At 44.8% G+C, this 55,375-nt stretch carries 62 protein-coding genes and 2 riboswitches (1 of these 64 cut by a window edge); of the genes, 45 read left to right on the top strand and 17 right to left on the bottom strand.

Annotated features, from left to right (window positions below):
• Positions 1 to 689 carry the 3' portion of a sporulation protein gene (locus tag CYJ37_RS11070; RefSeq protein ID WP_009795469.1) on the top strand. The gene continues 82 nt to the left of window position 1, outside the view, so only the last 689 of its 771 coding nucleotides appear in the window; its start codon lies beyond the left edge, outside the window; the stop codon is at positions 687 to 689.
• A gap of 450 nt (positions 690 to 1,139) precedes the next feature.
• On the opposite strand, the gene CYJ37_RS11060 is transcribed toward CYJ37_RS11070, so the two are convergent.
• Entirely contained in the window at positions 1,140 to 2,138 is a 999-nt protein-coding gene (locus CYJ37_RS11060) for a glycerophosphodiester phosphodiesterase (protein WP_009795470.1), read from the bottom strand.
• Positions 2,139 to 2,356: 218 nt separating this feature from the next.
• Here CYJ37_RS11060 and CYJ37_RS11055 point away from each other — a divergent pair, with 218 nt between their 5' ends.
• Positions 2,357 to 2,671: a YodL domain-containing protein gene (locus CYJ37_RS11055; RefSeq protein WP_009795472.1), complete on the top strand. Its 315-nt coding sequence runs from the start codon at positions 2,357 to 2,359 to the stop codon at positions 2,669 to 2,671.
• A gap of 46 nt (positions 2,672 to 2,717) precedes the next feature.
• Here CYJ37_RS11055 and CYJ37_RS27740 read toward each other — a convergent pair whose 3' ends face one another.
• Together CYJ37_RS27740 and CYJ37_RS27735 are read right to left on the bottom strand one after the other, a co-directional pair.
• Positions 2,718 to 2,843, bottom strand: coding sequence for a hypothetical protein (locus CYJ37_RS27740; protein WP_009795473.1), 126 nt, complete (start codon positions 2,841 to 2,843; stop codon positions 2,718 to 2,720).
• Between the two features lie 31 nt (positions 2,844 to 2,874).
• Positions 2,875 to 3,003, bottom strand: a complete 129-nt coding sequence (locus CYJ37_RS27735) for a hypothetical protein (RefSeq protein ID WP_009795474.1) — start codon at positions 3,001 to 3,003, stop codon at positions 2,875 to 2,877.
• Positions 3,004 to 3,160: 157 nt separating this feature from the next.
• Between CYJ37_RS27735 and deoD the strand changes: the two genes are divergently transcribed.
• From deoD to CYJ37_RS11015, 8 genes are all read left to right on the top strand, one after another.
• Positions 3,161 to 3,862, top strand: coding sequence for a purine-nucleoside phosphorylase (gene deoD / locus CYJ37_RS11050; RefSeq protein WP_009795475.1), 702 nt, complete (start codon positions 3,161 to 3,163; stop codon positions 3,860 to 3,862).
• A gap of 146 nt (positions 3,863 to 4,008) precedes the next feature.
• Complete coding sequence (locus CYJ37_RS11045) at positions 4,009 to 4,863, top strand: M15 family metallopeptidase (protein ID WP_022544083.1); 855 nt, start codon at positions 4,009 to 4,011, stop codon at positions 4,861 to 4,863.
• Between the two features lie 76 nt (positions 4,864 to 4,939).
• Entirely contained in the window at positions 4,940 to 5,146 is a 207-nt protein-coding gene (locus CYJ37_RS11040; RefSeq protein WP_022544082.1) for a heavy-metal-associated domain-containing protein, read from the top strand.
• Positions 5,147 to 5,307: 161 nt separating this feature from the next.
• Positions 5,308 to 6,798 carry a S41 family peptidase gene (locus CYJ37_RS11035; protein ID WP_101549747.1) on the top strand — a complete coding sequence of 497 codons (1,491 nt, stop codon included), beginning with the start codon at positions 5,308 to 5,310 and terminating at the stop codon, positions 6,796 to 6,798.
• Between the two features lie 149 nt (positions 6,799 to 6,947).
• Positions 6,948 to 7,850, top strand: a complete 903-nt coding sequence (locus CYJ37_RS11030) for an LCP family protein (protein WP_094767226.1) — start codon at positions 6,948 to 6,950, stop codon at positions 7,848 to 7,850.
• A 159-nt stretch (positions 7,851 to 8,009) separates the two neighbouring features.
• A complete protein-coding gene (locus CYJ37_RS11025; protein WP_035403367.1) occupies positions 8,010 to 8,921 on the top strand; it encodes a CobW family GTP-binding protein in 912 nt (303 codons plus the stop codon).
• A 56-nt stretch (positions 8,922 to 8,977) separates the two neighbouring features.
• Positions 8,978 to 9,379 (top strand): MarR family winged helix-turn-helix transcriptional regulator, encoded by a 402-nt coding sequence (locus tag CYJ37_RS11020; protein WP_009795483.1) that lies wholly within the window; start codon positions 8,978 to 8,980, stop codon positions 9,377 to 9,379.
• 152 nt (positions 9,380 to 9,531) lie between these two features.
• Positions 9,532 to 10,365, top strand: coding sequence for a hypothetical protein (locus CYJ37_RS11015; RefSeq protein ID WP_180827364.1), 834 nt, complete (start codon positions 9,532 to 9,534; stop codon positions 10,363 to 10,365).
• Between the two features lie 59 nt (positions 10,366 to 10,424).
• On the opposite strand, the gene CYJ37_RS11010 is transcribed toward CYJ37_RS11015, so the two are convergent.
• Positions 10,425 to 10,667 (bottom strand): hypothetical protein, encoded by a 243-nt coding sequence (locus CYJ37_RS11010; protein WP_022544079.1) that lies wholly within the window; start codon positions 10,665 to 10,667, stop codon positions 10,425 to 10,427.
• Between the two features lie 131 nt (positions 10,668 to 10,798).
• Between CYJ37_RS11010 and CYJ37_RS11005 the strand changes: the two genes are divergently transcribed.
• The 6 genes from CYJ37_RS11005 to CYJ37_RS10980 all read left to right on the top strand — a co-directional run bounded on the left by CYJ37_RS11005 (position 10,799) and on the right by CYJ37_RS10980 (position 16,164).
• The gene (locus CYJ37_RS11005; protein WP_101549744.1) at positions 10,799 to 11,068 is read left to right on the top strand and encodes a hypothetical protein; all 270 of its coding nucleotides are present in this window, start codon (positions 10,799 to 10,801) and stop codon (positions 11,066 to 11,068) included.
• A 123-nt stretch (positions 11,069 to 11,191) separates the two neighbouring features.
• Positions 11,192 to 12,178, top strand: a complete 987-nt coding sequence (locus CYJ37_RS11000; RefSeq protein ID WP_101549742.1) for a YncE family protein — start codon at positions 11,192 to 11,194, stop codon at positions 12,176 to 12,178.
• Entirely contained in the window at positions 12,171 to 12,854 is a 684-nt protein-coding gene (locus CYJ37_RS10995) for a response regulator transcription factor (RefSeq protein WP_022544077.1), read from the top strand. Before CYJ37_RS11000 ends, CYJ37_RS10995 begins: the two co-directional genes overlap by 8 nt.
• Positions 12,851 to 14,242: a sensor histidine kinase gene (locus CYJ37_RS10990; RefSeq protein WP_101549740.1), complete on the top strand. Its 1,392-nt coding sequence runs from the start codon at positions 12,851 to 12,853 to the stop codon at positions 14,240 to 14,242. Before CYJ37_RS10995 ends, CYJ37_RS10990 begins: the two co-directional genes overlap by 4 nt.
• A 403-nt stretch (positions 14,243 to 14,645) precedes the next feature.
• Positions 14,646 to 15,458 carry a CAP domain-containing protein gene (locus CYJ37_RS10985; RefSeq protein ID WP_101549738.1) on the top strand — a complete coding sequence of 271 codons (813 nt, stop codon included), beginning with the start codon at positions 14,646 to 14,648 and terminating at the stop codon, positions 15,456 to 15,458.
• A gap of 208 nt (positions 15,459 to 15,666) precedes the next feature.
• Positions 15,667 to 16,164: a GNAT family N-acetyltransferase gene (locus tag CYJ37_RS10980; RefSeq protein WP_009795492.1), complete on the top strand. Its 498-nt coding sequence runs from the start codon at positions 15,667 to 15,669 to the stop codon at positions 16,162 to 16,164.
• Positions 16,165 to 16,177: 13 nt separating this feature from the next.
• Here the strand turns inward: CYJ37_RS10980 and CYJ37_RS10975 are convergent, their stop codons facing one another.
• Together CYJ37_RS10975 and CYJ37_RS10970 are read right to left on the bottom strand one after the other, a co-directional pair.
• Positions 16,178 to 16,645: an Hsp20/alpha crystallin family protein gene (locus CYJ37_RS10975; protein ID WP_101549736.1), complete on the bottom strand. Its 468-nt coding sequence runs from the start codon at positions 16,643 to 16,645 to the stop codon at positions 16,178 to 16,180.
• Positions 16,646 to 16,695: 50 nt separating this feature from the next.
• A complete protein-coding gene (locus tag CYJ37_RS10970) occupies positions 16,696 to 17,184 on the bottom strand; it encodes an Hsp20/alpha crystallin family protein (RefSeq protein ID WP_022544076.1) in 489 nt (162 codons plus the stop codon).
• Positions 17,185 to 17,411: 227 nt separating this feature from the next.
• Here CYJ37_RS10970 and CYJ37_RS10965 point away from each other — a divergent pair, with 227 nt between their 5' ends.
• Both CYJ37_RS10965 and CYJ37_RS10960 read left to right on the top strand, forming a co-directional pair.
• Entirely contained in the window at positions 17,412 to 18,191 is a 780-nt protein-coding gene (locus tag CYJ37_RS10965) for an SDR family oxidoreductase (RefSeq protein WP_094767263.1), read from the top strand.
• A 167-nt stretch (positions 18,192 to 18,358) separates the two neighbouring features.
• Positions 18,359 to 19,852 (top strand): HD-GYP domain-containing protein, encoded by a 1,494-nt coding sequence (locus tag CYJ37_RS10960; protein WP_094767232.1) that lies wholly within the window; start codon positions 18,359 to 18,361, stop codon positions 19,850 to 19,852.
• A 122-nt stretch (positions 19,853 to 19,974) separates the two neighbouring features.
• Here the strand turns inward: CYJ37_RS10960 and CYJ37_RS10955 are convergent, their stop codons facing one another.
• The gene (locus CYJ37_RS10955) at positions 19,975 to 21,084 is read right to left on the bottom strand and encodes a mechanosensitive ion channel family protein (protein ID WP_094767233.1); all 1,110 of its coding nucleotides are present in this window, start codon (positions 21,082 to 21,084) and stop codon (positions 19,975 to 19,977) included.
• A 915-nt stretch (positions 21,085 to 21,999) separates the two neighbouring features.
• Here CYJ37_RS10955 and CYJ37_RS10950 point away from each other — a divergent pair.
• Together CYJ37_RS10950 and CYJ37_RS10945 are read left to right on the top strand one after the other, a co-directional pair.
• Entirely contained in the window at positions 22,000 to 22,155 is a 156-nt protein-coding gene (locus tag CYJ37_RS10950) for a YflJ family protein (RefSeq protein WP_022544074.1), read from the top strand.
• Positions 22,156 to 22,302: 147 nt separating this feature from the next.
• Positions 22,303 to 23,091, top strand: coding sequence for a hypothetical protein (locus tag CYJ37_RS10945; RefSeq protein WP_022544073.1), 789 nt, complete (start codon positions 22,303 to 22,305; stop codon positions 23,089 to 23,091).
• Positions 23,092 to 23,160: 69 nt separating this feature from the next.
• Here CYJ37_RS10945 and CYJ37_RS10940 read toward each other — a convergent pair whose 3' ends face one another.
• From CYJ37_RS10940 to CYJ37_RS10920, 4 genes are all read right to left on the bottom strand, one after another.
• Positions 23,161 to 23,724, bottom strand: coding sequence for a GNAT family N-acetyltransferase (locus CYJ37_RS10940; protein WP_009795501.1), 564 nt, complete (start codon positions 23,722 to 23,724; stop codon positions 23,161 to 23,163).
• A 326-nt stretch (positions 23,725 to 24,050) separates the two neighbouring features.
• Positions 24,051 to 25,172: an amidohydrolase gene (locus tag CYJ37_RS10930; protein ID WP_101549734.1), complete on the bottom strand. Its 1,122-nt coding sequence runs from the start codon at positions 25,170 to 25,172 to the stop codon at positions 24,051 to 24,053.
• 23 nt (positions 25,173 to 25,195) lie between these two features.
• Positions 25,196 to 25,783: a DedA family protein gene (locus CYJ37_RS10925; protein ID WP_101549732.1), complete on the bottom strand. Its 588-nt coding sequence runs from the start codon at positions 25,781 to 25,783 to the stop codon at positions 25,196 to 25,198.
• A 15-nt stretch (positions 25,784 to 25,798) separates the two neighbouring features.
• Complete coding sequence (locus tag CYJ37_RS10920) at positions 25,799 to 26,581, bottom strand: undecaprenyl-diphosphate phosphatase (RefSeq protein ID WP_094767238.1); 783 nt, start codon at positions 26,579 to 26,581, stop codon at positions 25,799 to 25,801.
• A 262-nt stretch (positions 26,582 to 26,843) separates the two neighbouring features.
• Here CYJ37_RS10920 and CYJ37_RS10915 point away from each other — a divergent pair, with 262 nt between their 5' ends.
• The 5 genes from CYJ37_RS10915 (at position 26,844) to CYJ37_RS10895 (ending at position 30,758) form a co-directional block, all read left to right on the top strand.
• Positions 26,844 to 27,143 (top strand): DUF4870 domain-containing protein, encoded by a 300-nt coding sequence (locus CYJ37_RS10915; RefSeq protein ID WP_050767316.1) that lies wholly within the window; start codon positions 26,844 to 26,846, stop codon positions 27,141 to 27,143.
• 149 nt (positions 27,144 to 27,292) lie between these two features.
• A complete protein-coding gene (locus CYJ37_RS10910) occupies positions 27,293 to 28,144 on the top strand; it encodes a patatin-like phospholipase family protein (RefSeq protein ID WP_009795507.1) in 852 nt (283 codons plus the stop codon).
• Positions 28,145 to 28,817: 673 nt separating this feature from the next.
• A complete protein-coding gene (locus CYJ37_RS10905; protein WP_009795509.1) occupies positions 28,818 to 29,594 on the top strand; it encodes a hypothetical protein in 777 nt (258 codons plus the stop codon).
• Positions 29,595 to 29,681: 87 nt separating this feature from the next.
• Complete coding sequence (locus CYJ37_RS10900; RefSeq protein ID WP_009795510.1) at positions 29,682 to 30,008, top strand: four-helix bundle copper-binding protein; 327 nt, start codon at positions 29,682 to 29,684, stop codon at positions 30,006 to 30,008.
• Positions 30,009 to 30,182: 174 nt separating this feature from the next.
• On the top strand, positions 30,183 to 30,758 hold the full coding sequence (locus CYJ37_RS10895) for a TlpA disulfide reductase family protein (RefSeq protein ID WP_009795511.1): 576 nt from the start codon (positions 30,183 to 30,185) through the stop codon (positions 30,756 to 30,758).
• A 3-nt stretch (positions 30,759 to 30,761) separates the two neighbouring features.
• On the opposite strand, the gene CYJ37_RS10890 is transcribed toward CYJ37_RS10895, so the two are convergent.
• The gene (locus tag CYJ37_RS10890; protein WP_009795512.1) at positions 30,762 to 31,598 is read right to left on the bottom strand and encodes an EcsC family protein; all 837 of its coding nucleotides are present in this window, start codon (positions 31,596 to 31,598) and stop codon (positions 30,762 to 30,764) included.
• Positions 31,599 to 31,761: 163 nt separating this feature from the next.
• A riboswitch (FMN riboswitch) is annotated at positions 31,762 to 31,908 on the top strand.
• A 139-nt stretch (positions 31,909 to 32,047) separates the two neighbouring features.
• On the opposite strand from CYJ37_RS10890, the gene ribD reads away from it, so the two are divergent.
• The 6 genes from ribD (at position 32,048) to CYJ37_RS10860 (ending at position 38,734) form a co-directional block, all read left to right on the top strand.
• On the top strand, positions 32,048 to 33,163 hold the full coding sequence (gene ribD, locus CYJ37_RS10885; RefSeq protein ID WP_009795513.1) for a bifunctional diaminohydroxyphosphoribosylaminopyrimidine deaminase/5-amino-6-(5-phosphoribosylamino)uracil reductase RibD: 1,116 nt from the start codon (positions 32,048 to 32,050) through the stop codon (positions 33,161 to 33,163).
• Positions 33,144 to 33,794 (top strand): riboflavin synthase, encoded by a 651-nt coding sequence (gene ribE / locus CYJ37_RS10880; RefSeq protein ID WP_009795514.1) that lies wholly within the window; start codon positions 33,144 to 33,146, stop codon positions 33,792 to 33,794. Before ribD ends, ribE begins: the two co-directional genes overlap by 20 nt.
• A gap of 97 nt (positions 33,795 to 33,891) precedes the next feature.
• Positions 33,892 to 35,085, top strand: coding sequence for a bifunctional 3,4-dihydroxy-2-butanone-4-phosphate synthase/GTP cyclohydrolase II (locus tag CYJ37_RS10875; protein ID WP_009795515.1), 1,194 nt, complete (start codon positions 33,892 to 33,894; stop codon positions 35,083 to 35,085).
• Positions 35,086 to 35,099: 14 nt separating this feature from the next.
• Positions 35,100 to 35,570 carry a 6,7-dimethyl-8-ribityllumazine synthase gene (ribH, locus tag CYJ37_RS10870; protein ID WP_022544069.1) on the top strand — a complete coding sequence of 157 codons (471 nt, stop codon included), beginning with the start codon at positions 35,100 to 35,102 and terminating at the stop codon, positions 35,568 to 35,570.
• A gap of 114 nt (positions 35,571 to 35,684) precedes the next feature.
• Complete coding sequence (locus CYJ37_RS10865) at positions 35,685 to 36,980, top strand: NCS2 family permease (RefSeq protein ID WP_009795517.1); 1,296 nt, start codon at positions 35,685 to 35,687, stop codon at positions 36,978 to 36,980.
• Between the two features lie 509 nt (positions 36,981 to 37,489).
• Complete coding sequence (locus CYJ37_RS10860) at positions 37,490 to 38,734, top strand: EAL and HDOD domain-containing protein (RefSeq protein WP_101549730.1); 1,245 nt, start codon at positions 37,490 to 37,492, stop codon at positions 38,732 to 38,734.
• 43 nt (positions 38,735 to 38,777) lie between these two features.
• Here CYJ37_RS10860 and CYJ37_RS10855 read toward each other — a convergent pair whose 3' ends face one another.
• A complete protein-coding gene (locus tag CYJ37_RS10855) occupies positions 38,778 to 39,047 on the bottom strand; it encodes a hypothetical protein (RefSeq protein ID WP_009795519.1) in 270 nt (89 codons plus the stop codon).
• A 158-nt stretch (positions 39,048 to 39,205) separates the two neighbouring features.
• Here CYJ37_RS10855 and dapF point away from each other — a divergent pair, with 158 nt between their 5' ends.
• Complete coding sequence (gene dapF / locus CYJ37_RS10850) at positions 39,206 to 40,189, top strand: diaminopimelate epimerase (protein ID WP_009795520.1); 984 nt, start codon at positions 39,206 to 39,208, stop codon at positions 40,187 to 40,189.
• 60 nt (positions 40,190 to 40,249) lie between these two features.
• Here the strand turns inward: dapF and CYJ37_RS10845 are convergent, their stop codons facing one another.
• Positions 40,250 to 42,088 carry a DNA ligase D gene (locus CYJ37_RS10845; protein ID WP_009795521.1) on the bottom strand — a complete coding sequence of 613 codons (1,839 nt, stop codon included), beginning with the start codon at positions 42,086 to 42,088 and terminating at the stop codon, positions 40,250 to 40,252.
• A 169-nt stretch (positions 42,089 to 42,257) separates the two neighbouring features.
• On the opposite strand from CYJ37_RS10845, the gene ku reads away from it, so the two are divergent.
• From ku to CYJ37_RS10805, 8 genes are all read left to right on the top strand, one after another.
• Complete coding sequence (gene ku / locus CYJ37_RS10840; RefSeq protein WP_094769957.1) at positions 42,258 to 43,103, top strand: non-homologous end joining protein Ku; 846 nt, start codon at positions 42,258 to 42,260, stop codon at positions 43,101 to 43,103.
• A gap of 113 nt (positions 43,104 to 43,216) precedes the next feature.
• Entirely contained in the window at positions 43,217 to 43,870 is a 654-nt protein-coding gene (locus CYJ37_RS10835) for a phosphatase PAP2 family protein (RefSeq protein WP_094769958.1), read from the top strand.
• 168 nt (positions 43,871 to 44,038) lie between these two features.
• Positions 44,039 to 44,986 (top strand): nucleoside hydrolase, encoded by a 948-nt coding sequence (locus tag CYJ37_RS10830; protein WP_224951987.1) that lies wholly within the window; start codon positions 44,039 to 44,041, stop codon positions 44,984 to 44,986.
• Positions 44,987 to 45,643: 657 nt separating this feature from the next.
• A riboswitch (ZMP/ZTP riboswitch) is annotated at positions 45,644 to 45,727 on the top strand.
• A gap of 59 nt (positions 45,728 to 45,786) precedes the next feature.
• Positions 45,787 to 46,638 carry a bifunctional 5,10-methylenetetrahydrofolate dehydrogenase/5,10-methenyltetrahydrofolate cyclohydrolase gene (locus tag CYJ37_RS10825; protein WP_094769962.1) on the top strand — a complete coding sequence of 284 codons (852 nt, stop codon included), beginning with the start codon at positions 45,787 to 45,789 and terminating at the stop codon, positions 46,636 to 46,638.
• Positions 46,639 to 46,838: 200 nt separating this feature from the next.
• The gene (locus CYJ37_RS10820; protein ID WP_009795528.1) at positions 46,839 to 47,039 is read left to right on the top strand and encodes a cold-shock protein; all 201 of its coding nucleotides are present in this window, start codon (positions 46,839 to 46,841) and stop codon (positions 47,037 to 47,039) included.
• Positions 47,040 to 47,377: 338 nt separating this feature from the next.
• Positions 47,378 to 48,835: a DEAD/DEAH box helicase gene (locus CYJ37_RS10815; protein WP_101549729.1), complete on the top strand. Its 1,458-nt coding sequence runs from the start codon at positions 47,378 to 47,380 to the stop codon at positions 48,833 to 48,835.
• A gap of 154 nt (positions 48,836 to 48,989) precedes the next feature.
• Positions 48,990 to 49,190 carry a cold-shock protein gene (locus tag CYJ37_RS10810; RefSeq protein ID WP_009795530.1) on the top strand — a complete coding sequence of 67 codons (201 nt, stop codon included), beginning with the start codon at positions 48,990 to 48,992 and terminating at the stop codon, positions 49,188 to 49,190.
• A gap of 68 nt (positions 49,191 to 49,258) precedes the next feature.
• Positions 49,259 to 49,756, top strand: coding sequence for a metallophosphoesterase family protein (locus CYJ37_RS10805; RefSeq protein WP_009795531.1), 498 nt, complete (start codon positions 49,259 to 49,261; stop codon positions 49,754 to 49,756).
• 31 nt (positions 49,757 to 49,787) lie between these two features.
• Here the strand turns inward: CYJ37_RS10805 and CYJ37_RS10800 are convergent, their stop codons facing one another.
• A complete protein-coding gene (locus CYJ37_RS10800) occupies positions 49,788 to 50,612 on the bottom strand; it encodes a GNAT family N-acetyltransferase (protein WP_009795532.1) in 825 nt (274 codons plus the stop codon).
• 165 nt (positions 50,613 to 50,777) lie between these two features.
• Between CYJ37_RS10800 and CYJ37_RS10795 the strand changes: the two genes are divergently transcribed.
• Entirely contained in the window at positions 50,778 to 51,185 is a 408-nt protein-coding gene (locus CYJ37_RS10795; protein ID WP_009795533.1) for a hypothetical protein, read from the top strand.
• A gap of 56 nt (positions 51,186 to 51,241) precedes the next feature.
• Here CYJ37_RS10795 and CYJ37_RS10790 read toward each other — a convergent pair whose 3' ends face one another.
• Positions 51,242 to 51,523, bottom strand: a complete 282-nt coding sequence (locus CYJ37_RS10790) for a DUF6509 family protein (RefSeq protein WP_009795534.1) — start codon at positions 51,521 to 51,523, stop codon at positions 51,242 to 51,244.
• 317 nt (positions 51,524 to 51,840) lie between these two features.
• Between CYJ37_RS10790 and CYJ37_RS10785 the strand changes: the two genes are divergently transcribed.
• The 4 genes from CYJ37_RS10785 (at position 51,841) to CYJ37_RS10770 (ending at position 55,030) form a co-directional block, all read left to right on the top strand.
• Positions 51,841 to 52,050 (top strand): cold-shock protein, encoded by a 210-nt coding sequence (locus CYJ37_RS10785; RefSeq protein WP_009795535.1) that lies wholly within the window; start codon positions 51,841 to 51,843, stop codon positions 52,048 to 52,050.
• 314 nt (positions 52,051 to 52,364) lie between these two features.
• Entirely contained in the window at positions 52,365 to 53,078 is a 714-nt protein-coding gene (locus CYJ37_RS10780) for a hypothetical protein (protein WP_129611934.1), read from the top strand.
• A 64-nt stretch (positions 53,079 to 53,142) separates the two neighbouring features.
• Positions 53,143 to 54,297, top strand: a complete 1,155-nt coding sequence (locus CYJ37_RS10775; RefSeq protein WP_101549726.1) for a two-component system sensor histidine kinase NtrB — start codon at positions 53,143 to 53,145, stop codon at positions 54,295 to 54,297.
• Between the two features lie 76 nt (positions 54,298 to 54,373).
• Positions 54,374 to 55,030: a GDSL-type esterase/lipase family protein gene (locus tag CYJ37_RS10770; RefSeq protein ID WP_180827316.1), complete on the top strand. Its 657-nt coding sequence runs from the start codon at positions 54,374 to 54,376 to the stop codon at positions 55,028 to 55,030.
• A 148-nt stretch (positions 55,031 to 55,178) separates the two neighbouring features.
• On the opposite strand, the gene CYJ37_RS27520 is transcribed toward CYJ37_RS10770, so the two are convergent.
• The coding region (locus CYJ37_RS27520; RefSeq protein WP_219620053.1) for a hypothetical protein at positions 55,179 to 55,375 on the bottom strand (197 nt) is incomplete at its 5' end.

Here is a 55,375-nt window from a genome sequence, read left to right as displayed (position 1 = left end):
ATCCGGGTGAAGTGGCCAAGGGTGTCATTGAAATCAGGGGAGGGAAGACAGAGCAGAAAATCGACCAGATTTACCTGGCTCTGAATACAACTTATATTAGAGAGTCAGATGATAAGAAATATACAGCTGCAGGTGTGATCGATAAATACAGGATTGCTGAGACACTGGTGATCCAGCCGAATGAAACGCGGGAAATTCCTTTCTCTATTCAAATCCCTGAGGATTCACCTCTGACATTGGGAAGAACGAAGGTATGGATTTCAACTGGCCTGGACATTAAAAATGCGGTAGATCCCGGCGACAAAGATTATATTTCCATTAAGCCGAACAGGCTCATGGACGGTGTGTTCCAGGCAGTTTCCGATCTTGGCTTCAGGCTCCGGGAAGCAGAATGTGAAGAAGCGCCACGCAGGCTGCGCGGCAGGCTTCCATTCATACAGGAATTTGAGTTCGTTCCGGTTTCAGGGCCCTTCAGGGGCAAGCTTGATGAGCTTGAACTGGTATTCCGTCCTGCCGGCGGCGGCCAGATGGAGCTGATGCTGCAGGTTGACAGGAAAGCAAGGGGGCTCGGAGGTTTCCTTTCAGAAGCATTGGAAATGGATGAAACCAATGTGAGGCTGAGAGTTTCAGATTATGATCTCGCTGGCATCAGACAGCAATTGGAAAGTACCATTGTACGGTATTGCTGAAGAAGAGCTGAGAGGGATCAGAGCTGATATCCCGTATTGAAGGGAACAATGAGTCACCAGAATTTTTGACGTCATACCGTTAAAAAAAGATTGAAAAGGTATTAGAAATGAAATTAGTCCTTTTGTACACCTAAAGTTTAAAAACCAGTTGATTGGAGAGCACGGCACGCAGAATCTTCATAAAATACATGTGCATTTTCTTCGTTCGATGTTCAATTCGGAGAAGAGGATTCAACTTCCCGCGGGAAGCAGCCGCAGGGCTGAGAACCCTCATGAGCGAAGCGAAGAGAGGCTCAGCGCCGCCCCGCGGAAAGCGAAGTGCCTGGAACGGAAATCAACAGCCCCATTAACATCAAAAAACGATGGCAACTTAAACAATATTCCTGCAGTATTTGACGATGACGATGGAAAACCATCGTCTTTTTTATGCAGGAAAACCTTCATTTCTGCTCATGGGTCTACAAAAGAAAAGAGCCGTTCAAAAGTGCTGGCGTATTGTAAGGAACTGTCTGGATAAAGGTCAGAAATGATGCCGTTGACCTTCAGGCGCTGCATGGCTGCAAATTGCTGCTCCTGAGTGACCGTCCACGAATTGACTTTGTACCCAAATGATTTTGCCTGTGTGACAAAGGATTTAGATAAGAATGCATGATGGACAGACAAGAAATCGGCGAAACTTCTGTATGAAGCAAGCTGGAACATATCGAGCGGCTTGCTGACCAGTATTCCTGCCTTAACTTTCGGGGAAAGGGTGCTGAATGTCCGGATATCAGCAATATTGAAAGACTGCACCATTAAGAGATCAGGATCGACGCCTTCCTCAAGTGTTTGGTTCAGCAAGACAGCAACCTCTTTTGCCAGGTTTGCTTCACTTCCTGCCCCCTTCATTTCGATAAGAAGACCGATCTTCCCTCCGAAACGCTGTACCACTTCTTTCAGCAGAGGGATTTTTTCACCTTTATACTGATCGCTGAACCAGGAACCTGCGTCAAGCTCCTTCAGCTGGCTGGCAGACAGCTGTGTTACGAGTCCTTCTCCTCCTGTTGTCCTGCCGACATCTCCATCATGGATGACCACTGGCTGATGGTCGCTGCTAAGCCATACATCCAGCTCAATAAAATCAAAACCTAGTTCATAGGCTTTTTCAAAGGCTGCCATCGTATTTTCAGGAGCAATTTGGACAGCGCCCCGGTGGGCAATGGACTGAAAAGGGGCAAGCGGCTGGAATGCAAAGCTCAGGAAGGATACAAGGATGCCGAGAAGCAGGGATCCTGCAAGTGTGTTTTTTTTACGAAAAGGATAGAAGCATAACTCTTTGCGGTAAAGCCGTTCAAAGGCACTTGATGCCGGCAGATGAAAGAAAATAATGAATAAAAAGTTCCAGAATCGGGAGAAGCAGAAGCAGATTCTTCCTGGAAGGGCAGTTTTCATTGCAATATGGCCCCTCATATCATTTCCCCCTTCGGCAGGCTGGTTTATATATAATATGCGGAAGCAAGCTTGTACGGAAATGGTTTGCGACAGAATTTTCTGAAAAACGATAAAAAAAGAAAATGTTCTTTGAAGGAATCGACAGGACGAAAATGTAATAACAGAAGTAGAAAATATAGAGCTGCTGACGAAAAGGATAGGTCTGGCATAGGGAATTAATAAAGGAGGCTTGCTTCATGCTGAAGGAATTAACGTTGCCGATGTTAAAGCAGAAGGATTATGATGTGACGATTTTCCAGACACCGGAGTTCCGGCAAAAGAAAGGGTATAAGCAGGTGTACAGGCTGCCTATAAAGGGTGCGTCACATGAGGAGTGTCTTGATCACGCTTTCAGGAGTTTCAATGTTCCCGATCGCATGCCGGCTGACTTCAGCGGACGATTTCTGTCAACAGGGGATATTGTCTTTATTGATGAGGGCAGAAGGGGTCAGTTCTACTACCAGCTCAAACCCGGCGGCTGGGCGCAGGTGAACCGGGTGCATATCAGATAGAAAAAAGGATGAGCAGCAGGAGAAAGTCCCCTGCTGCTTTTCCTTTTTATTTTTTTCGTCTTTCGGCAGAATTCTCTTTGCCATGGGCCTCATGTTCAGCCACGATAGCTTCAGGCGGGATATGATTGTTTTTCTTTGGTGAATTGATGCGGCTGCGGTGTTTTTTTCCCACTGGTGCTTCTCCTCCTCTGATATCACATGAACTATTGTTTATGCTTCCTCCGGACTGTTTTGGAGGTATGCGGTTCAGTATTCGAACGTGAAGATGGATTGGTTTCATTCGCGTGCTGGACAGCCTGTCTCAGCTTTTTGCTCATCGGTTCTTGCGGCATGTTTATCCCTCCTTAGGAAAGACTAATATTAGGTTGCCCGGGGCAGAAAAAAACATGCTGGCATCACTTGGTTTTCCAGCATCAGCGGAAATGTGGTATAGTGTGATGTGAAAGCAGTTTCAAACCATGCTTCAGAAAAACATTGGAGGTACAAAACATGAGTGTACATATCGGTGCAGAAGAAAATCAGATTGCAGAGACGGTTCTGCTGCCAGGAGACCCTTTGCGTGCAAAATATATAGCGGAAACATTCCTTGAAGATGCTGAATGCTACAATGAAGTCCGGAACATGTTTGGATATACCGGAACTTATAAAGGAAAAAGGATTTCTGTCCAGGGAACCGGAATGGGGGTTCCTTCCATATCCATTTATATTAATGAACTGATGAACAGCTATAATGTCCAAAACCTGATCAGGGTAGGTACATGCGGCGCCATCCAGAAGGATGTAAAAGTAAGGGATGTTATCCTGGCTATGAGCGCTTCAACTGATTCACAGATGAACCGCCTTACCTTTGGAGGCGTGGATTATGCTCCAACCGCTGATTTTGACCTTTTAAAAAGAGCCTATGATGCAGGTGAGAAAAAAGGCCTGAACCTTAAGGTTGGCAATGTTTTCACAGCAGATATGTTCTATAACGACAATTCAGAGCTGGAAAAATGGGCGAAATACCAAATTCTTGCAATAGAGATGGAGACAGCTGCCCTCTATACCCTTGCAGCAAAATTTGACAGAAAGGCATTGTCAGTCCTTACAGTCAGTGATCATATCCTTACTGGTGAAGAAACTACTTCACAGGAAAGACAGACAACTTTCAACGAAATGATCGAGGTTGCACTGGAAGCTGCGATTAAATAATGGTTAAATACGATGCCCCATGCCGGGCATCTTCTTTTTTTGCTGATATCAATACTATCTATGCTTTCGGATGCAGTGCAAAAAGTGTTAAGATAAACATATTGTGAAATACTAACATTGGTACAACAATAGGACAGGTGAAAGAAATGAAGAAAATAGTGATCATCGCAGCAGCTGTTTTTATCCTCGGGGGATGCAGCAGAATGGAGCCTTTTGTCAGCAAGATTCCCTTTTGGCCTGAAGGCGGGCAGGCTGCGGACAGCCCTTCTGATAAAAACAAAGAGACCAGTGAGGCAGCACCGTCAACGGATGATGGACAGGCTGCAGCTGAGGAGGAAGAAAAGTCTGTCCCGGACGGCCCTGTTCTGGAAGCAGCCTTTTTCAATCAGATAACCGAAACAGAAGGTAAAAAAGTGATTCAAAATCCTGCCAATATCATGGCGCTTGTAAATAAAGAGTTTATGCTGCCCGGCAGCTATATTCCGGAAGATCTTGTCCGTCCAAAAGTTCCATTTTCTTTCGGGGAACAGGATATTGAAAAGAGCTATATCCGCAAGGATGCTGCAGCTCATATGGAAAAGATGTTTGCTGCAGCAAAGCAATCCGGGATTGAATTGTTTGCCGTTTCCGGCTACCGTTCATATGAAAGGCAGGCAGTGATATTGGATGCTGAAATCCAGCGGGCCGGGGAAGAAAAGGCTGTCCAGGCTGTAGCCATGCCCGGCAGCAGCGAACACCAATCCGGCCTGGCGATGGATATATCCAGCAGAAGCGCAAAATTGGAGCTCTCTGAAGCGTTCGGCAACACTGCAGAAGGAAAGTGGCTTGCTGAAAACGCCCATAAATTCGGATTTATCCTGCGTTATCCGAAAGGAAAGGAAAGTATAACAGGCTATCAGTACGAGCCTTGGCATTTCCGCTATGTCGGTCCGGCAGCGGAGGAGATTTATGAGAAAAACCTCACTCTCGAAGAGTATTTCAGCATTGTAAAGAAAATATGATCATCACTCCCTGTTTTTACTTGCCCTGATTGGGGAATAGAATGACTGCAGTACTGACAGAGGGAGGAAGAAAATAATGAATAGAACAACGATGACTGTACCTGAAATGACATGCGATCATTGTGAAGAATCCATAAAGAACGCCCTCCTTTCACTTGACGGAGTTGCCGGGGTGTCAATAGCACTTCAGGGAAAAACAGTAGAGGTCGACTATAATCCTGAGCAGACATCGGAATCTTTAATCAAGGAAGCAATTGAAAATGAAGGGTATGGAATTGCCTGATTGGTTTTTGGGGATGGCATGGAAGCAGGCCATCCCCTTTTAATTGGCCTGTTCAAAAAAGCCATCTTTTATTCATAAATTTTTCCGTTTTTGTACATATTTCTTTGTTAATTTACTTTATAAAATGTTATTCTAATTTTTAAGGGTCTAAGGACTTCCTTATGGAGACGAAAGTGGTGAACAGCTTGGATAATAATCATTTAGACCAGGAAAATTCAGACAAGCAGCCTGAGTCCGGATACATCCGGATGAAGAAGTTTCACTTTGTCATGCTGCTGTTTTTCATAGTGTTCCTGGCAGCGGGGATTACAACCTTCGCGCTGGCATTCGGAGATGAAAAAGCTGTCAGCATCGGCAATGAACGAAACGAATTTGATAAGCTGTATTCTGCTTATGATACATTGAAAGGCAGCTACTACAAAGATGTGGAGCAGAATACGCTCATAAACGGGGCTATTAACGGGATGGTTGAGTCCCTGGAAGATCCCTATTCAGACTATATGAATGAAGAAGAAGCAGCAAGCTTCCACCAGAGCATCTCTTCTTCATTTGAAGGCATAGGTGCAGAGATTCAGGAGCAAAACGGGCAGATCATCATTGTTTCCCCGCTCAAAGGCTCCCCGGCAGAAAAGGCTGGCTTGAAGCCCAATGACAAAGTCCTTTCTGTAGATGGGAAAAGCCTCCAGGGCAAGAGCTCAACAGAAGCAGTAACACTGATACGCGGCAAGAAAGGTACCAAAGTGGAGCTTGAAATCCAGCGCGCAGGTGCTGATGAAGCTACGAAAATAAGCATCACCAGGGATACTATCCCGCTTGAGACCGTTTATGGGGAAATGATGGAGGATGGTATTGCAAAAGTCCAGATCACCACTTTCTCTGAGAACACATCCAAAGAACTCATTGATGTATTGAACGATCTTCAGAAGCAGGGAATGAAAGGCCTTGTCCTTGATTTAAGGCAGAATCCGGGCGGATTGCTGAACCAGGCGATCAGTATTTCCAGCCTGTTTGTGCCGGAAGGAGAAATATTATTCCAGATCGAAGACAGGGAAGGCAATCGGGAAGTGGTAAAATCCAATTCTGAAGGCAGCCCTGACATCCCGCTTGTGGTGGTAATCGACAAAGGCAGTGCGAGTGCTTCGGAAATACTGGCAGCGGCTGTGCACGAGTCTGCAGGTGTCCCTCTTGTTGGTGAGAAGTCATTCGGAAAAGGCACAGTACAGCGTGCAGAAGATTTCACGGATGGATCCAATATGAAATTCACAACGGAGAAATGGCTGACGCCGGAAGCGAACTGGATCCACGAAAAAGGAATCGAGCCTGATTATAAAGCAGAGCTTCCTTCTTATGCATCGCTTCCGTTTATCAATCCTGAAAGCGAACTGAAGGTGTCTTCTTCTTCCGCTGAAGTGAAGGCTGCACAGGAAATGCTCAAGGCACTTGGCTTTGAACCGGGCAGGACAGACGGATTCTTTGATGAAAAAACAAAGCAGGCAGTCATCCAGCTTCAAAAAGCCCATAAACTTGAGCAGACGGGTGTCATTACAGGAGATACCACCGTAAAGATGATGGATCTCTTAAGAGAAAAGCTTCTTAAAAACGATACGCAGATTCAAAAAGCAGTAGAAGTGCTTAAGAAAGAACTGCAGTAAAATATTAAATGGAAAGGACCGGCCTGCTGGCCGGTCCTTTTCATGCTCCCTTAGACGAGCCGGAATTTTACAAATATTAACCAGGAGGTATAGGGCTGCCCTCCGATGCCCGAGAATGAAAGTAAACGAATAATGGAGGCAGGCCAGTGATGAAAAAACTATTGCTTATCATATGCGTCACCATCCAATTGACTGCATGCTCCTTGCCCTTTGACAATGGAGCCGACAAGGCAGCCCCCGGCATACCGGGGACAAGCGGAAAAGAAGATACAGTATACGGACAAGGTGCAACAGACACTACATTCCTCCTGATAGGAATAGACAGCAGGGGAGAAGCACACTCAAGGTCTGATGCAATCATAGCGGCAAGATATATGCCTAAAGAGAAGGAGATCAAGCTGATTTCTTTAATGAGGGACAGCTATGTGGAAATACCGGGCACCGGAAGGCGCACCAAACTTAATCATGCCTATTATGAAGGCGGGAAAGAATTGCTTAAAGAGACAGTTGAGGCGAATTTCGGGCTGGAAATCGACTATACTGCCATCATAGATTTCAAGGGCTTCATTGCTGCAGCAGATCTGATTGCTCCTGAAGGGCTGGAGCTTGAGGTTTCAAAGGAAATGGCAGAGGATATGAAGCTGGATATGCAGCCGGGGAAGCAAACCCTTCATGGAGAAGAAATTTTGTCATATGTCCGCTTCAGACATGACGGAGAAAGTGATTTCGGCCGGGTTGAGCGGCAGCAGGAGGTCTTAGCTGCCCTTAAAAATAAGCTAACTGAAAGATTCAGCAGTATAGAGGGAGTCCTTGATTTCCCGGCGGTCGTTCTTGAGGCAGCCCAGTATATAGAAACGGATATGGATGCCGATGAGGCAGTCCCCTTGGCCGTATCCTATCTGCTCAATTCCGCTGAGAATGTTCAGACATTGAGGATTCCAGTCAGTGACAGCTTTGAAAATAAACTTGTCGATGAAGCAGGAGCAGTGCTTGAAATGGATTTTGAAGAAAATAAACAGGCAATCCAGCAGTTTATTGGAGAAAAACAATAAAGGGCAAGATAATAGACGAGCCATGCCCTTTATACATATCCTGGGTAATCTGCAAGCTAAAATAAGCCTTAACAGCTTTTTTGCTTTCAAACAGGGCAAAGTTTAGGTAACATATGATTGGAGCGTTAACCAATTTTGTCAGGAAGTGAACATGCTGAAATGGTAAATAAAACAGAAGTATATATATTATCGGGATTCCTTGGCAGCGGAAAGACCACTTTATTGAAGAGGCTGCTGCTGCAGGAAAAAAAGGATGGCCGGAAGACAGCTGTTATGATGAATGAGCTTGGAAAGGTATCCATTGATTCGGAAGCTGTTGACGGGGAGGTCCCGTTGAAAGAACTGCTTGGCGGATGCATCTGCTGCAGCATCCAGGATAAACTGGAATCCCAGCTGCAGTCGCTGCTTTTGGATGAGAAACCTGAAGTGATTTATATTGAAACGACCGGCGCTGCCCATCCTGTGGAAGTGCTTGATGCTGTGCTGTCGCCGCTGTTCGCAGATAAACTGCAGGTTAAAGGCATCATGACTGCGATTGACGGGATGAGATGGCTTGCCCGGAAGTCGCTGAGCCCGCAAGTTCAGCAGCTGCTCATAGAGCAGGTGCGGCATGCCGACCTGATTCTGGTGAATAAATCAGATGAAATGAGCAGTTCAGAACAAGCCTCTGCAGTCATGGATATCCAGTCTTTCAACCAGCATGCGGTGCCTATTCTCACCACCTATTCCAAGGTCTCCGCCGAAGCGGTACGGGGGCTTAAGACGAATCGGAAGACCGGGGCTGAAAAAGCCTCCCTCAAGGATCTGAACCTTGGATCCTATGTTCACACCTTCAAGGGCCCGGTCAGCCAGGAAGCATTCGATTCTTTTTTGAGAGAGCTGCCTGATTCGGTCTTTAGAATAAAGGGATATATTAAGTTTTCGGCTGAGGGCTATCCTTTCCTGTTCCAATTTTCTTATGGAATGCCTTTATATATGAAGGAATATATGAATATGCCCCTAAACATGGTATTTATCGGCGAAAATATAGACTGGGAGCAGATCAGCCGGAAATTAAAGGATATGGAGTAAATGATATAATATCACTGAAAGATCATTTAGCCCATATAGGGAAAGGACGATTTTCTTTGAAACAAGCAGCAGAACTGGAAAGAGCATTCCGGACTGTTTTTCGGACTTTAAGGCAGGAAGTGAATAAGCTGATGGGCGATGAAGTCACCAGCAATGAATTCACTGTGCTGAAACTAATAGCAGACGGACCTAAGATGGCTTCTGCCATTTCTAAAGAGCTGAATGTATCGGCAAGCCACATTACGAGCGTAACTGATTCTCTTGTCAGGAAAGGCTATATGACCAGAAGCCGTTCCGAAAACGACCGGAGAGTGGTGGAATTGGTGCTTACAGGAACCGGCCAGGAACTTGTTGAAAAACTGGAGGAAAAAAAATCTGCCTATTTGCAGGCAAAGTTCCGCTCTTTTACTGAAGAAGAGCTGGATCAGCTGGTAAAGCTGTTTCAAAAACTTATGTAATGATTTATATGAGCCCTGCGCGCGCCCGCCAGGCTCTTTTTTTGTTTCATTTTAAACTGTCAGGATGCGGCGCCGCGCATAAAAGAAGGCTTGTGTGGGACACTTTTCATTGAGGGCCGCATGACCCATCCTACAAAGAGAGAAATCGAGTGATGATGATGAAGTTCTTAAAACAGCCGGCAGTCCTTATTCTCGCCAGCTTTCTTCTTCAGGGATCCATTTTTTATGCTGATGCATCCGGCAGGCCAGCTCCACTGGATTGGTCAGAAGTCAATGAGCTGCTTCCAAGATTCAGCACATTTACTGTTGAGGATGTTGAAACGGGAAAGAATTTTAAAGTGCAGCGAAGGGCAGGAAGCCGCCACGCAGATGTCCAGCCCTTGACGGCGAAGGATACAGCCGTGATGAAGGAAATTTATGATGGAAAGTGGAGCTGGAGGCGGAGAGCCATCATTGTAAAATCCGGAAAATTGAGAATAGCGGCTTCAATGCATGGGATGCCCCATGGAGCCGGGGCACTTGCCAATAATTTTCCCGGCCACTTCTGCATTCATTTTAACGGAAGCACCACTCATCGAAGAGATGAGATGGACTTATCTCATAAATTGATGATTTTGAAGTCTGCAGGCGAACTGGAGGCATACACCGGAAATGCAGGACCGGAAGAAGCAGCTTCAGCATTCATTGCAGGTCTGAAGCAGCAGGACGAAGATATTGCGGGCATGCTTTCTCTGCAAAAGCTGCCATGGAAAAAAATCCTCCCGGCTATTGAAAATGTTCAGCTGGAAAGTGCTTCCGGCGGCTTCAGCATGGAAGAAAAGCAGAACCAGCTTGTGGATGTTTCCGTTGAAGTTGTCTGGTATATAAAAAATGAAGGAAAAAGGCATTACAAAGGAAAAATCGAAATGATAAAAATGTCAGCTTTCGACGGCTGGAAAGTAAACGCGCAAAAATTCCTGGAAGAAAACCGCCTATTCGAAAGATAAGCGGTTTTCTCTTTCCGCAGCAATAAAAGCAAAAAGGGATGCTATGGCATCCCCCATTCTTATTTCATCTCTCCAAACTTCGCAAATGTCTTCTCATCCTCTACCAGCCCGCAGGCTGCGCACTGCACCCTGACTTCAGGCCCTTTATAAGCCATATGGAAAGGGCTCAGCTGTTCTTCAGCGTATTCTTCCAAGACAATGCCCGAGCCGGGATCAAGCTTTACTGGCTGTGCTACCTGCCTGATGATATTGAATCTGCTTCTATTGGTTTTGCAGTTCGGGCAGCGGTAAGGTGTCCCCATGAACATCCTCCTTTCATTCTTCCTGCAGATTTGCCGGTGAACGTATTTTTTGCCATTGCAGTCTTCTTTATGCATATATAGTAGGGGTATACTAGAAACGATGGTAAGACACAGGCAAGGAGAGATAGAAGATGAATAATGATTATGCTTATTTGCTTGGCCAGTACAGGCAGCTTTGGAACAACCGCAGGCTTGAAGGTACCGGCTCAGCGGAGGATATCTTAAAGGACGCAATCCGGAGAGAGCTGAAAGATGAAAATGCCCATCCGCGTGCCAGAAAGCGGGTGGCGGAAAAGTTCTACCTGGCAGTTAAGAGGCTAACTGACTCTGATATGCCCAATGAAGATAAACTTTTTCTGATAGACATGCATTGTCAGGTGTATGAACAGATCAGATCTTAAGTTTTTTAGCGGCATATGCCCTGCTGTCGAGAATGATCTAAAAATATGATCAATAACTTTTCACAAATATTTCACAGTACAAGGATATAATCTTCTTATACATAGCAGAAAAGGGGAACAATCATGAGGGCAATTGCACTTACGCTGGGATATGCGTGCATGCTGCTGATGCTGGCAGCCTGCAGCTCTGAACAATATCCGCCAATTGCAAAGGACAAAATGGTGGCGGCAACCGTCAACATCAAAGATATGTCTTTGACCTTCATTGATTTGGATATATTGGATGAAGCGGCGACATGGGATTTACAGAAGCCTTATACAGGCGGCTTAATCCTCCCTGATGGAGATTCCTTGTTATTGTACGGCAAACAGCTGGATACCGTTGATTTATATTCATTAGAAAAAGGGGAAAAGATCGGTGAATGGCCGGCAGGTACCGGAATAGTCAATGGCAGGCTCCTTGCAGGCAGGCAGGAAATTGCTTTTGCAGACCAGGAAAAAGATCAAGTCAGGTTCTATGATTTGAATGGTAAGGAAACAGGAGCTGTTAAGACAGAAGCCGATCCCTTGACCATCCTCGAAGAAAAGGAAAAAGGGAGACTATTTGTCTCAAGCTTCAAGCAGGAAATCATGACTGTCATAGATATAAATCAAGGCAGAAAGATATCATCTTTCAAAATCCATCCTTCTGCAGCAGGAGCCCTGATCAGGGAAGAAGAGGGAGAACTTTGGATAGGCGGCCATGGAGAAGGGGCAGAAGCTGAGAAAGACATCCATGTTTACAGTCTGGAAACAGGCAGGCTGGCAAAAACGATTCCTGCCCCAACGATGCCGATAGGCTTTGCAGAGCTGAAAGGATCTATTTTTGCTCTCAGCCACGGCTCCAGTACACTTTATAAGGTGGACGGCGGCGGTAAAGAGGCAGGCAGCATCCAGGTCGGAGCCAATCCTTTTGAAATGCTTCCTTTCGGAGAGTATCTGATTATTGCGGGCTATGACAGCAATGATGTCCATCTGATTGATCCGGGACCGCTTCAGGTCATAAAGACGATCAAAACAGGAGAAGGGCCATTCCAGATCATACTCCGGGGGGATGTTGGAAATGAATGATTTAGAAATATTGATTGTGGATGATGAAGAAGATATGCGTCACCTGATCGGGATGTATTTGGAAAATGCCGGCTTCAGCTGCCGTTATGCTGCAGGAGGAAAAGAAACGCTGGAAGAAATACAAAAAAATCTTCCTGACCTCATTCTTTTGGATATCATGATGCCAGGTGAAGATGGATTCTCAGTGTGTGAGAGGGTGCGTGCCCAATATGAAGTACCTGTCATTTTTTTATCTGCAAAAGGGGAAGAGTGGGATAAGGTCAAAGGACTGCAGATCGGGGGAGATGATTATATCGTCAAGCCTTTCAGCCCTGGGGAACTGACTGCCCGCATACATGCAGTCCTGAGGAGGAGCGGCAGCATCAGCGGCGCAGATTCAAATATAACCTCCGCCGGAAAAATAACGATAGACAAAAAGGCGCGGAGCGTGAAGGTGGAAGGCAGCTATATCATGCTCACACTCAAAGAATATGAACTGCTGATGTTCTTTATCGGCCACCAGTCCCATGCGCTGAGCAGGGAACAGCTTTTAGAGCAGATATGGGGAATGGATTATCTGGGGAGCTTAAGGACGGTGGATACCCACATTAAAACACTAAGAATGAAGCTTGGTGCAGGAGATTATATAAAGACGGTCTGGGGAATCGGCTATAAGTTTGAGGTGCCCCTCGAATGAAATACTTCTCAGGCAGCCTGGCAAGGAAAATCTGGCTGGCGATCATGGCCGCTATTGTCATCACCATCGTTTACTCATATTTTTTGTCCTATTTGTTTTATGAAAACCTTTATGTCTCACATATTGAGGAAGAGCTGCTGCAAGAGGGCGGGCGCCTGGCCTCGCAGTACAGTTCAGGCCCGATTACCGAACAATATAAAGAAAAAGTGGAATGGTATAACCAGGTATCTGATGCGGAAGTCTTTGCTGTCAGCAATCCGAGGGAGCTGAGCGCCTGCCTCCCATTTGATATTGATTATGACACGCTGATCGGCCCTGAAGAAAGAGAACGGCTTCTTAAAGGAGACCATATCCTTAAAACCGGGTATGAGGAGCGGTTCGGCAGAAGAATCATGGGAGTTATTATTCCCTTGCTTGACGAAAACAGACTTGAAGGTATTTTATACTTATATATCCCGGTGGAAAATATCTCAGAAGTCACAAAGGATTTTGCCTACTGGTGGGTAGCGGCTGCTTTGCTGTTTCTTGGAGCTGCCTTCATCTTCGGGACAAAAATAATCAGTAAGCTGACACACCCGCTTGCAGATATAAAAAAGGCAGCGGAAAGAGTGTCTTCAGGAGATTATTCAAGCAGGGTCCAGATTCAATCCGAAGACGAAATAGGGCGCCTTGCCAGGGCATTCAATCAGATGTCATCCTCCATCCAGAAGGAAGATGAAAGAAAGAAGGAGTTTCTGGCTGATATTTCTCATGAGCTCAGGACACCTATCAGCTATATTAAGGGCTATAGTGATGCAATATTAAAAGGGATTGCGGATAAAGATGATAAGTATCTTCATCTTATCAATAGAGAATCGGTCAGGATGGAAAGGCTTGTCGGAGACCTGCTTGATTTATCGAGGCTGGACACCGATGAGTACCAGCTGGTCAGAATGCCTCTTCCCCTTGCTCAGGTCATTGAAGATAGCCTGGTGCGGTATACCCCAGCTTTGAGGGAAAAGAAAGTAGAGCTGCGGACAATGCTTGATCCGGACATCATTATAATGGGTGATGAAGGAAGAATCGGGCAGATCGTGCAGAATATCATGGACAATAGCATCCGATATACAGGTAAAGGCTACATTGAAATTACCCTGAAAGCTTCCAATAGGGACTGCATTCTTACAATAATTGATACAGGAAGCGGAATCCCGCCGGAAGATCTTGAAAGTATCAAGCAGAGGTTCTACCGGGTCAATAAAGCCCGAACCCGGGATGATGGCGGCACTGGACTCGGCCTTGCCATTGCAGAAAAGCTCATCCAGCTGCATCATGGATCCATATCAATAGCGAGCAGTCCAGGAGAAGGGACAACGGTAACCATAACATTGCCAATGCTAAAGGATTAAATTGGAAACCCGGGATATTTCCGGGTTTTTTCAATTTAAATCATACGAATTTCTTTTCACATTTGTCATTCCCGTGTAATAAAAGTAAACAAAGGATGACCCCTGAAAATGTGTCAATAAGACTTCTTTATCATATGTTTGGAAAAAAGACATGTTCACTTCCACTTTACCAATTATTATCCATACAATAATATTCCAGCCATTAAACCTAAGATATCTTGATATAACAGGCTTTTCCTGCTTAATTAGTCCCAAAGTCAGTATGTGCAGCCTATGGATGCACTTACAAACTGCTAATATGTAAAATCCTCCCTCTAATATTACAAAAATCGTATGCTATGATATTACTGCAAGCAAGAGAGCAACAAAAAACAAACTACGATTATCAGGGAGGATTTCATACATGAATAAAAAAGTGATCTTTTCAGTAGCAGCGGCAGCAGCATTGCTTGTATCACCAGGATTGAATAAAGCAGATGCAGCATCTAATTGCCCGACTCCACAGCAAGTGAAAGTAAATTACTCTGGAAACCTGAATAACGAGCAGATTAACAGCCTGCTTCAAAAATATATGAAACAATACAATATTAACTGGGAAAGCGTACAGGTAAACAAGCAGCCGGCCAAAGCAGAACAGCCGAAACAGGAAGCACCTGCACCAGCCAAAACAGAACAGCCGAAACAGGAAGCACCTGCACCAGCCAAAACAGAACAGCCAAAACAGGAAACTCCTGCACCGGCAAAAGCAGAACAGCCTAAGCAGGAAGCACCTGCACCTGCACCAGCTAAACAGCCTGCACAAGCAGAACAGCCTAAAGCTGCACCATCAGCATCACAAGTAAGTGCGTTTGAGCAAAAGGTAGTCGAACTGACTAACCAGGAACGCGCAAAAAATGGTGTGCCTGCCCTTAAGCTTGATACAGAGCTCAGCAAGGTTGCACGCGAGAAGTCTAATGACATGAAAACAAAAGGCTATTTTGACCATAACAGCCCAACTTACGGTTCTCCGTTTGATATGATGAAGAAATTCGGCATCTCTTACAGAACAGCCGGTGAGAACATTGCAATGGGCCAGCGTTCACCTGAAGAAGTAGTAAAAGCATGGATGAACAGTGAAGGCCACCGCAAGAACATCATGAACGCCAACTTCACACACATCGGTGTAGGCCATGTGGCAGAAGGCAACTATTGGACTCAAATGTTCATTGGAAAATAATATAGCATTCAAAAAAAGGAGACAGCACCTGCTGTCTCTTTTTTTTGAACAGTTTTAGACTTTCCTAGGGAATGACTGTCTTATACGTCTTACTCTCACTCATGCTGCGGCCCGAAAGGTTTAACAGTAAATGCGGGTGCTTTTCCTTCATGATTTTTCCGAAAAAGGATACAATACAACCTAGAGTTAATATAGATAGGGGATTTCTATGGATATCAGAAAAGCAGAACCAAAAGATATAAGCAAAATAATGGGAATCGTAAAGAAAACAGTAGAAATTATGAGGCAGGAAAATAATGATCAATGGACAGATGAATATCCTGCAGAAACTGATTTCCTTAATGATATCAAGAACGGAACAATGTTTACAGCAGTGATGGATGGAGAACCCGCCGGTGCTATAACATGCGATCAGGTCCAGGCAGAGCAATACCGCCAGGTTTCCTGGCAAAAGGCCGATGGTGAATGCTATGTGTTCCACCGCCTCGTTGTAGATCCTGAAATCAGGGGAGCCGGGATTGCCAGCCGTCTCATTTCATTTGCTGAACAGCATGCTGTTCAGCAGAATGTGCCATATATGAGAACTGATACATATTCACTTAACAAGAAGGCCCAAAGACTGTTTGAGAAAAACGGATACAAAAAAGCCGGTGAAATCTATATGGACAGGGAGCATCCGTTCTTTTGCTACGACAAACTTCTTTAAGCATGCCGGAAGTTCAAGTATCCATCTGGAAAGGAATATCTACAGCTTCCTCATCTTCATGTATGGGTATGATAATGACAAGAAGACCTTCTTCAAAAGAGGTTTTGATCTCTTGCCGTATGACCTGATATGGAATGGATAATTTCTTCTCAAACTTCAGGCTGGGGCGCTCTTTTATCAAATATTCCCGGTTGGGGAGAAGAGTCATATATTTACCTTGAATAATGATTTCCCCCTTAGCCAGTTGAACCTTGAAATTCTCCCTTTCAATGCCTGGAAGTTCTGCTTCAACAATGATGGTGTTTCCGGATTTGTAGACATCACATCGGGGCACGGATCCCTGCTGGCCGAAAAATGCTGAGCCGGGATTGGATGGCATAATCTGCCCCTCCGGATTCTTTTTGCTCAGACTGCCCAACAGCGGATCATTCTGGACCTGGGTGCTCCATTCCAGAAGATGCCTGAATTGTTCCAAAGACATAGCTTGTAACCTCCTTTAATGAATGGGAGCTCAGAGCTAAAAGGAAAAGGTTAAAGGATTTCAGTTACTTCAATCTCAGAAAACTGCATATCAATATTCTTGGGTATCCTGACTTCCAGCATGCTGTCTTTGAAGCTCGCAGAAGAGCCTTTCCTTTTTACAATGGCAGGAAGGGTAATCGTATGCTTATTTTCAAACTCAGGAATATGCTCCAGGATGATCTGGTTTGAAGTATGATAAAGCTTCAGCTGTTTGAGCCAGGATTCATCTTTTATTCCGATCCTGACAAAAACATAATCATGTGTTTCGTAGACAGAGGTATCGAGTTTGGAAGAGCCGGGAGGAGAGGGATCAGGGTTCCCCTGCTGAAATGGGCTGAATCCCTGCATCATATTCTGTGGCCCTCCCATTCCCTGCGTCGATTGGGGAAAAAGCTGGCCCATCATATTCTGAACATATTTGTCAATCTCGTCAGGCTTGAGCTGCTGCATCGTTTTTTTCATGTCTTTGTTAAACGGGAAAAGGTTCCAGGGAAACATATGATACATCCTTTCCTAGTGAGGCGTATATGCCCCATGTTCGGTATATGTTGATGTATTATATGCAGGCAGCAGCCTAATCGTTAATTTTCACGCATACAGCAAACCAGCTGCCAGTCCAATTGCATATATTTTCTGCCAGCCTCTTTTTATTTGCATATCTCAAGGGTTCTTCATAGTATAGTGATTAAGAGAGCAGAAAAAAATATTGCGGGGTATGTATCTTGGTGAATGTAAAGACGGCTTTAATAACCGGCGGAGCGGCCGGCATCGGAAAAAGGACAGCCATTGAACTGGCAGCTAATGGGGTTTCGCTTGCAATCAATTACCGCAGCAGCCGGGAAAAAGCTGAGCTGCTCGCAGAAGAATTGACTGAAAAATATGGGACGCAAAATATTGTTGTCCAGGGTGATATCGCTTCTGCAGAAGACTGCCTGCGCATTGCTGAGAAGGCACTGGATTATTTCGGCTCAATCGATATCCTTGTCCATAATGCCGGGCCATACATACATGAACGAAAAAGAATGGCTGATTATTCCCTTGAAGATTGGAGCTATCTGATGAATGGAAATGTAAACGCAGTCTTTTGGCTGACAAAGCTCCTTCTGCCGGCGATGAGAGAAAAAGGCTGGGGAAGAGTCATTACCATTGGATTTGATAGAGTCGAAACGGCGCCAGGGTGGATTTACAGATCAGCTTTTGCTGCAGCAAAAACAGCGGCGGCATCCCTCACAAGGACTCTTGCCCTGGAAGAGTCTGAGAACGGGATTACAGCCAATATGGTCTGCCCAGGTGATATCGTAGGTGAATGGAAAGAGAAGGAAATCATTCAGGCAAGAGAATTGATCGGAGATTTGCCCGAAAATGAAAGAGATGCAACCGGAGAGGATATTGCACGGGTCATTTCGTTTTTAAGTGATGATAATTCCGCCTTTATAAATGGGAGCATTATTCCTGTCACAGGCGGAAAGGATATACTGGGAAAAGCATACAGGCTTGATGGCTAAGAAGGGCACATTGCTGAAGGCAATGTGCTTTTTGCTGCAATATTTGTGCCAATAAAAGAGAAAGTTTGAGAAAACCTGCTGCAGAAACGAGTACATATAGTTTTGAAGGTGGAAGGATGATAAAATAGTAGGAAATAACTATAAATTTGATGCAGGTGCTGTGGCATATGGACATATATAACAGGTTTCTTAAAAAACTTCTAATCAATTACATATTCGGCTCTTTGATTGCAGTGCTGGCAATCGGTGCAACCTTTATCTTTACAACCATTGATGCCAGGGGATATGACAAAGCCCTAATATGGCTGATTCTGGCAGGGTCAATGGTCATCATGTTTTTTACGGAGGGCTTTTTCTTCAGGCAGCATATCAGGCCCATTCGAGCTGTGTTTCTTTCAGATGGAATGGATGCGGAGTCTGTAAGAAAAGCTATCCTGAGGCTGAAGCAGTTTCCAGTCCTAACGGTCAAGCGGATTATGCTGCCGCATCTGCTTGGACTGACGATACCGGCAGCATCTGCTTCACTTTATCTGATCTCAGCCGGAGAGCTCAAGCTCTCCTATTATATGGTGCTTTATGCCGCCATTGCCGCTTTTCTTGTTGCCAGCATGCACGCCCTAGTAGAATTCTACTTGACGCTTCGGGCGATCAAGCCGGTGCTGGCCCATTTCAAGGCGGCCAATAAAAGCGGGTGGCTTGTTCAAGAAACTCCGTCCACCATTCCTATCAAAAAGAAATTCCGTTTAACAGTCCTTGTGATCGGTGTCCTTCCTGTCCTGATTTTCATGGTAGCTGCCCAAATCAAGCTGGAAGGAATGGGGATGGAAACGGCCGTTTTTTGGCAGTGGGCGGCTGTTGTGATCTTCATTACAGTTTGCTATGCCATGCTGACCGCGAAGTATATGGCGGAGGATATTGAAGAGCCGATTTCACGCCTTCAAACGCTGATGTCCGAGGCGGAAAATCAGAACTTTGCCTACTTGAAGGATAATGTGTATACAGACGAATTCTCTGAGGTATTCACAGGTTTCAATATTATGATAGCGGCCCTGAAGCAAAGGGAAGAGACGAACCGGCAGCTGCTTGAAAGCTTCATGACTGTCCTGTCTGCAGCACTTGATGCGAGGGATCCATATACTTCCGGCCACTCAATGAGGGTGGCTTCATTCTCCCGCGACATAGGGAAGAGACTTGGTCTTCATGATGAAGAACTGAAGCAGCTTTATCAGACTGCTCTTCTCCATGATATTGGAAAAATCGGTGTCCCGGATGGTGTTCTGCAAAAAGAAGGCAAGCTGACTGACGAAGAATTCGAGTACATAAAGGCCCATCCGGTTATAGGTGAAACGATTTTAAAGCAGGTACAGCCGGCAGGCGAGGTGGCTTCATTGCTCCCCGGGATCCGTTCCCATCATGAAAGAATCGATGGAAAAGGCTATCCTGATGGACTTCAGGGGGAAGAGATACCTTATTTTGGCCGGATCATCGCCGTAGCAGATTCTTATGATGCCATGACTTCTGACAGACCTTACCGCAAAGGGATGCCGCCGGAAAAAGCATTGCATATACTTGAAAGTGGAAAAGGCACACAGTGGGATCCACAGGTGGCAGACGCCTTTATTGAGCTGGCCAGAAAGATGGTGCAGACTGAGGCATCCTGATCTTTCAGGTTCTCTATGGGCTATATAAATAACCCTTAAGGTCCTTTATACATGACAAAGGCCGCACCAGATTGGTGCGGCTTTATTGATGCACGCATATTCTTCCCGCATAATGAAAGAATTTATGATGAACGCAGCAATGCCTTCTCTTCCTGAATAATTCCGCTTCCGGACTGTACCCCCTCTGATTGGACCACCAGAGTCCGTGTAGGGAAAGCCATGCTGACTCCTTCCTCTTCCAGAATTAGCAAGATCCTGAAATTAACGTCTTCTTTGATGGAAAGATAATCTGCAAAAGACGTCACATTCGTGAAAAAGTACAGGTAAAGATCAAGGCTGGAATCATTGAAGCGGTCAAAGCGAACTATGATTGTATCGTTATGGATTTCCTCATGCTCAATGAGCATCAGCTCAATCCGCCTTGCGATTGCCTGGAGCTTTTCTCTTGAAGTGGAATACGTAACTCCCAGATGAAAGGCAATCTGCCTTTTTCCCATTTTAGACCAGTTAATGATCGGCTCGTTGGCAAGGGTCGAATTGGGAACCGTCACAAGAGCCTGGGCAAAAGTACGTATCTTCGTGCTTCTAAAGGTAATGTCCTCTACTGTTCCCTCGACGCTGGGAGTCTTAATCCAATCGCCTATTGTGAATGGCTTCTCGGTTACGATTACTATCCCTCCAAAAAGGTTGGAAACTGTTTCTTTCGCAGCCAGGGCAAAAGCCAGGCCTCCAAGACCCAACCCGGCAATGAAGCCGTTGATATTGAAACCCCATTCTTCAGCAATCATACTTCCGCCAAGAACAATGACAAGAGTCTTAGCCATCTTAGAAACAAAAGGGACGACCAGCTTATCGACATTAATGTCGAGTTTGCTCATCAGTTTAGGGAAGAGCACCGTAGTCATGCTGCTTAAATTGAAAAGGCCCCAGGCCGCAAGCACAACGAAAACTGACCGAAACAGCTTTTTTTCTGCTGTATCGCTAATCAGGTCATATGGGAAAAACTGCAAAGCCAGCTGAAGCCCGATAACGACAAACAGCCATCTGACAGGCTTTTGGAACGAATTTAGGATGGAAGAGGCTGTGGTGATGCCTTTTTTATCAGTATAATCAATAATCAGCTTGAAGATATATCTTGTAAACACTTTTCGGAGCAGCAAAAATAAAATCAGGATTCCGGCAGAAAGGGCAAACTTTGCCCAAAAATCATCGGTTAACAGGTAAGTCATCATTTTCCTCCTTGATGTAAAACTAAGCAGTGATAAACATTAGAACACTTTACCACTAACTGCGGAAAAATTTAATAGGTTGAAAGACGTAACTTTTAATAAGGCTCTTTACGCATTGATTGTTGCTTTATTGCCATTCTTATAAGAGGTGAAAAATTACTTTTACAGGAAGCAAATGCTGCTGGTGCTTGCCAGAATTTAAAGTCATTTAACGTCAATTTTATACGTGAGGTATAAAAACCGCTATTTCTGGATCATTCAAGAAAATCTATTTAGGAACAATCCCGACCAGCCATAAAGAGCGGACCTTACAGGACCTGAATGAGGGAATCGGGGACAGGCTGAAAAATAAGCGGAGAAATTCCCCCTGATTTCAAAGAAACTCTAAAAACAGCTGCAATAGACGGAGAAATTCCGGCGATCGATTCAAAAAACAAATAAATGGGCAACTTTGCTCCACTTAACCGGAAATTTTCCGCTTATTTAATGCCCTCATGCCAGATTCAGCAGTTAAAACGGAAATTCTCCGCTTATTTTAAGGCTTGCTGGCCCCTCAAATGAGGATAAGACTTCCTGGTTTTTTTTATCCTTTCCTGCCCTGTTAGCTGAATAAACCTCTCCTGAAAAGGGGGGAAAAGAGGGTCTCTTCACTCAATTTTGTAAAAGCCTGTCTGCCATATATACCTATGCGGAGATCAAAGGCGAAAGTACAGGAATGGACAGACCGTTTTTTTCAGAGTCTGGAATATAGCATGGCTGTTCCTGGCTTTCGGTTTGCAAATGCATTTTCAACCCGCAGATTTAAGCTCTAAAGAATAAGGATGCTGGCTGAGCCGCTGAATTTTTGCCGTGAAGGTCTTCAGCTGCTTCTTTCAGCATATAGTATACGGACAAGCGATTTGGAGAGGAGAATGAAGGGTGGCATATCAGGGGTCGAAAGGCTGGTATATTCAGAAGCTGAAGGAAATGGGGATCAATAAACATCCGATAGACCGCAGGAAAATAGAATTATACAAAACCTATATTGTCAGAAAGCTATACATCGAAGAATTAAAGAAAAATCCGGGAAAATAAACATATGGGGAGGCTGCATAGAAAGCAGTCTCTTTGTTTTGCCAAACGGTGTGGCAGTCTATGCCCGGCACCTGAGCATGCGTTTTTCATAATGGCATGTTGGAAAGCGGCGAAGCATATGATGAGGGAGAAAGGGGGCAGAGGATAGTGAGATCTCTTATTGCAAACAAGCTGGCCACCATTTGGATGGAAATCGGGGAAAGCAGCTTTGACTGCCCGCTGAAATCCGTAAGCGGGGGGAACACAGTCTGGCAGCAGATATATCTGCTCGGGCACTATCCTGTCCTGCTCCATGAATATTATTTGATGTCCAGACTGATTCTCGATAGCAAATGGATTTTGCCTCCATGGAAACTGTTCTCTTTTAAGTGCGGAAGTGCAATTGAATATGATGCCTTCTATGCCGCCGCATGCGAGAAGGAAATCGGCAGCTTTACATACACCGGCATTGACGAAGAAGTCTGGAGTGGCCTGAGTGAAGTCCCCCCCAATAAACTTAAGCTGATTCGATCACCTCCATCAGGCTTGCAGGTAGGGGAATTGGATGAGATCAGCTTAATAATGTTCCCTAAATCATTAAAGAGCTTTACCGGCAGGGATTTTGAAGCTATAAGCCAGCAGCTGCAAAGGGCTGTTATGAAAAGGAAAAGAATCTGCATGGCTTTCTCGGCATCCGACCCTGAAAAACCTGATTATGAGCTGAACCGGTTTCATTCACTCCTTGAACAGGCTGCGAGATGGCAGAAGTACAGAATCTGCCAAGAGCAAACGATTCATATTCAAGCCGAAACAGCCATCCGATATGCTGATAACCGTTTCGAATATCCTCCAAAAATTCTGATGAAGATGAGGGATAGGGAGGGCTTAGCCTCAGTTTGTCCTGTGGAGAGGCTGGAACAGGCATTTATGAGGGCAGTTTTTCTGGAGGCAAGGTGAGTTTTTATATATGAAAAAAAGCCAGTCGGGAATGACTGGCTTTTGGTTAAATCTCGTGTATGTGCACCCTTAAGCCTCCATTAGCTGGGTGACATCCTGAACCGGCTGGACTCCGCTCCGCATTACATGAAGTGTATATAAGTCCTTTGGGATTTCATAAAGATTGTAGATAAGCTCCTGCTTGTTCAGCTGTTCAAATATATGTTTCCTTGTTTCATTGGCCTGGATAATATACGGAAGCTTTTCAGCAGCTTTTTGAGAACGGATATTGACATTTCTGATCCTCATAAAGATCGTTTCGATTCCGGCTTCATAAAAAAGCTCATCAAAAAAAGCATCCTTGGCTGTCTTATTATAGCCTTTCCCATGATAGGGCTTGCCGAGCCAGGTGCCGAGGAACCCGGCCTGATCCTGAATATCGAACAGATTGATGGTCCCGATCGGAGCACCCCATTCATCGAGGATAGTGCGGGAAATAAGCTCACCGCGTTCCTCTGCTTCAATCGTCTGCTTGGTCATAAATAAAAATTCATCATAGGAATAGGCTTTTTGGCGCACAAAAGGGAAGACTTCCGGGTGCGTCATCAATTCGTACAAAGCATGGCAATCCTGAAGATCGCGTTTCTTGAGCATGTATGTTCCCTCCAGCCCGAGGTAGTCCTGCTCCATGCCAAATAGAGCTCTGGTCCCACCCTCGAAATTTTTTGTAATGTTGCTAAAAAATTTCGGGGTGGGAATCGAACCCACTAGAACCATCCTTGGATTGGATGGTGGCGCACCATTTGCCTTCCCTATATCTATTGCATTCCATTATGTGTTTATTCAAAGGCAGAAATTCAGCAGAATCTTTGCCACTTAAGGTATCATACTAAAAAAAAATAAAAAAAGAAATAGGTAAATTGTTAATATTTCTTGAAAAATTTACAGCAAAATTCGGCAGCGGATTTTGACAAATTCCATCACTCAGAATAGACGAATTCCCCGTCAATCATCGTCCAGGACGGCTTGGACAAAAAATGGAAAGGGTGGAGGCTCCAAAGGGCCAAATCTGCATCCTTGCCAGGCTCAATTGAGCCGAGCCTGTCTTCTGCTCTCAAGTTCCTGGCCGGAATGAGCGTGATTCCCTCGAGTGCTTTCTGTTCAGCAAGACCTTCCCTCATGGCTATGGCAGCACAGACATTCAAATATTGTATCGGTGTATAAGGATGGTCTGTCGTTATCGAGACTTCAATTCCCATTTTCGTCAGTTCGCTGTATGTCCTCCATGTTTTATTTTTCAATTCTACCTTCGATCTTCGGGTCAATGTCGGGCCCACAGACACCTTTAAACTCCTTCCAGACAGCTCGTCGGCTACCAGGTGACCCTCTGTGCAATGCTCAATCCTCAAATCCAGATTGAATTCATCTGCCAATCTTACCGCAGAAATGATATCATCCGCCCTGTGTGCGTGGATCCGTACAGGAATGGAACGATTAAGGGCGAGCAGCAGCGGTGCGGTGCGGAGATCTTCCGGTGATGCCGAGTTTTTTGCGGCATAAAAAGCCTCCCGGAGCATTCCCATGATGCCCATCCTGGTAATCGACTCTTTATTGCCGTGGCTGTGAATCCGCTTGGGGTTTTCCCCGAATGCGATTTTGAGGCCTGCCGTTTTCTGGATCGTCATCTTTTCAATATTTTTGCCGGCGGTTTTGATGACAGAAGTGGTTCCGCCGATGATATTGGCGCTGCCAGGCATGATATGGACCGCCGTGATACCATGCCGCACAGCATCAGAAAATGCAGGGTCGAGCGGGTATACGCCATCCATGGCCCTGATATGCGGGCTGAGCGGCTCTATGGTTTCATTGGCATCATTACCAGCCCATCCGGTCCCTTCATCATAAAGTCCCATATGTGTATGCACATCGATAAAGCCTGGGAGCAGATGCCTTCCGCCGCAGTCAATGATCCTGACGGCGGAATCCACCTTAATTGAAGGGCTTGCCCTCTCTATCTTGCCATCTGAAACAAGGACGTCACCCCTGAAGGGTGCTGAAACAATCGGGTAGACAAGCGCATTTTTCAACAGCATCCTTGGCATGATCACGCCTCCTTTTTTACGCATCAATCTTTTTTGCGTTGCTTGACAGCAATATATCCGGCAAGAAGGACAGCAGCGGTGACGATGATCGGTGCCAGATATGGTTTTGCATAATCCTTTACTTCATTCCAATGGTCGCCAAGCTCCATTCCCAGCAGGAGAAAAAGCACTGTCCAGGGGATAATGGCCGCCACAGTATACAGAAAAAAGGTTCTGAGAGGCATCTTTGCTATTCCTGCCGGTATGGAAATGGCATGCCGTACGACAGGTATGAACCTGGCAGTGAAGATGACGCCGGTTCCATAGCGGTTAAACCAGTCCTCGGCAGCATCCAGATGACTGCCTTTAATCAGCAGAAATTTGCCGTATCTCTCAAGGACGGGCCTGCCCCCAAAATAACCGAGCCAATAAAGAAAAAGCTGGGCAGCGGTGCCGCCGGCAACCCCGGCGAGCAAAGCTCCTGCAAAATGGATCTCTCCGCTTGCAACCAGGTATCCTCCATAGCTCAGGACAATTTCACTGGGGATCACTTCTGCCATCAATCCAAGGGCTATGCCCAGATAACCGAGGCTTGAAAGGAACTCAAATAACTGAATGATCACTTCCTTCACTGATACATCACTCCCTTAAAAAAAACCTGTCATTTGAAGGGCGAGGACAGCAAAGCCCAAAATCCATACATAAACAGCAAAAATCTTCAGGGATTTTCTTTTTAAAAATGAAATCATCCAGACTACAGCCGCATAGCCGAACAGCGCTGAGGAGAGTGTGGCGATCAATAGGCTCCCAAAAGGGATGGCCTCGGTATGGCCGGCATACATTTCTCCTGCCTGCATCACAATCCCCCCGGCTATCGCTGGAATGGAAAGAAGAAAAGAAAAATAGGCAGCCGTTTCTCTATCCAGTTTCCTGATGAGGCCTGCGGCAATCGTCAATCCGGAGCGGGAGAGGGCGGGGAAGATGGCTGCTGCCTGGAAGGTGCCAATGAAAATGGCATCCCCCATACTGATATCGTCCATCTTTTTCCTGCCTTTTTTTATTCCATCGGCAGTCCAGAGGATAAAGCCGGTAAGCAAAAATTCCCACCCGATGGTTACGCCGGACTTTGACAATGAATCGAGAAGATCCCCGAGAAGGAGACCTGCAATCACGGCAGGAACTGTTCCGGCTGCAAGGAGCAGGGAAAGCCGCCCGAAAGGTTTCCTGGCGATTTGGAGGAGCTCATCTTTGTAAACGACAAGGACTGCCAGCAAGGTTCCGACATGCAGCATGGTATCAAGGAACAGGCCAGCCTCATCAAGCCCGAACAGGTGCCTTCCGAGATATAAATGCCCGGTACTCGAAATCGGGAGAAATTCAGTCAGGCCCTGGATCATGCCGAGAATTAGCGCTTCTATCTTAGAAAGCATCTGATCACCCTTTACATCTTTTTGGAGTATTGAGGAAGGCTCCTTTATTGTTGTATTTGCCGATATATGCCCTCACTAATTAGTATTCAAGTTGTCCCAAACAAGAACAGGGAAAGAAAAAGATGCGGTTAAAGAATAATTTAAGCGGAAGAATGAAACCTTTTTAGATGTGGGGCGTAGTAATAGTTATAAGAAATCATTTTTAATATTGGAGGAATTATGAGTGGAATACCAAAAAAACTCCAGCAGTGATGAAAGGCTGATGGCATCCCTGATTTATATATCCAGCCTGTTTACGACCTTTCTCGGGCCGCTGATCATCTGGCTTTTGAAGAAGGATGACTCGGAGCTTGTGAATTATCATGGAAAAGAGTATTTTAACTTTCTTATTTCTTATGGTGTGTACAGCATCATCAGTACCGTCCTGATGATTGTCCTTATCGGCTTCATCACCATCTGGATCGTCGGCGCTCTGGCCCTGGTCTTTACCATTGTGGCGGCAGTAAAAGCCTATGAAGGCAATGAATACAGAATACCGCTGGTTTTTCGTCTGATAAAATAAGACAGCATAGCTGCTGATTCCTTTTAATGGGATCAGCAGCTTTTTTTGTGCCGCAGTCAGGCGGAGCCTGTGACAAATGCGGATTTTTTTTGTTAGAATATATCCATTATCAAGCAATAATAGGCAAAAAAAAGAGAGGAGTCTTTGTCATGCTCAATGAAACCGGCCTGGTGCTCGAAGGCGGCGGGATGAGGGGCGTCTATACGGCAGGCGTGCTGGAATACTTTATGGAGCAGGATCTGTATTTTCCCTACATAATAGGAGTTTCAGCGGGAGCCTGCAATGCTGCTTCCTATATCTCAGGGCAGAAAGGACGGAATAAAACCGTCAATGTGGATCTTGTCAGTGATCCCCGCTATATATCATGGCGCAATTATTTCAGGAACCGGCAATTCTTTGGAATGGATTTCATTTTTGATGAGGTCCCGAACAAGCTTGTCCCCTATGATTATGATAAGTTCCATAACAGCCAGTCGGAGTTCGTCATTGGCACAACCGACTGCCATACAGGAGAACCTGTTTATTTTAACAGGGAAGGCTACGGGCAGGATGTGCTGCAGGTGCTGAAAGCTTCGAGTTCACTGCCTTTCATTGCTCCGGAGATAGACTACAACAGCAGAAAGCTGCTGGATGGGGGAATCAGCGACCCGATTCCGCTGAAAAAAGCCCAGCAGGACGGATTCCAAAAAAATATAGTCATACTCACAAGAAATAAAGGCTATCAGAAAAAACCTTCAAAGTTCCATTTCCTTGTCAGAAGAAAATATCCAGCCTATACAGGCCTCCAAAAGGCCATGGAAAACCGCTACCGGCAGTACAACCAGACACTCGGCTACCTGGCAGAGGAAGAACAAAAGGGCACCACCCTTGTCATCCAGCCATCAGAGCCGCTCGAAGTGGGAAGGATGGAAAGAAACCCAGCCAAGCTCGAACACCTCTACAACCAGGGCTACAGCGATGCCAAGAAGCAATTTGGGCGGATTCAGTCTTTTATTGGGTGACAGGCACCTGTACCAGTTGTAGACCAGTTTATTAACCCCAGCCAAATGTTGGCTGGGGTTTTACCTTCGACAAGAGTACAGAGATTTTTAGATTAGAAGGATGCCCGCTCTGAGAACAATGTGGCATTGAATAGCATGAGTGAAATAGAGGGAGCCAGTGCCGCCGGCTAAGACCCTCTGAACTCGTTTAACCAACCCAGAGGGTATTAGTGCCGTTGACTAAGACCTTCTAAGTCTGTTAAAACCAACCCAGAGGGTGTTAGTGCCGCCGACTAAGACCCTCTAAATCTGTATAAACCAACCCAGAGGGTGTTAGTGCCGCCGACTAAGGCCCTCTAAATCCGTTAAAACCAACCCAGAGGGTGTTAGTGCCGCCGGCTAAGGCCCTCTAAATCGTTAAAACCAAAACAAAGAATGCTAGTGCTGCCAACTGAGACCTTCTAAACCATCTAAAACCAAAAGAGGTCTGCAGCGACGTCATCTATTTCCTCAGACTCACAAACTTGGCCTCAAAGGCTTTTCCTCATTGAAAATATGGCTGCTCCAACCTAAAAAAACTTGTAGATATCCCCGCTCATTCCCTAGCATGATTTCCCGCAGAGTTTAATAGAATTAAAGAGCAGTAGTAATTTGAAGCAGAACCGCAACCAAATTCTTCACGGGAGACTTGCTGATGAATATCCAAAAGCATTACAGCCGATTAGCAGATCTATCTCTTAACAGCAGCCTGGCAGCACTAGTGCCTCTATTTTTCATCCTTCCGGCCTGCCTGGTTATGCTGCCGGGCAGGGAGCTGGTGCTGGCAGCTGTGCCTTTTCTTTTGTACAGCTTTGGCTGCTATCAGATGAGTGTGCTCCATCAGGCAAGGTCAAGAGCGGTGGACAGGCTGGACAGCTGCCAATATCACGGGAAGCTATTGGAAGAAAATCATCTGCTGGTTTCCCATCTTCCTTCTGCTTCTTTAAGAATGGTCTTATTTACCCCTGACGGCCAGCTCGCTGGAGAACTGAGAGATTCGTACGTGACCTTACTAGGGAAACTTTGCCCCTCTTTTCTTTCCAGGTCATTTCAGCGGGAATACGGATTATACAATCGATCAGGCAACCTGATGATCCTTTTTCTGTCGAGGAAGAATAAAGTGGATATTTTCAGGGCTGACCGCCGCTATATTGGGACGATGCAATTTATTCATAAACCAGGAGGATCGGCTGTCATACGATTCCGCCAGAAGACGCTTTCCGTTCGAAGGGAAAAGTTTTTCCTGGATTGCAGGATTGGATGGGATGGCGGGAAAGAATTGATGAGCTACAAAAAGGGTCTGATGCCTGTAAGCTGGGCTGAGAAATTTCAAAATCCTAATATGGAGGTTATGGCATTTAATGACAATGCCGGACCGAAAGAGAGGATTTTGGCATTGGCAGCAATCGCTAAGCTGTTTGCTGACGGATGATGATCGCAAGCAGTCAGGTTTTGAAGTGCTTATATATGGGAATCTATCACTAAGATCGTATACTGCAAAAGAGCGGAGGATAAAGTGATGGATAACAGCTATGAAAATTGCATCAAAGCGTGTCTGGATTGCCTGGAAGCATGCGAGGTTTCCTTTAAGAAAACCCTGGAAGAAGCAGATGCCGGGAAAAAGTCTGAGGCAATCAGGCTGTACAGAGACAGTGCCGATATTTGCGCGCTGACAATCAAGGCGCTTGAGTCAGATAGCGATTTTATAAAAAAATATACTCTGCTCTGTTCAAGGATAGTTGATCAATGTGCAGAACAATGCAAGCAGTTTGAACAAGCTCATTGCATGAACTCTGCAGAAAAATGCTATATTTGTGCAGAAGAATGCAGAAAGCTTGCTGCTTGAAGGGACACGAAATAGACAAACACAATCCGGCCGGCGTGCCGGTTTTTTTATTGCCGCCTGTTTACTTAGATCACATAGCATATTAAAATGGTGTTCTAGCACGAATATTCAAGCCTATGCAGCTTAGGCCTGCTAAGGACATATAAGAATGCTAATAATAGCCCGAGGTGTAGAATGAAAAAGTTTCTTCTTGTTGCAGGGATCATTTTGCTGGCTTTATTCGTTATTGATAAGACGTTCTTAAAGGATAAAGGGGTCGTAAACAAGGTGCTGCCGGCTGAAAAATATGAAAGGCTGGAGAATCCGGAGGAAATAGCGGTGGGGATTGAACCGGGCAATAAAGCACCGGACTTTACTCTGACTGATTTAGAGGGAAAAACAGTGAGCCTCAGTGATTATAAAGGCAAGAGGGTTTTTCTTAATTTTTGGGCAAGCTGGTGCCCGCCCTGTAAGGCCGAAATGCCTGATATGCAGGAGCTTTACGAAGAAAAAGCAATCGGGGATTTTGAAATCTTGGCTGTCAACATGACATTTATTGAAAAGAACAAAGGCGATGAAATGGACTTTGTAAAGGACCACGGTCTTACCTTTCCCATTCCGCTTGATGTGAAGGGACAGGTCATGGGGGAGTATGAGATTATGGCTTATCCGACCAGCTTTTTTATAGATTCTGACGGAATTATCAGAAGCAGGGTTATGGGCGCTGTGGATAAGGATTTTATAGAGAAAGAAAGCAAAAGGCTTCCATGATGTTCATGGAAGCCTTTCTTCTGTATCTGTCGGCAAAATATCAGATGATGCTGCCTGCAGGCGTTCCTTGATCTTCCTCTTTCTGTAAAGCATCATGCCCGCTTCCCCGATATCCCCGACTGCTGAGCGGTTGATGAATGCACCGAAGACAAGCCCTGCAATCGGCACCATCTGAAAAAGCTTCTTCCAGCCAAACTGATCACGATAAGCAAAGACAACTTCACGCCATCCCTGGATCTCAGATGCGATTTCCCGCTGTACATCCTCTTCCGGCGAATCGATGTCGGAAAGCTGCCTGAGAATAGCCTGCTTGCCAACGATGTCAGCAGATACAAATTGCAGCGCCTTGACGATGAACAGTCGTTCTTTCTTGCTTTTCGGATCATAGCCATAGCAGATGGCAATATCCTGAAGGGTCTTCAGCTGCATCCCGAGAAGAACTGGAATATCAAGGCTTAAAGTAAACAATCCTCCAAACCCTGTCCCTGCCCCCTGAATGGCTGCAAGCTTCTTCCTGGAGCCTGTCAGCTTTTCTGCTGCTCCGTCCATCTCCTTGATTGAAAGTACAGCAGTATCTTCAAGAGTATTTACATTCCGCCCCGGATAATAAGATTTAATGGAATTAGAGGTGCTTAAATAGCTGCCGCCCGTCTGTATATAGCTGCCGAGCTCATCAAGCATAACACCCATCTTTTTTTGAATGATGGCCGGGGTCAGCTTGTCCAGCACCTTAAATGGGAGCCTGCCGATTTTTTCCCAAAACCATAGGCCGCTTTGATCAGCTTCCCATTCCTGGCATTTCTGCAGCTCAGACTGCAGCTCTTGTTTGGTCTCCTGCATTGTTGTAATATTCCTTTCTGATTGTAATAGTCATAATACGTTTGTCCCCATCCAAAGGTTTCAGTGCAAAAGCACTATTTTAATTAATTTTAGCGGCTCATAAGTTCTCTGAATTGTCGTAAGAGATAATTCATGATAAGATGCCTTTAATATTATAAATATAATATTCCTTCGGGGTCGGGTGAAAGTCCCAACCGGCGGTGATGAGGCATGCCTCTTAGTCCGTGACCCGGCTTTACGCTTAGTGAAGACGGTGGATTTGGTGAAATTCCAAAGCCGACAGTTATAGTCTGGATGGGAGAAGGAATGGATGTATGAACCGCGTTTTTAACATTGTGTTTTGAACGCTTATTTCGTCATGTCTAATTTGGCCCCGTACTAATTCTGTACGGGGCCTGCTGTTTTTTCTGGAGAGAAAAAATTGAACGATAGGAAAAGAGGGTGTACATATGACAGATGAAGATTATATGGATCTGGCCCTGTCCCTGGCCAGGAAAACAATCGGGCAGACCAGTCCCAATCCATGTGTCGGCGCCGTTGTGGTAAAAGATGGGCAGATTGCAGGGATGGGGGCTCATTTAAAGGCTGGCACCCAGCATGCTGAAGTCCATGCCATCCGGATGGCGGATGGACTTGCCAGGGGAGCAGAGATCTACGTAACACTCGAACCATGCAGCCATCATGGAAAGACTCCTCCCTGTGCAGACCTGATCATCGAATCGGGGATCAAGAGGGTGGTCATTGCCTCAATAGATCCCAACCCGATTGTCGCCGGCCGCGGGATTGCCAAGCTTGAAGCAGCAGGGATAGAAGTGGAAGTTGGAATCAGGCGGGAAGAAGCGGAAGAAATAAATAGCGCATTCTTTCATTTCATGAGGACCAGCAGGCCATATGTAACGATAAAGGCCGCCGCATCATTCGACGGCAAAACAGCAGCGAACACTGGTGACAGCCAATGGATTACCTCTCCAGAATCCAGGGAAGATGTACACCGGTTAAGACATGAACATGACGCAATATTGACGGGCGTAAACACAGTCATCCATGACAACCCCCAGCTTACCGCCAGACTGCCCCGAGGCGGAAAAAACCCTATTAGAGTAATACTGGATTCCACATTAAGGATCCCCGGTGATGCAGCTATCCTGCATGATCAAAAAGCGCCGGTCATCATTTTTACCGGCAGCAATTATGACAACAGCAAGGCGGAGCAAATCAAAGCTCTGGGCACGGAGCTTGTACATTTTCCTGAGGAAGAGGTGCCAGCAGGCAAGGTGCTTGAGGAATTAGGAACAAGGCAGATTCTTTCTGTCTTTGTTGAAGGCGGTTCTGAAATCCATGCTTCTTTCATTAAGGAAGGGCTATTTCAGCAGATCATTCTGTATGCAGCCCCCAAAATCATAGGGGGAAGAAAAGCTGTCCCATTCATCGGGGGAGAAGGGATCTCTTCAATGGATCAATCCACTCCTTTGGCATTTAAATCGGCCGAACGCATCGGTCCGGACCTGAAAATTATTGCGGTGCCGCAGCCGGAGGAGGGCCATCATGTTCACAGGATTAATTGAGGAAGTCGGCAGGGTTGAACAGATTGTCCACCAGGGTAAAACTTTAAAGCTCAGCATATCCGCCGGCAGGATACTTGAAGATGCGGGGATTGGCGACAGCATTGCCGTAAATGGCGTTTGCCTGACAATCACTGATTTTACCGAGAGAAAATTCAGCGCTGATGTTATGCCTGAAACATACCATTCTACCAGCCTTGCCGAATTGAAGCGCAATAGCCCTGTAAATCTTGAAAGAGCCATGAAAGCTGGCGGCCGATTTGGGGGGCATTTGGTATCAGGGCATATAGATGCCAGAGGCAGGATCATTAGAAAAAGGCATGAAGAAAATGCCATCTATTATGAAATCGAAGTGCCGGAGGAATGGTCCCATTTGCCAGTGGACAAAGGTTCCATAGCTGTAGATGGTGTTTCGCTGACCATTTTTGAAGCGGGAGCTTCTTCCCTGACAGTCTCGCTTATTCCCCATACCGCAGGTCATACGATCCTGGGAGGGAAGGAAGCAGGGGAAACTGTGAATCTTGAGTTTGATATGCTTGGGAAATATATTTACAGCTTTATGAATAAGGCTGCCGCCAAGCCGGAAAAGAAAACTGTTTCAGAGGCGCTTCTGAGGGAAAACGGCTTTTTGTGACAGCGTGATAACTAGCTTAAGCAATAAAAGAAGGCATGTCTTTCACCCAGGAATGAATGGGGAAAAATCTGACCTTAACCAAAGGAGAGCTGTAACCATGTTCAATACAATCGAAGACGCTATTGCAGAACTAAAGAAAGGCCGGCCTGTGATTGTAAGTGATGATGAAGACCGGGAAAACGAAGGCGATCTGGTTGCTCTTGCTGAGTTTGCCGGGCCGGAAACCATTAACTTCATGGCAAAGGAGGGGAGGGGTCTGATTTGCATGCCAGTAACAGAGGAGCTTGCAGTCAGGCTCGGCCTCCATCCCATGGTTGATGTTAATACAGACAGCCATGGTACAGCTTTCACAGTCAGTGTTGATTATAAGGAGACGAAGACAGGCATCAGCGCATTTGAAAGGGCACAGACCATCGAAAAACTTCTCGATGAAAGCTCGGTTCCTGAAGATTTTGCCCGTCCTGGACATGTATTTCCTTTGATTTCCAAAGAAGGCGGTGTCCTAAGGAGGGCAGGCCATACAGAGGCGGCAGTTGACCTGGCTCGTCTGGCCGGGGCAAAGCCAGCAGGAGTCATCTGTGAAATCATGAAGGACGATGGCTCCATGGCATTAGTGGATGACCTGAAAGAAATGGCCGAGAAATTCAATCTAAAGATGATTACTATCAAAGACCTGATAGAGTACCGTCTTGAACATGATTCTCTCGTTAAAAGAGAGGCGGAGATATCGCTTCCTACTGAGTATGGACAATTCAAAGCGGTTGGCTATACAAATAAACTGGATGGCAAAGAGCATATTGCCCTTGTAAAGGGAGAAATTTCAGAAGAGGAGCCTGTGCTTCTGAGGGTGCATTCAGAATGCCTGACCGGAGATGTGTTTGGTTCGAACCGCTGTGACTGCGGCCCTCAGCTTGAAGCAGCCCTCAAGCAAATAGAAGAAGCCGGGTCAGGTATTCTCCTGTATATGCGCCAGGAGGGAAGGGGCATTGGCCTTATCAATAAAATGAAGGCTTACAAGCTGCAGGAGGAAGGCTATGACACAGTGGAGGCCAACCACATGCTCGGATTCAAGGATGATCTCCGTGATTACGGGATAGGTGCACAGATACTCCGGGACCTGGGCGTAAGGAAGATGCGCCTCCTGACGAATAACCCCAGAAAAATCGCCGGCCTTGAAGGGTATGGGCTGGAAGTATCAGAAAGGGTACAGCTTCAGCTTCCGTCTAAAAAAGATAATGAAAACTATATGAAAACCAAAAAAACAAAATTAGGTCATATGCTGACTTTTTAATGGAGGAAAATACGATGAAAAAAGTGATTGAAGGAAATCTGGTAGGTACTGGGCTTAAAATAGCTATTGTTGTTTCAAGGTTCAATGAATTTATAACCGGGAAGCTTCTGTCTGGAGCAGAGGATAGCTTGAAAAGGCACGGTGTTGCAGAGGAAGATGTAACGGTCGTGTGGGTGCCGGGAGCCTTTGAAATCCCTCTTGCGGCTAAGAAAATGGCCGATTCCGGAAAGTATGACAGCGTCATAACGCTAGGGACTGTCATCAGGGGAGCTACACCGCATTTCGACTATGTAAGCAGCGAAGTATCAAAAGGAGTGGCTTCAATCAGCATGTCAAGCGGAATCCCTGTCATCTTCGGTGTCCTGACTGTCGATACGATTGAACAGGCGATTGAACGTGCCGGAACGAAAGCTGGAAACAAAGGCTGGGAGGCTGCCGCAGGAGCGATAGAAATGGGGAATCTCTACAGGGAAATGGCCAATTAAGGAGTCTCCTATTGGCAGAGAACTCAATGTCTGCTAAAATATATCCTTGTGGCTCACCTGTTTATCAGGGAGAGCGGGTAGGGAGAGGGCTATACAACAGAATAGGTAATACTAATGAAAATGCTAAATCAATTATTCCAGCTTGATGCCAATGAAACAAGCTTCAAGAAGGAAGTGATGGCGGGTGCTATCGGCTTTTTTACCATTGTGTATATCATAGCCGTCAATTCGCTCATCCTTTCGGAAGCCGGAATACCTTTGGAAGCTGCCATCATGGCAACCATCATCACGTCAGTTGTCGGCTGCTTCCTGATGGGATTCTGGGCGAATGTACCGATCCTTCTTGTGCCTGGAATGGGAATCAATGCCCTGTTTTCTTACACACTCGTGCAGTCTATGGGGCTTTCATGGCAGGAAGCGCTGGCGGTTGTATTTGTTTCCGGAATGGTATTTGCATTCGTTGCTTTTTCGCGTTTTGCAGGAAGCCTGAGTGCAGCCATTCCGCAGTCGCTTAAGGAAGCTATCACTGTAGGCCTTGGGTTATTCCTGATGCTGATTGGGCTTGAAAAGGGCGGCATTGTGGAAAAAGGCACCAACTCGCTCATTGCTTTAGGCAATCTGGGAGATCCGCAGGTGCTGGCGACGATCATTACATTCCTGCTGGCAATAGTTCTGTTTATGCGGAATGTCCCGGGAAATTTTCTGATCACTGTTGCTGCGGGGACGCTCATTGCCTTGCTGTTCGGAAATATTGATGTATCGCAGGCAAAAGAATCTTCTTTTTCTTTTGGCGATTATCTGGATGTTTTCGGGGCAATGTCCTTTGAAAGCTTCTTTTCCATAACGTTCTGGGTGGCAGTATTCTCGCTGACCATGGTCCTGGTGTTTGAAAATATCGGCCTGGTTCACGGCCATGTTTCGTTCATCGGCAAGCCGGAACGTTTCAAGCGGGCTTTTCAGGCAAATTCCGTATCTGCACTGCTTTCCGGCCTTTTCGGAACAAGTCCGACGGTTTCGACCGTCGAAAGTGCAGCCAGCATGGCTGCAGGAGGCAGGACTGGGCTTACGACAGTGGCTACAGGGCTTCTGTTCATGCTTTCAGCTTTCTTCATTCCGGTAATCAAGCTGATTCCTAACAGTGCGATTGCCCCTATCCTCATCATCATCGGCGGATTGATGCTCCAAAATATCCGCAATCTTGATATGAAGGATATGAGTGAAAGCTTTCCTGCGTTCTTCATCATAGCGATGATTCCTTTTACCTACAGCATCGCAGACGGAATAGCCGTCGGGTTCATCCTGTATCCGATCCTCAAGATCGCGATCGGAAGGGCGAAGGAAGTCTCCGTCGCACTGTATGTAATCGCAGGACTATTCCTGGCAAACTTCGTTTTTCATGTCATCAGCTGATTTCTAAAAAAAGCGCCATTATCATTGGCGTTCACTATGTAAAAAAAAGGGTACGGAATTAACACATTCCGTACCCTTTTTTTGCCTATATTGAGATATTTAGAGTAAGAATGACAATCTGGCAATTTAAAAGAAGATCATAATCTCACTGCTTAAAGATTTTTGTTTTGCCTGCCATCTTGTTACAGGTATAAATAAAACTTTGAAAACCCTGTTGTTTGCAGTGGAAGGCACGTAGACTCCTGCGGGATTTTAGCGGCAGAGCTGAGACCCCGCTGCGCGAAGCGTGAGGAGGCTCAGCGCCGCCCCGCGGAAAGCGAAGTGCCTGGAACGGAAAACAACAGCCCGATTAAAAGGTAAAACATTTCTAGTTTTAATATTTGGCATCTAATAGGGTGTCTTTTTTAACGAATAAATATACCATTCTACAAACTTCGACAGACATACTGGCAAAAATTGTTTTAAAATAAAGACAACCTAACATTTGGAATAACAGCGGAGGTTATAGAATGGAAGTCTTTGTTGCGAGGCAGCCGATTTTTAACACTAAGGAAGAAGTATTCGCTTATGAATTGCTGTACAGAAGCAGCCAGGTGAACGAATTCCCCCTTATTAACGGCGACCAGGCGACCGCCGACGTCATTATAAATAGTTTCTTGAATATAGGAATCGACAGGCTGTCCGAAGGCAAACCCTGTTTTATTAATTTTACAGAAAATCTGCTCAAACTCCGGCTCCCGACCTATTTCAGGCCAAGGGAAATTGTTGTGGAAATACTGGAAACGGTAGAGCCCAGCAGCCATCTGATTGATATCTGCCGGGAACTGAAAAGCCTGGGGTATCAGATTGCGCTTGATGATTACGCCTTCAAGGAAAACAATCCTTTTTCAAAGCAGCTGCTAGAGTATGCAGATATTATTAAAGTGGATTTTCTCGCTTCTTCAGCCGGCATGAGGGAGAGGATTGAGCGGGAAGCCAAAAAGCTCAAGCTTAAAATGGTTGCGGAAAAAGTCGAAACAAGAGCTGAGTTTGAGGATGCGAGAAGAAGGGGCTATGATTATTTTCAAGGCTACTTCTTTGAAAAGCCTGAAATTGTATCAACTTATGATGTTCCGACCTATTTTCATTCTTATTACGAAATGATTCATAATCTCTCAACTGCTGATCCAAGCATAGATTTGATATCAAATCTGATTGAAAGAGATTTATCGCTTTCTTATAAGCTGCTTAGGCTGATCAACTCACCGGCTTTCAGGCCAAAGCACAAGATAAACAGTATCAGGCAGGCAACGGTTCTGCTGGGGCTGAATGAAATCCAAAAGTGGATATATGTGCTTGCTGTCAGGGAGTCTACCTTGGAAAAGAAGGCAGTCCAGAAGGAAACAATCAGGATTTGCCTAATAAGGGCGAAGATGGCTGAATCTGTTGCCGTTCTAAGGAAAAAGGGGGCTTTGAATGCGCAGTATTTTTTGACAGGAATGTTTTCAATGATGGACAGCATCCTGGGGGCATCAATGGAAGATATATTGACTGATCTGCCGCTGCAGGACGAAATAGGGGATGCGCTTAGGGGCATCAAAAATCCTCTTAAAGATGTGCTGGATCTTGCGGTCGCTGTTGAGAAGGCTGACTGGAAGCTGATCAGTGAAAAAAGCAGATGCCTTGATATAGAAGAGAATGCTCTTTTTCGGATATATGCCGATTCTATAGCATGGACCAATAGTCTGCTTTCAGAGGAATCTCTTTACATATAATTGCAGCATACTTCAAAAGCGCCGGTTTGCGGCGCTTTCTTCGTTAGAGCCACCGTCTTTGCGGTTTAACATATCTCTTTGCTTCTGCGGCCAAAAGCTGCCTTAAAGATTTCTGGGATACAGCAGCCATGATGTCCGCAGGGTTGGGAAATGTACCATGATCATTGAAGCGTACCCGGATAGAGCCTTTGTATATTTCCTGTTCACCGTAAAGGATCCTCGTATCAACAAAAGCTGTTTTTTCTGTTATCCCATTTGCTGATTCGAGCTCTTCAACCCTGCTGATGAAAAATTTGAACTTATAATCCTGCATCGCTTTGACTCACCTCCGGCCTTCACATAGGGTTAATACCCGCCATATTGTATTCTAACTCATAATGTCCATAAGAGGATTATTGAACTTCAGAGGAATTTATGGCAATCTATTATTATGATGATTTAGCAGGTTAAAGGGAAAGCGGGGGTTTTGAAATGGAAATAGAAATTCTAAAATGCCATGGGTCGGGCAACGACTTTTTGCTGATAGATGAAATATCTAAGGATTATGGGTTTACGGAAGAGCAGCGGCGGGAGCTTGCCATTGCTCTTTGCCGACGGGATTCTGAACTGGGGGCAGACGGGATTCTTTTTACAATGAAGAGTGATAAAGCCGATGCCCGGATGAGGGTTTTCAATGCCGACGGCTCAGAAGCTTCAATGTGCGGCAATGGTCTGCGCTGTGTCGCCCGCTATGTATGTGAATTATTTGGTTTAAAGGAAGCCATCATTGAAACAATGAAAGCGGATTTGAAGGTGGAAAAACGGCCGGATATCTTCCCGGAGATTCCAACCTATCTTGTTGAAATATCACCAGTCTCCTTCCAGATTCGTGATTTGCCGCTAATCCTGAATCAGGAGACATTGAAGAATGAAAAAATAAACTCGCTGTCAGATTCACTTCATTTCACAGCTTTGGCTGTGCCTAATCCGCATCTGATTGCGGTTTGCAGTAAAGATGATATCCAATCAGATCTTCAGAAAAATATCAGTGAACATGTCAATGGCCCGAATGAGCTGTTCCCTGATGGAGTAAATGTAAGCTTCATCAAGCCTCTTAAAGAGGAAAGCATTTACGTGAGGACTTTTGAGCGCGGAGTGGGCTTCACGAATGCCTGCGGAACTGCAATGTCAGCTTCGACCCTGGTATCCTGCCTTCAAGGGATGAATAAGCTTGAAAGGCCGGTGGATGTGTATAATAATGGCGGGAAGGTCCAGTGTATCGCACATGAATCAAATGGCGGTTATACAATCGACCTGATCGGGAACGCCACGTATATGTACCGTGTAAATGCCTATATGGATTCTGCTCAGCCTAAGGCTTTTACATTGGGTGAAAAGGAATATTTTGAGTCAGAAGAAGAACAGTATAGGAAGCTGCAGGAACATGCCAGTGAAATAATAAAAGAATATCTATGATAAGAGAAAAGAATGCTGCGGCCGCAGCATTCTTTTTTTGAAGAAATATACTGCAGGCCTTCAGGTCTTTTTTTCTGCATTCAAAAATTCAAGCACCGGTGAAAAAGCCTGCAGATCTTTTGCGGCAAAATAGCCTTGCAGCGGGTCTCCCAGTTTGTTGACCCGTTTTACCACATTATCTACCCGGAACTCTTCCATCCTGAGCCGGTCATTGACTTCTTCCCAAAACAGCGGTGCCGCGATACCGGCATACTGGTTGCCTCTGGCTGAATATGGTGCCACGATCGTCTTTCCCTCTGCATGCTGAATATAATCAACATAAAGTCTGCCGCCCCGGTTTTTCTTCATTCTTTCAGTTGTGAAAAGGTCCGGTTCTTTGGATATCAGATAGTCAGCAATGAAAGAAGTGAACAGGCGTGTATCATCATATGTGTAGGCATTGTCAGGAAGCGGGATATAAACCTGAATCCCTTTATTCCCGGATGTTTTTACAAATGATGTGAGGTTAAGATGATCGAGCACTTCTTTTATCATAATGGCGGCCTTAATCGCAAGGGTGAACGCGTCCCGGGACGGCGGATCCAGATCGAAGACGATTTCGGACGGTCCTTTGCTTTTGATGGTCTGAAATGGTATATGAAATTCAAAGGCAAGCTGATTGCCGAGCCAGAGAAATGTCTTAAGGTTATTGCAGACAATATAATTAATTCCATCTGACATTTTTGTTTCAACAAACTCAGGTGTATAGTCCGGTGCGTTTTTTTGGTAAAATGGTTCCCCGAAAATACCGTGCGGATACCTGATGACTGTAAGAAGTCGATCTTTTAAAAATGGAAGCATATATGGGGAAATTTCCCGCAGATAATGGATGAAGTCTATCTTCTTAAGGGCGGGTGTTTCCCAGATGGGCTTGTCAGGATGTGTGATGTCTACATCATCAGGCAGATTCTTCTGCTGTTCGGCAAACTGGCTGTAGGTGCACTGTTCAGGCTTCAGGTCAAAGCGGAATTGGTGGAAATGGGGCTCGCGCATCTGTCCGTCATATATCTCCAGGTACTTTAGTTCTGTACAAATGCCTGGATTTACATAAACAAATCTGTCATCTTCTTCCCTTTTGTTGTTTTTGATTGTGTCCATAAGGGCCTTTTTTTCATCAGGCTTTAGCCCGAATATAAATTGGCCGATCGGGTGGATCCTTCCGCCATCATACACGCCTGCATAGAAATAACCATTGGATTTTTCATAGGCTGTGATAAAACACGAAACATATTTCCAGTTTTTATACTTTTGCCACAGAGTTGAGCGTTTGCCTTCCTCCCATTTGCTTTTCTCCTGTTTCGCCACAATTCCTTCGCCATCATGAAGGATTACTTGTTCCCACAGATTTTTGAAATCATCATTTCCAGGTATCATTTGGAGAAGCTTTGTGCTTTTTTCGTCAGGTTCAAGCGGGAGCTTTGCTGAAGTGAAGAAATTCTCCAATGCTGCCTTTCTCTCCCTGTAGCCCAGTGCTGATAAGCTCTTCCCTTTAAGCTTTAATGCATCAAAAATCAATAAGCGGCATGGGGATTGCCTGGCTTTTTCCAGAATCCTCATTTCTGAACGCATTCTCCCCCTTACTTGGATAGAACCAAAATGGGCTTTATGTTTATTTTCTAAATAAACAAGCTCTCCATCCAATTGAAGAGGCAGGAAAGGATGAAACAGCTGAAGGTTATCTTCAAGGAACGATCTGATTTCGGGAAAAAGTTCAAGCAGCGGTTTGCCATTTCTGCTTGTCAGAGAAAGCCCCTTTTCATTCCACTCAAGGATGGCCCGGAATCCATCGTATTTGACTTCATAAAACCATCCTTTGGCATCCGGCGCATCAAAGGTAAGGCTCGGAAGCATCGGTTTCATTGTGACACTCCTTTCCTCGGCAGGATTCGAAATTCACGGCCATTTAAACGGCTCATCCTCCATTATTCCATTCTGGGGGGAATCCTACTCCAATGGCAGAAGTTATCTTGCATTTCACAGGATGAATCATCGCACATTAAAGGTAAAGACTATAGAATGGAGAATCAGGATGCATACAATCTGGAAAGGCAGCATCAGCTTCGGGCTTGTAAATATACCGATTAAGCTTCATGCAGCAATTGAGGACAAGGACATTAAGCTGAGGACTCTACACAAGGAGTGTCATTCTCCAATTAAATATGAAAAAATCTGCCCGGTCTGTGAAACAGAAGTCAAGCCAGAAGATATTGTGAAGGCTTATGAATATACAAAGGGAAAATTTGTTGTACTAGAAGACGAGGATTTAAAGAAATTGAAGCAGGCTAACGAAGATAAAGCAGTTGAAATCATCGATTTTGTTAAAATGGCTGAAATCGATCCCATCTATTATGACCGCAGCTATTATATGTCTCCAGGGGATGGGGGAGGAAAGGCTTATTCACTCTTAAGAAAAGCACTGGAAGATTCGGAAAAAGTTGGGCTCGCCAAAATCATCATCCGGTCAAAAGAGCAGCTGGCCGTTGTCAGGGTATTTGAAAATACTCTGATTATGGAAACGATACACTTTCCAGATGAAGTGAGGAAAGCCGGCGATGTCCCGAATGTTCCTTCTGAGGATAAAGTGACAAATAAAGAACTGGAAACTGCCATCATGCTCATCGACCAGCTGACAACGGCATTTGAGCCTGATAAGTATACAGATGAATACAGGTCTGCCCTTCTGGATCTGATCGAAGCAAAGCGGACAGGCAAAGAAGTTGTCACTCCTGCAGAAAAAGAAACAAAATCAAATGTAACAGATCTGATGGCCGCATTGCAGGCTTCAATCGACAATACGAAGCCCGAAAAGCCAAAAAAGCCGGCCGCGCGCAAGAAAAGGGCTGCTGCACGGCCGAAGGAAAAGAAAGAAGCATAAGAAAAACCGCCTCCGTGCGGTTTTTCTTATTGATTTGCTGGATTTATGTTCACAAGCTGTCTGAATAGGCAATATAGAAGGTATTGGACAAAAACAAGAGAAGGAAGTCATATATGAAAAAACTGACAGGAATCAAACTTTTGTATATTCTTTCTGCTGCAGCTCTTCTTGGGGTTTTTACATTTCTTTTTGCCGAAATCGCAGATGAGCTGAAAGAAAACGAACTGGAGGCTTTTGATCATACAATCATTAATTTTGTACAATCTTTTATCAATGACCAGCTGACTGCATTGATGTTTTCGGTTACATTCCTGGGCTCTGTTAAGTGGCTTGTATTTCTGGCCGCAGCAGGCGGAGTTATTCTCATGATTTATAAAAAGCGGGCATTAGGTGTATTTCTGCTGGCAGGTTCAGGCGGCGGTGCGCTGTTCAATTGGCTTCTTAAGTGGATTTTTAAAAGAGAACGCCCTGATATTCTCCCGCTTCTGACTGAATCAGGATTCAGCTTCCCGAGCGGCCATTCCATGGGTTCTTTTATATTTTACGGTGCTTCCGCCTATATACTGGTCCATTTGTTTTCTAAAATGAGCTTAAAGGTCTTGGCTGTCCTCGCAAATGTCATGATAATCCTATTGATCGGCTTAAGCAGAATTTATCTTGGGGTGCATTATCCTAGTGATGTAATAGGCGGCTTCCTGGCCGGCGGAGCCTGGCTGGCAGCCTGTATCATTATTTTCAGGTTGTACGAATATCGGAGGAATCTGTAAAAAGGTTCTGCTGCAATAATGTAAATGCGGTTTGGGACAATGGAATGGGGGCCAATAAAAAGAGCAATAAAGCTTTTATATGGGCTTTTTTGCTTGCCTTCAACTTCATGATGTTTAAAGAGAGTTTTCCCTGCATAAAGTATGAGCAATAGGGAAAGGGAGGGAATCATGATGATCAATATACTTCTGTTTGTAGATTCTGGAATCGATGACTCACTTGCTTTGATGTACGCTGTTCAAAATCCGGAATTGAATATAGTCGGGGTAGTAAGCGGGTATGGAAATATCACCAAGGAAGAATCCCTCAGAAATACAGCCTATCTCCTTAAACTGGGCGGCCGTGAGGATATTCCGATCATTGCCGGTGTTTCTGGGCCTCTCTCAGGCAAGCCTGCCACATTTTATCCGGAGATACATGGAGAAGAGGGACTCGGACCCATTCAGCCTCCTGAAGATTTTACCGGGCTGAAGGTTTATGATATTAATAAGATCATTGACATTATAGATCAGTACAAAAATGATATTGTCCTTGTCGGTTTAGGCAGGCAGACAGACTTAGCTCTCCCGCTTATTATTTATGGAGAGGATGCCTATAAAGATGTTAATGCAATCTATATGATGGGCGGTGCTTTTCTGGTTCCCGGCAATGTGTCAGCTGAAGCGGAGGCTAATTTTTATTCTGACCCCCTTGCTGCTGACATCGTTCTTGAAAAAGGGAGGAATGTTTACCTTTTTCCGCTCAATGTCACCAACAAAGCTGTTGTAACGCCTGAAATGATTGATTACATTTCCGCCAATACTGAGTCGGCTTATAAAGATCTTATAAAGCCGGCCTTTGAGTACTATTTTCAGGCTTATAAAGAAAACGTGCCCGGCATAGGAGGCGCACCCATTCATGATGCTGTCCCGCTGATTATACTGACAAATCCGGACTTAGCGAAATTCATTAAACGGAGAGTCAGGGTTGAGCAGTTTGGCGGAGCGCAAGGTAAAACGAATGCCGATTTCAGGCCTAAGCCTGAGGATCAGCCTGAGGATACTTTGGACTATATTGCAATGGAGATTGATACAGCTAAGCTTCTTGAAACGTTTATGTTGAACTTCACAGCCGTTTAACATGACCAGTCAGGTGACGGAGAGGAATTCGGCTGCTGATTTCCAATTAGTTGACAGCTTTTACTTTTATGATATACTAGTAAAGCACGTATTTGAGGATATCTGCGGGCAGAATGGAGCGGAACGCCATTTTGCAGATCATGCTCTTTAGATTTTTACTGCTAAGCAACAATAGGTTTATACCTTTAAGAATTAATTTGTGGACAGCTTGATGATCAGGTGCGGCTGCTGTACAGCAGAATGCCCCCTGAATGGTATGATTTCTTCTTAATGCACATCTTCTATAAACCCGAAACATTTCTTCGCATGGATTGCTTCAATTCAATAATGCGGTCTTTAAATGACTGAATCTTAAAGAGCTGCTATCTTATCCCGATTGTTTACCTGATTCCCGCTGGCGCGGTCTCGGAGCCGCAAGGATGGAAGAGAGGCAGGGCTTTCATTGTTTTAGGTTGAAATTAAATTTAATATACTTTATATATAGCCTCAAATATGACAAAAAGGACAGCTTGCTTGCATGCTGTCCTTTTTCAATTCTGTGCCTAACAGTATATTCTATATTCATACTGCCTATATTACTATAAATACGAACATTTGCATATGAATCTATTCATAACATCTGTGTTTTGTGATATGATTGACTAGGAATAACATTTATAAAGGCGCAGTGACTGACGACGATAGTGGAAGAAACCACAGTGGAGCTGCGTGCATATATAGCCGGTCGTCTGGGCAGCCAGCAGTCTGCTTTAACCTTTTTGGTAAAGCGGCCTGAATCTTATACCTGGAGGTTGTTTGCTATGAATGAAAAATTGATTCTTGATGGTAAGCGGGTGGCAGCTGATATTAAAGAAGGACTGATGCCAAGGGTGGAAAACCTTACGCAAAAAGGGATCACTCCCTGCCTTGCCACCATCCTGGTCGGAGATGACCCATCTTCCGAGACCTATGTCCGAATGAAAGGAAATGCCTGTGCCCGGCTTGGCATCCGGTCTGAACGAATTCATATGCCGAAAGAAACCACAACAGAAGAACTGGTAAAAACGATTGAGGAACTGAACGAAAATAAAGAAGTTCATGGCATCCTGCTTCAGCATCCTGTTCCAGGACATATAGATGAGCGGAAGGCATTTGAAACCATCAGCATAGATAAGGATGTTGACGGCGTGACAAGCCACGGCTACGGGCAGACTGCCCTGGGATTTGGTACATATCCATCATGCACTCCTGCTGCAATTATGGCAATCATCGATTATTATCATCTTCCTGTAGAAGGAAAGCATGCTGTAGTGGTAGGGAGAAGTCCGATACTCGGAAAACCTGTTTCCGCTTTGCTTTTAAACAGGAATGCGACAGTAACAACATGCCATTCCTATACCGAAAATCTCTCCCGGTATGTAGGCCAGGCTGACCTGGTCATTGCAGCAGTCGGAAAGCCGGAATTTATAAAAGGAGAATGGATCAAGCCTGGGGCTGTTATTCTGGATGCAGGGTATAATAAGGGGAATGTCGGAGATGCAGAATATGACAACTGCCTCGAAAAGGCATCAGCCATAACACCTGTACCAGGGGGAGTAGGCCCGGTCACGATTTCAATGCTGCTGAAGCATACGGTTGAAGCAGCAGAAAAGACGCTTGGGAATAACGCCTGAAGAAGAAAAGGTTGACTTGTTCTTTTTAATGAAGTAATATTAACTTAACACTTTAAGATTCGTTTTATATTTGGATAAGTAGTCGTAGCTGCGCAGGTTGTAGTCGATTTTATCTTCTTCAACACGTGCAGGCTGCGGTTTTTTTGTTTTTATATTATACCGCAAACTTATAGTGAAACACTTTTTGGAGGTTTTTATACATGAACACAGGTAAAGTAAAATGGTTTAATGCAGAAAAAGGCTTTGGATTTATCGAAACATCTGAAGGCCAGGACGTTTTCGTTCACTTTTCAGCTATCCAATCTGAAGGCTTCAAGTCTTTAGAAGAAGGCGAAGCAGTAACTTTTGAAATCGTTGAAGGCAACCGTGGACCACAAGCTTCTAACGTAGTTAAAGGCTAATAGCATGAATGATGAGGTGATGCATGGCAAAGCATGCATCGCCTTTTTGTGTATTGAATCGGACGGCAACTTATGAAAAGAAGAAGCAGGCTCCTGAATAACGCTTTTCTTTCCTTCATTTACTCCATTTCGTATCCTTCCACCATTCCCCTAGAGAACCGCCCGTGAGGCGGACTTTGATTGTGCTGTAAATATAATCACTTGGGCGGGGTTTAAACTTATTTGAATCGGAAATGTAAAAAAGAGATAGAAAGTGGTTAGCCTAGAAATATACCTGCTGTACCCTATATACATTTTGATAAGAAACAATTGGTTAGAAATTAAGGAGGATTTAAACTTTGACAACTTTTTCGGATTTTAATTTAAGCAAAGAGCTTGAAAAAGCAGTTTCTAATATGGGCTTTGAAGAGCCGACCCCTATCCAGGCGCAGGCGATCCCGATCGGACTGAGCGGAAAGGATATGATTGGCCAGGCGCAGACCGGGACAGGGAAAACCACAGCTTTTGGCATTCCGCTTCTTGAAAAGATAGACATAAATGAAGGGATTCAAGGCCTTGTGCTGGCGCCCACCCGCGAGCTTGCCGTGCAGGTGGCTGAAGAACTGAACCGGATTGGACAGGTGAAAGGCGTCAGGACTCTGCCGATCTACGGTGGACAGGACATTTCCAGACAGATCCGCGCCTTGAAGAAGGATCGTGGACCGCATATCATTGCAGCTACTCCGGGAAGGCTGATTGATCATATCGAAAGAAAGACAATCCGCCTGAATAAGATTAAATTGGCCGTGCTTGACGAAGCTGATGAAATGCTGAATATGGGCTTTATCGAAGATATTGAGCGCATCCTCAGCGAAGTTCCTGAACAGCGCCAGACCCTGCTGTTTTCAGCAACAATGCCAAGGCGCATTCAATCTTTGGCTGAGAGATTCATGACAGAGCCGGAAATGGTTCAGATTAAAGCTAAAGAACTTACTGTGAAAAATATTGAACAGCATTATATGGAAGTGCATGAAAAGCAGAAGTTTGATGTGCTCTGCAGCCTGCTCGACATCCAGTCCCCGGAACTTGCTATCGTGTTCGGCCGCACCAAAAAGCGTGTGGACGAAGTGGTGGAAGGGCTTATTAAACGCGGCTATTCTGCTGAAGGCATCCATGGCGATGTTCCGCAGAATAAGCGTGATCAGGTTATCCGCCGCTTTAAAGAACAGACAATCGATATTATGGTAGCGACAGATGTAGCTGCAAGGGGACTTGATATCAGCGGAGTTTCCCATGTTTACAACTTTGATATCCCGCAGGATCCTGAAAGCTATGTACACCGCATCGGGCGGACTGGCCGCGCCGGGAAGAAGGGGCTTGCTGTAACATTTGTTTCCCCTCGTGAAATCGATCATCTAAAGCTCATTGAGCGGGTAACAAAAACAAAAATGGCGAAGATGCCGATTCCTACCTTCAGGGATGTTATCGCAGGCAGCCAGCAGGCAACCATCAATAAAATGATGAAGGTCATCGAAAACGAAGAATTCAACGAATATAAAAGATCGGCAGAAAACCTTCTTGAGGAAACAGATTCAGTCACCCTGCTTGCTGCTGCACTCAAGCTGCTGACAAAAGAGCCGGATATAACACCTGTTAAGCTTACTGCTGTGGAGCCGATCCGCTCAAGAAAGCCGAAGCCGAAGTTTGACCGCGACAGAAGCCGCCGCACCGACAGAAGCAGGAGCGGTGGAGGCGGACGAGACCGCAGAAGAGGCAGAAGCGGAAAATCAGGTTTTACTCCTAATTCAAAGGGGTAATAAATAATTAAGGAAGTTTATGGGTTTTATAAGAGGATGAATATCTTTCCTGAAAAAATTTAAAAAAATGATTATAAAATCTGTAAAACTTACCCATATTAATACAGCGGGGCATCGCCCCAAAGATTTTGTTGAAATTTAGGAGGAAATGTAAATGGCTACAGGTAAAGTAAAATGGTTCAATGCAGAAAAAGGTTTCGGATTCATCGAAGTTGAAGGTGGAGAAGACGTATTCGTCCATTTCTCTGCAATTCAGTCTGAAGGCTTCAAAAGCCTTGATGAAGGTCAAGAAGTTGAATTTGACATTGAAGAAGGCCAGCGTGGACCGCAGGCTGTTAATGTGACGAAACTATAATATTCACTTCATATGATGAAGAGTCTCCTAGCGGGGCTCTTCTTTGCTTTATAAAGGAGGAATGAGGTTTGCTTATTACTGCCATTTCAGATACCCATATGCCAAAAAAAGGAAGGAATCTGCCCGAGCTTCTCGTTGAATATCTGGAAATTTCTGATATCATCGTTCATGCCGGTGACTGGCAGGACTTGTCTGTTTATAAAGAACTCTCATCCTTTGGGAGGCTCGAAGGGGTATTTGGCAATACGGATAGCGGCGAGCTTAAGGAAATGCTGAAGGATAAGCTCATCCTGAATTTAAATGGGTTTAAATTAGGTATCGTGCACGGGCATGGAAAAGGGAAGACAACGGAAAAAAGGGCGCTGGCTTCTTTTGCAGACGACAAGGTGGACTGTCTGATCTACGGCCATTCCCATATACCCGTCCTGAAAAAGGAAAACGGGACGCTCATTATAAACCCGGGTTCCCCTGTTGATAAAAGGAGGCAGCCGCGTTTTTCTTTTGCGGTAATAAGGGTGGAAGAAGAGCTCTCAGCAGAGATTGTTTATTTTGATAAAGAATCTTAAGAGGGAAAAGCAGGCGCATCTGTGCGTCCTGCTAATTGAGTTTCAGCTGATAATAATCCTGGGATTCAAGCGGGACGAATCCGCAAGACGTATAAAGATTTAGGGCATTATTGTTTTCTGCAGCCACTTCCAGGAAAATATCCCTCCCTCGATTCCTTTCCTGCCTGATGATCCTGCTTAGAACACTTCTTCCAATCCCCCGCCTCTGAAACTCAGGAAGGATGGCAAATCCATAAATCCAGCTCTCATTGCCGTCTGTCTGTATCCTCACCTTGCCCGCGGGGACTCCCCTGTATTCAATTATGAATAAAGTCTGTGCCTGTTCGGCTGCCGTTTGCCCGTAAAACAGAGTGGCATCTTCTTCGGAAAGGCTGAAACAAACAATATCCAGCTGGATGCAAAGACCGGCATCTCCGGCAGAGGCTGATCTTATTTCTACCCCTTCTTTTTCAGAAAGAGTATCTGAATGAAAGTACTTCATCTGGTGCTCAGTGAAAGAGTATCTGCAAGGAAGCGATTGGAAAAGCTGTTTGGCAGCATAGGATTCAGCTGGCGCATTTAAAAGGACTTCCGAAGCGCTTGCCAATTGTTTTTCAGCCTGTTTTAAGAGGGCTGTAAAGAGTCCCTTCTTCCTATACTCAGGATGAACCATCCCGCATACCTCCACTTTAGCTCCAAAAGGATACAAAGCCAAAAATCCAGTTAATCTTCCGTCCTGATAAGTGAAGAAGTCTGTTTTTGTTTCATTATTTCTGGATTTCAGCATATCCCAATTCAGTTTTAACCTGAAATCTTCATGATTTTCACAAATATCCTGAAGCTCCTTGATTTCTTTCAGCTGTCTTACTGTAAGCATCGCTGTTCCTCCCCAATCTCGTATATATCTATATTAGCTTGATGAATGGAGAAGGGGAATACAAAATTGCAAACCATCAGAATTATGCAATAAGCGGCATTTAATTGTGTAGTTAAGCTGGAATGGTTATTATAAGTAGAGCAATGATTCAGGAGGTGTTGGATAGTGAAAAGTTTTACAGTAGAATTTCACAAAGAAGATCAAGTAGAAGCAATGAAGGTTAGTAAGCTCAATGAAGAGGATTTCAATATTGCCACTGAAGGCGGGACCAGGCATCTTTTTGAGCTTGATACTAACGTCGGCTTCTTTATTTACTTTGATGCCATCAGCAATGATGGGACCGAGTCGTATTTAGTTCTGCATTATGAAGAAGAGAATGAAGAGCCAAGTGCCTGTTATTCATTTGAATTGAAGGATTTCTACCAATTCGCCGCACTTCAGTTGAACGATCTTGAATTCAGTGAAGAAGCAGGGGAAGAAGGGGAAGACGAAGAGGAAGTGTACGGGCCTATCCATCATCTTGCACATCTTATGTATCATATCATTGAAGAAGGCCAAAAAATCGAGGAATAGAAAAAAGAGCAGCGCGCTGCTCTTTTTTTCTTTAATGATTCCTGCCAGGACAGCTGTTATGCAGGAAGATTCATCCGGCAGTAGCTTTCCACCATTTTTTCCTCTTCTTCATCCAGTGCAAAATCGAGAGCCTTTTCGTCTGAAAAAAAGAAGTGATAATTGAGGATCTTTGAGCCTTTCTCATCTTTGTAAAAAAGTACACGCAGACTCAGCCCATCCTCGGAGTAAAGTTCGTCATCCTCCGGAACTTCTATGTCTAACAGGAACTCATACCTCTGTCCTTCCAGTATCCCTGTAGGATCAATGATTTCTTCAATCAAATGACCTGTAATTTCCATCTATATCATCCTCTCTGGATAGTTTCAGTTTATCGACACTCGTATTATACACTTTTATGAAAGCATGCGTAATCTTTTGTTCTTATCCTTCTTCAAATCCAGGAATTCCATCCTTCAAGGGGTACAGATTTATGCTGACAAACTTTGATTTGATACATTGACAAAAACAGGGAAATGCTGTATACTTATAAAGTATTTATTTAAGGGAATAACATCTAATTTCAGATTCACTTGTTATAAAGGATCCAGTCCATTTATTTTATAACGGGTGGATTTTTATTTTTCGGGGGCTTCGGCTCTTTGAGGAGGTGCCTTTTATGGCAATGGGATTCGGGAGAAAAAATACCGAAGAAGTAAAAACGGAAGAAGTGAAAGTCTGGGAATGTATTTCTGACAGCTGTAATGGATGGCTGCGTGATAATTTTAAAAGCAGTGATCAGCCGGCTTGCCCGCTTTGCAACAGTGAGATGAAGGAATCGACTAAGCTGCTTCAAGTTGTTGTTAATAATAGCATCTACTCAAAATAAGGAAACCAAATGGCCTCGCCATTTGGTTTTTTTTATGTTTTTGGCTTTGTAAGTGTAAAAAGTTGATATTGGCGTTTTTTGTGAGCAGTTATGTTTCATTTGTCTGTACTTGAAAGCGGGAGAATGAAACAGGAGGCTGCGGGCATACTAAAGGAAAAACCTTTAGTTATGATGGAAGTGAAGAAACTGTGAACGGCATGCACCTTTTTATAGCATTAGTATTTTTCAGCATCATATTGATAATTATTTCCTTCAGGAAAGAAATCAGGGTATCATTGCCGCTCTATTTCTTTGTAATGGGGTTGTCTTTTATATTGGAATACATAGTATTTATTCTGGGAAAAGCATACACATACAGACCGACTGTATTTGAAGAAAAATGGTTTGATGAGGTATTTGGGGCAAGCATTTCACAGGCACTTTTCATTCCCGCAGTACTTACAGCGGTCTCCATTTACCGGATCGGCTATCTGTGGAGGCTTGCAGTGATAGCGGGTATTTTTTTGGTAGAGAGCTTTTTCTTGAAAGAGGGCGTATATGAACAGCATTGGTGGAGGTCGTGGTACACGAGCGCAATACTTTTTGCTGCTATGTTTGTTACAGACATATGGAGGGATTCATTAAGGAAACCTTCGCCTTTTGTAAGGTTTGTGACGATATATATGGCAATTACCACAATCATTCAGGCAGCTGTTTTTTATACGGTGATCTTCTTTCGGATTCATACCTACAACGCCGGTTTTTTTGAGTCGCATGACCGTGATCAGCTGGCTTTCAGCACGCTTATTTGGCTGATATACAGCCTGATTTTAGCTGTCATAGTCATCTATGAATTCAGGAAGACGGTATTTGCAGGATTATTTGCGGGAGCCTGGCTTTTTGAAAAACTTTTAATCCAGGCGGGTGTTCTGACTATTTCCCATTTGTGGAGTTCAGTATATTCAGCTGCGCTTATTACATTATTCTGCTTTCTGATCGGCAAGCTGGCCGTATATTTCTTTCCTGATATTAAAGGTGAATCTGTATAATGTCCTTTCAGGCGAATTGCATTATAATAAAAGAAATAATGCACTCTTTAAGGAGTAAGTTTTAATGGATGAAGTTCAACGGCTTAAACAGGAAAATGCTGAATTAAGGAAAGAAATATTGCAGCTGAAAAACAGGGCAGAAGAAAATCAGGCTTACTGGCCCGGCTTGGATAAAGGGGATGATGGCGTATCTTTTGAACAACTGGAGAGCTTCCTGAATCCTATACTTGATCTGGTTCCTCATCATATTGTTTTTATAGATGGGAATGGACTTATAACTTTGTGCAATCTCCAGGCTGCAAGGGACCTTCATGCTGACAGAAGGGTCATAGTGGGCCGCCATATCAGGGAGCTGCTGAGGATACCTGATGACCAGATTAATCTGCTAGAATCCCTCAGGACGAAGAAGCCGATCGTTAATAGGGAAGTGCTTGACAAAAATTACGGAATCAATAACACAAGGATAATACTAGACGAAAACGGAAACGTGAAAAGGGTTTTGGGAGCTTTTCAGTTCCTCAATGGAGTAAAGGAAGCAGAAAAGCAGGCTCTGGCCGGGAGGATTGCAGCAGGCATAGCCCATGAAATCAGAAACCCGCTCACCACGGTAAGGGGCTACCTCCAGCTTCTTCAAAGCAAAACGGATCAAGAGGTGTCTGAGCTTTTTTCTTCCTTGCTGATCCCGGAAATTGACAGGGCCAATAAAATCATCACAGATTTTCTCCGGATTGCTAAACCGGGGGAAACGACCAGCGAACTGCTGAATGCAAAGGAGTTTATCCTGGGCTATACCGGAAAATTCCTAAATAGTGAAGCGCTGCTGTATAATGCCGAAATTGAATATCAACTTACAGAAATTACAGATAATACGTTCTTTAGAGGTGATCGTGACGAATTGCTGCAGGTGTTCATTAACCTTTTCAGAAATGCGTTCCAGGCTAAAGGAAGCGAACCGCTTAAAATAATCATTGCTGCCAAAAGAGTTGACTCCTTTCTCAGAATTGAATTCCGGGATAATGGAAGAGGAATTCCTTCTTCTATTCTGCCCCATATCTTTGACCCATTCTTTACTACGAAGGATGAAGGAACAGGGCTTGGGCTCTCAGTTTCCAAAAAGGTTATTGAGAATCACGGCGGCATGATGAATGTAAAGAGTGATGGGCAGGGAACACAGTTTATCATTGACATTCCTGCCGAAGACCGCTTTTGCTGTGAATAATTTTTATCGTACAATCAACAGAAATGCCCCTGAATGAATATGAATAATTAAATTCGTAATCACGAGGGGGATTAGATTGGATGTCAAAAAAAGTCCGCTGAACTATACAGCAGTTGGCGATTCGATTACTGCCGGTGTGGGTGCTTCGTTCTTTTCTCCTGGGTTTGTGCCGCGATTTGCAAGACTCGCCGAGGAATCCCTTGGCCGCAGAGTCGTCCACAAAATTTTTGCCAGGCCCGGAGCGCTTTCGGGTGAAATCCTGGAAGCTGTCAGGTCTCCTTTAGTATCCAGTGCTTTAGCTGAATCAGAACTTATTACGATCACAGCAGGAGGCAACGATCTTATTCAGGGGTTAAGGTCATATCAGCTGACGAAAAATGAAAAGGATATTTCTTCGCGCCTGCATATATCTGCAGAAAAGCTAAGCGGCATCGTTGATCATATTACTGAAATAAAATCAGACTCTGCCGGGCCTTATATGGTTTATCTTCTAAACCTTTACAGTCCCGTTCCCAAAGAAGAAACAGCGGACCGATGGATCAGAAAGTTCAATAAGCAGATGCAGCAGCTGTGCGACCGCCATCACTTTCGAACGGTAAATATATATCAGGCATTTAAAGGGAATGAGAATGATCTAGTGGCGATGGACAGAGTGCATCCCAATGACAGCGGCTATAATCGCATCGCTGAAAAAATAAAAAATACCGGATATGGACTGCTGATCTGCCAATAGACAGGTACCGTCTCAAGCAAGAGAGGGCGCCTGTCTTGTTTTGGCAAAACCAATAATTCCCACCTGGTTTCCTGTTGACCATCTTCTCAAGTGCTGTTATTATAAATGAACAGCAATCGACATTAACTGCTGGCATAATTTCTGCTTATTAATCTATGAATTCATCATAAATCGTTTCTACGAAATTATGTTGACAAGAGATTGATTGGGTGGTATTATGATATAGTTGCTCTAAAAGAGCGCTATTGAAAGATTGTTCTTTGAAAACTGAACGAACAAAAACGTCAACGTTAATCTTAATTTTTTTATCAGAGCTAAATCTTACTCTTATATGGAGAGTTTGAT

It is taken from the genome of Bacillus sp. UMB0728 (assembly GCF_002858875.1).
In the GTDB taxonomy this organism is placed as follows: Bacteria; Bacillota; Bacilli; order Bacillales; family Cytobacillaceae; genus Bacillus_AB; species Bacillus_AB infantis.
The sequence above is the reverse complement of the archived record's forward strand: the minus strand, read 5'-3'. Positions and strand labels throughout refer to the sequence as shown.

Excerpts from the sequence above, each read along its gene's own strand:
- dapF (WP_009795520.1), top strand. The coding sequence starts at position 39,206 with ATGGAAATAGAAATTCTAAAATGCCATGGGTCGGGCAACGACTTTTTG.
- CYJ37_RS10955 (WP_094767233.1), bottom strand. The coding sequence starts at position 21,084 with ATGATGACTTACCTGTTAACCGATGATTTTTGGGCAAAGTTTGCCCTT.
- CYJ37_RS10975 (WP_101549736.1), bottom strand. The coding sequence starts at position 16,645 with ATGTCTTTGGAACAATTCAGGCATCTTCTGGAATGGAGCACCCAGGTC.
- CYJ37_RS10775 (WP_101549726.1), top strand. The coding sequence starts at position 53,143 with ATGGATGAAGTTCAACGGCTTAAACAGGAAAATGCTGAATTAAGGAAA.
- CYJ37_RS10835 (WP_094769958.1), top strand. The coding sequence starts at position 43,217 with ATGAAAAAACTGACAGGAATCAAACTTTTGTATATTCTTTCTGCTGCA.
- CYJ37_RS10915 (WP_050767316.1), top strand. The coding sequence starts at position 26,844 with ATGGCATCCCTGATTTATATATCCAGCCTGTTTACGACCTTTCTCGGG.
- CYJ37_RS10830 (WP_224951987.1), top strand. The coding sequence starts at position 44,039 with ATGATGATCAATATACTTCTGTTTGTAGATTCTGGAATCGATGACTCA.
- CYJ37_RS11000 (WP_101549742.1), top strand. The coding sequence starts at position 11,192 with ATGAGGGCAATTGCACTTACGCTGGGATATGCGTGCATGCTGCTGATG.
- ribD (WP_009795513.1), top strand. The coding sequence starts at position 32,048 with ATGACAGATGAAGATTATATGGATCTGGCCCTGTCCCTGGCCAGGAAA.
- deoD (WP_009795475.1), top strand. The coding sequence starts at position 3,161 with ATGAGTGTACATATCGGTGCAGAAGAAAATCAGATTGCAGAGACGGTT.
- CYJ37_RS11055 (WP_009795472.1), top strand. The coding sequence starts at position 2,357 with ATGCTGAAGGAATTAACGTTGCCGATGTTAAAGCAGAAGGATTATGAT.
- CYJ37_RS10995 (WP_022544077.1), top strand. The coding sequence starts at position 12,171 with ATGAATGATTTAGAAATATTGATTGTGGATGATGAAGAAGATATGCGT.
- CYJ37_RS10905 (WP_009795509.1), top strand. The coding sequence starts at position 28,818 with ATGAATATCCAAAAGCATTACAGCCGATTAGCAGATCTATCTCTTAAC.
- CYJ37_RS10910 (WP_009795507.1), top strand. The coding sequence starts at position 27,293 with ATGCTCAATGAAACCGGCCTGGTGCTCGAAGGCGGCGGGATGAGGGGC.
- CYJ37_RS10890 (WP_009795512.1), bottom strand. The coding sequence starts at position 31,598 with ATGCAGGAGACCAAACAAGAGCTGCAGTCTGAGCTGCAGAAATGCCAG.
- CYJ37_RS11025 (WP_035403367.1), top strand. The coding sequence starts at position 8,010 with ATGGTAAATAAAACAGAAGTATATATATTATCGGGATTCCTTGGCAGC.
- CYJ37_RS11035 (WP_101549747.1), top strand. The coding sequence starts at position 5,308 with ATGGAGACGAAAGTGGTGAACAGCTTGGATAATAATCATTTAGACCAG.
- CYJ37_RS10900 (WP_009795510.1), top strand. The coding sequence starts at position 29,682 with ATGGATAACAGCTATGAAAATTGCATCAAAGCGTGTCTGGATTGCCTG.
- CYJ37_RS10990 (WP_101549740.1), top strand. The coding sequence starts at position 12,851 with ATGAAATACTTCTCAGGCAGCCTGGCAAGGAAAATCTGGCTGGCGATC.
- CYJ37_RS10845 (WP_009795521.1), bottom strand. The coding sequence starts at position 42,088 with ATGAAACCGATGCTTCCGAGCCTTACCTTTGATGCGCCGGATGCCAAA.
- CYJ37_RS10810 (WP_009795530.1), top strand. The coding sequence starts at position 48,990 with ATGGCTACAGGTAAAGTAAAATGGTTCAATGCAGAAAAAGGTTTCGGA.
- CYJ37_RS27735 (WP_009795474.1), bottom strand. The coding sequence starts at position 3,003 with ATGCCGCAAGAACCGATGAGCAAAAAGCTGAGACAGGCTGTCCAGCAC.
- CYJ37_RS10985 (WP_101549738.1), top strand. The coding sequence starts at position 14,646 with ATGAATAAAAAAGTGATCTTTTCAGTAGCAGCGGCAGCAGCATTGCTT.
- CYJ37_RS10875 (WP_009795515.1), top strand. The coding sequence starts at position 33,892 with ATGTTCAATACAATCGAAGACGCTATTGCAGAACTAAAGAAAGGCCGG.
- CYJ37_RS10980 (WP_009795492.1), top strand. The coding sequence starts at position 15,667 with ATGGATATCAGAAAAGCAGAACCAAAAGATATAAGCAAAATAATGGGA.
- CYJ37_RS10790 (WP_009795534.1), bottom strand. The coding sequence starts at position 51,523 with ATGGAAATTACAGGTCATTTGATTGAAGAAATCATTGATCCTACAGGG.
- CYJ37_RS11030 (WP_094767226.1), top strand. The coding sequence starts at position 6,948 with ATGAAAAAACTATTGCTTATCATATGCGTCACCATCCAATTGACTGCA.
- CYJ37_RS10825 (WP_094769962.1), top strand. The coding sequence starts at position 45,787 with ATGAATGAAAAATTGATTCTTGATGGTAAGCGGGTGGCAGCTGATATT.
- CYJ37_RS10940 (WP_009795501.1), bottom strand. The coding sequence starts at position 23,724 with ATGCTCAAGAAACGCGATCTTCAGGATTGCCATGCTTTGTACGAATTG.
- CYJ37_RS10820 (WP_009795528.1), top strand. The coding sequence starts at position 46,839 with ATGAACACAGGTAAAGTAAAATGGTTTAATGCAGAAAAAGGCTTTGGA.
- CYJ37_RS11060 (WP_009795470.1), bottom strand. The coding sequence starts at position 2,138 with ATGAGGGGCCATATTGCAATGAAAACTGCCCTTCCAGGAAGAATCTGC.
- CYJ37_RS10800 (WP_009795532.1), bottom strand. The coding sequence starts at position 50,612 with ATGCTTACAGTAAGACAGCTGAAAGAAATCAAGGAGCTTCAGGATATT.
- ku (WP_094769957.1), top strand. The coding sequence starts at position 42,258 with ATGCATACAATCTGGAAAGGCAGCATCAGCTTCGGGCTTGTAAATATA.
- CYJ37_RS10930 (WP_101549734.1), bottom strand. The coding sequence starts at position 25,172 with ATGCCAAGGATGCTGTTGAAAAATGCGCTTGTCTACCCGATTGTTTCA.
- CYJ37_RS10785 (WP_009795535.1), top strand. The coding sequence starts at position 51,841 with ATGGCAATGGGATTCGGGAGAAAAAATACCGAAGAAGTAAAAACGGAA.
- CYJ37_RS10865 (WP_009795517.1), top strand. The coding sequence starts at position 35,685 with ATGAAAATGCTAAATCAATTATTCCAGCTTGATGCCAATGAAACAAGC.
- CYJ37_RS10895 (WP_009795511.1), top strand. The coding sequence starts at position 30,183 with ATGAAAAAGTTTCTTCTTGTTGCAGGGATCATTTTGCTGGCTTTATTC.
- CYJ37_RS10860 (WP_101549730.1), top strand. The coding sequence starts at position 37,490 with ATGGAAGTCTTTGTTGCGAGGCAGCCGATTTTTAACACTAAGGAAGAA.
- ribH (WP_022544069.1), top strand. The coding sequence starts at position 35,100 with ATGAAAAAAGTGATTGAAGGAAATCTGGTAGGTACTGGGCTTAAAATA.
- CYJ37_RS10920 (WP_094767238.1), bottom strand. The coding sequence starts at position 26,581 with ATGCTTTCTAAGATAGAAGCGCTAATTCTCGGCATGATCCAGGGCCTG.
- CYJ37_RS11005 (WP_101549744.1), top strand. The coding sequence starts at position 10,799 with ATGAATAATGATTATGCTTATTTGCTTGGCCAGTACAGGCAGCTTTGG.
- CYJ37_RS11045 (WP_022544083.1), top strand. The coding sequence starts at position 4,009 with ATGAAGAAAATAGTGATCATCGCAGCAGCTGTTTTTATCCTCGGGGGA.
- CYJ37_RS10970 (WP_022544076.1), bottom strand. The coding sequence starts at position 17,184 with ATGTTTCCCTGGAACCTTTTCCCGTTTAACAAAGACATGAAAAAAACG.
- ribE (WP_009795514.1), top strand. The coding sequence starts at position 33,144 with ATGTTCACAGGATTAATTGAGGAAGTCGGCAGGGTTGAACAGATTGTC.
- CYJ37_RS11040 (WP_022544082.1), top strand. The coding sequence starts at position 4,940 with ATGAATAGAACAACGATGACTGTACCTGAAATGACATGCGATCATTGT.
- CYJ37_RS11010 (WP_022544079.1), bottom strand. The coding sequence starts at position 10,667 with ATGGGGACACCTTACCGCTGCCCGAACTGCAAAACCAATAGAAGCAGA.
- CYJ37_RS10960 (WP_094767232.1), top strand. The coding sequence starts at position 18,359 with ATGGACATATATAACAGGTTTCTTAAAAAACTTCTAATCAATTACATA.
- CYJ37_RS10855 (WP_009795519.1), bottom strand. The coding sequence starts at position 39,047 with ATGCAGGATTATAAGTTCAAATTTTTCATCAGCAGGGTTGAAGAGCTC.
- CYJ37_RS11015 (WP_180827364.1), top strand. The coding sequence starts at position 9,532 with ATGATGATGAAGTTCTTAAAACAGCCGGCAGTCCTTATTCTCGCCAGC.